Here is a 46,661-nt window from a genome sequence, read left to right on the forward strand (position 1 = left end):
GCGTTCTTCGACCTGGACAAGACGATCATCGCGACGTCGTCCGCCGCCGCGTTCTCGCGCCCGTTCTACGCCGGTGGCCTCATCAGCCGGGGCGCCGTCCTGCGCAGCGCCTACGCCCACTTCCTCTACATGGTGGGCAGCGCCGACGCCGACCAGACCGAACGCATGCGCGCCCACCTCAGCTCGATGGTGACCGGATGGCCCGTGGAGCAGGTCTCCGCCATCGTCGCCGAGACCCTCCACCAGTACATCGACCCCTACGTGTACTCCGAGGCCGTCGAGCTCATCGAGTGGCACCACGCCGCCGGTCGAGACGTCGTCATCGTCTCCGCCTCCGGGTACGAGCTCGTCGAGCCGATCGCCGCGGTGCTCGGCGCCGACCACGCCATCGCCTCCCACATGCAGGTCGAGGACGGGCACTACACCGGTCTCATCGACTTCTACGCCTACGGCGAGCACAAGGCCGAAGCCATCCTCGCCCTCGCCGCCGAGCGCGGGTACGACCTCGACCGATCCTTCGCCTACTCCGACTCCATCACCGACGCCCCCATGCTCGGCGTCGTCGGGCACGGTTTCGCCGTCAACCCCGACCGCACCCTGCGGCGCCTCGCCGGCGAGAAGGGGTGGGGGGTCCTGACCTTCGACCGCCCCGTCGCACTCAGCCGCGTGTCCCGCACCAGGTCAGCGATCGCGATCCTCGGCGGGGTCGCCCTCGTCGTCGGCGGGCTCCTCGCCTGGCGTGCATGGCGCGCCGCACGCACCCTCGCCTGACGCCCCCGGCTTCACCCGCCCGGAGGCCCAGCGACACCTTCACAAGCCGCCCGAAAGAGCGTACAAAGGAAGACACAACAGCACAGAGCGACCGGAACCCACGCGCGAACAGTCCACGTCACGGACTTGTTGACCGGGCTAGACCCGTTGCAGCAAACTACCTGCACGCTTGATACCCGGTCGCTCCAGCTGGCCTGACGGCGTCCCGCACGGGGCGCCGTCAGTACGTTGCCCGCAAGCGTCCCGCCCCGGCGGACAGCCTCCCAGCGAGCACGCCGCCCCCGCACTAGGGTGGCCGCATGAGCTCAACGCCGAGCGTCTCCTCCTCGATCACCGTCCGCCTCGAGGTCGAGGCCCGCCCCACCGCCGTCAGCGAGCTGACCACGCTCATCGAGCACACCGGCGGGATCGTCACCGCCCTCGACGTCACCGCCTCCGGCCACGAGCGGATCACCGTCGACGTCACGTGCGCCACGCGCGGCGACGAGCACGCCTCGTCGATCGTCGACGGGCTCCGCGGCCTGCCGGGCGTCACCGTCGGCCCCGTGAGCGACCGGACGTTCCTCCTCCACCTCGGCGGCAAGCTGAAGATCGAGTCGAAGGTCCCCATCCGCAACCGCGACGACCTCTCGATGATCTACACCCCCGGCGTCGCTCGCGTCTGCGAGGCGATCGCCGCCAACCCCGACGACGCACGTCGCCTCACCATCAAGCGCAACACCATCGCCGTCGTGACCGACGGGACCGCCGTGCTCGGCCTCGGCAACATCGGTCCGCTCGCGTCGCTGCCCGTCATGGAGGGCAAGGCGGCGCTCTTCAAGCGCTTCGCCGACATCGACGCGTTCCCCATCGCGCTGGACACCACCGACGTCGACGAGATCGTCGCGACCGTCCGGGCCATCGCTCCCGTCTTCGCCGGTATCAACCTCGAGGACATCTCCGCGCCCCGCTGCTTCGAGGTCGAGCGCCGCCTGCGCGACGTGCTCGACATCCCCGTGTTCCACGACGACCAGCACGGGACGGCGATCGTCGCTCTCGCCGCACTGACGAACGCGCTCAAGGTCGTCGGCAAGGACCTCGCCGACGTCCGCATCGTCCTGTCCGGCGCCGGCGCGGCCGGCACCGCGGTCCTCAAGCTCCTCCTGGCCGCCGGCGCCCGGGACGTGGTCGTCGCCGACATCGCCGGCGTGGTCAGCGTCGAGCGCAGCGGTCTGGACGCCTCGCTCCTCTGGGTCGCCGAGAACACCAACCCACGCGGGCTCACCGGGACGCTCCGGGGCGCGCTCGCCGGAGCGGACGTGTTCATCGGGGTCTCAGCGCCGGACGTCATCACGGCGGACGACGTCGCGACCATGGCCGAGCGCTCGATCGTCTTCGCCCTCGCCAACCCCCGCCCGGAGGTGGACCCCGTCGAGGCCGCGCAGCACGCGATGGTCGTCGGGACAGGTCGGAGCGACTTCGCCAACCAGATCAACAACGTGCTCGCCTTCCCCGGCGTGTTCCGCGGACTTCTCGACGCGCAGTCCCACCGGGTCACGGACACCCTGCTGCTCGCGGCAGCGCAGGCCCTCGCGTCCGTCATCCACGAGGACGAGCTCAACCCGACGTACATCATCCCGAGCGTGTTCAACCCGCAGGTCACCACGGTGGTCGCCGCCGCCGTCGAGGCCGCTGCACGGGCAGGGTCTCCCTCCTGAGCCCTCAGGCGGGATACTCGGACCATGGATGAACTCGACCTGAACGTCAACGCCGACCACATGCGGCGCGTCTTCGGGATGCTCACCGGCTACGTCCTCCTCCCGGACTCGAACCACGGGTACACGGAGGAGTTCATGGAGCTCGACCTCGCCGAGCGGGTGTGCACCCTCGCCGCGGGCCGGATCCTCTGGCACCTGCTCGCAGCCGACGCGGCGCGGCACGGCGCGTACGACGGCACCCTGGAAGGCGCTCTCACCGAGAGCCGGCGCTCCGCCGACGCCGACTTCGCGATCCTCCCCGGGGCGCTGCGGCTGGCGCAGTCCCTCGACGAGGCCCTGACCCTCACGAGCACGAGCGTCATCGACGCGGCCCTCGTCGTCGAGGTCGCGGCGGACACGACGCGCGCCCTCGGTGCCCTCGCGTACTTCCTCCGCGGCGCGAGCACCGTCCTGCACGCCACGGCGACGGAGCGGAGCACGTCCGTCGAAGAGCTCCTGGCCGCGATCGGCCACGGACTCGCGGAGGCGTAGACCACCCGTCTGCGCCCCGCCCGCCGGCCCGACGTATCGCTGCCGGACGGCGTCTTGGCCAGCAGCGAGCCTGTGACGCTACACACATCTAGGGTGTTTCACCCGGGCCGTTGTGCCCAGACTGACCCGAAGTAGGTGAACCTGGAATCACATACCGAGGGTAGGTCAATGACTCAGCACAACGGCTCGCCCCGCACGGGGCATGCAGGAAGACATCAGCCCGTCTCGCCCAGCGTCGTCGTCATCGAGGACGACGCCGACATCCGCACGCTCATCGAGACGATCCTCGCCCGCGCCGGCATGACCGTGCACGGCGCGAGCACCGCCGGCGAGGGCATCGCCCTCGCCTCGAGGATCCTCCCCGATCTCGTCACCATCGACATCGGCCTCCCGGACGCCGACGGCCTCGACGTGGCCGCGTTCCTCCGCGACCTCACCTCCACGCGCGACATCCCCATCCTCATGATCTCCGCGAGCGCACACGCCACCGAGGTCGAGCGCGCACGCTCTCGCGGTGCCGAGGCCTACCTCAGCAAGCCCTTCCGGCCGCGCCAGCTGCGGGAGAAGGTCGCTGCGCTCCTCGCCGCGGCCGACACCATCCCGTCGACTCTCGGCACGCCGCACTGCGACGAGTGCCTCACGGGCGCAGGAGCACCTTGATCGCCCGTCGCTCGTCCATCGCCGCGTAGCCCTCCGGCGCCTGGTCGAGGGGCAGGTGGAGGTCGAACACCGGTGACGGGTCGATCGTCCCGTCGAGCACGTCCTGCAGGAGCTCCGGGAGGTAGGCGCGCACGGGTGCGATGCCCCCGCGGACGCCGACGTTGCGACCGAACATCGACCCGAGCGGGAGCCCGGTCGTCATCCCCGCCGGCACGCCGACGTAGCCGACCGTCCCTCCCGGCCGTGCGATCGCGACGGCCGTGTCCCACGACGCCTGCATGCCGACGCACTCCATGACGTGCGAGAAGCCCAGCCCGTCGGTCATCTCCATGACGCGCGCGACCGCGTCGTCCCCACGCTCGCCCACGACGTCCGTCGCGCCGAAGGTGCGGCCGACCGCGACGCGGTCCGCGTGCCCGCCGAGCAGCGTGATGCGTTCCGCGCCGAGCCGCCGCGCTGCGAGCACGCCGCAGAGACCGACCGCGCCGTCACCGACGACCGCGACGTGCGAGCCCTGCGTCACCCCAGCTGCGAGCGCGGCGTGGTGACCGGTGCCCATGACGTCGGAGAGCGTGAGGAGCGCGGGCAGGCGCTCGTCGTCCTCGCCGACGGGTGCCACCACGAGGGTGCCGTCGGCCTGCGGGCAGCGCACCGCCTCGCCCTGGCCGCCGTCGACCCCGTTCTCGCCCCACCCGCCGCCGTGCAGGCACGACGTCTGGAGGCCGGCCACGCAGTGCGGGCAGGTGCCGTCGCTCCACATGAACGGCGCGATGACGACGTCGCCCGGGCGGACGGTGCGGACGTCGGCACCGATCTCCTCGACGACCCCGAGGAACTCGTGACCGATGGGCGACGGGCCGTTCTTGCGCGGTCGCGTGCTGCGGTAGGGCCAGAGGTCGCTGCCGCAGATGCACGAGAGGAGGACGCGGACGATCGCGTCCGTCGGCTCGACGAGGACGGGGTCCGGGACCTGCTCGACGCGGACGTCGTGGTCTCCGTGGATGATCGTCGCCCGCATGGGGTCTCCTCGTGTCGTCGTCGGTACCGGTGCCTGTCCAGCATGGAGGTGCTCCGTGCGTCCGGCCACAGCAAGAGTGCCACGGCTGGCACACCTCGACGGGGAGGTATAGGACTGTCCCATGATCGCTCGCTTCGAGTCCGTGGTCCTCGACGCCGCCGACACCGAGACCCTCGCCCGCTTCTACGAGCAGCTGCTCGGCTTCGCTCGCATGCGCCAGGACGGCGAGTGGATCGACCTCGACAGCGGCCAGGGCTGGACCCTGTCGTTCCAGCACGCTCCCGACCACCGGCCGCCGCGGTGGCCGGACCCCGAGCACCCGCAGCAGTCCCACCTCGACCTGCGGGTCGACGACATCGATGCCGCCGAGGCGCAGGTCCTCGCGCTGGGCGCCACCCGCCTCGACAAGGACGCCTCCGACGAGTCGGCAGGCTTCCGCGTCTACGCCGACCCGGCGGGCCACCCGTTCTGCCTGTGCTTCGACGTGAGCTGAGCGCGCGCCCGGCGGCAGCGAGCTCTCGCTGCCACGCCTCGACCTGGCTGTCGGGCTAGCCCAGCGCCGCCCGCTCGTACTGCGACGGCCAGCCCGCCTCGGCGGCCGGTAGGCCCAGCTCGTGGGCGGCGCGCAGCGGCCACATCGGGTCCCGCAGCGCGGCGCGTCCGAGCATGATCGCGTCGGCGGAGCCGTCGGCGAGGATCTGCTCGGCCTGCGCGGCGTCGGTGATGAGGCCGACGGCGCTCACCCGCACTCCGGAACCGGCCCGGACGTCATGCGCGGCGGGCACCTGGTAGCCGGGACCGACGGCGATCTCGGCGGGGGCGACCCCACCGGAGGAGACATCGACGAGGTCGGCTCCCCGCTCGCCGAGGATCTTCGCGACGTGGGCGACGTCGTCGACGCTCAGCCCGTCGGGGCGCCAGTCCGTCGCGGAGACGCGGACGAACAGCGGCTTGTCGTCGGGCCAGGCGGCGCGGACGGCGTCGACCGTCTCGACGAGCAGCCGCGCCCGGTTCTCGAGCGAGCCGCCGTAGGAGTCGGTGCGCTGGTTAGCGAGCGGCGAGAGGAACTGGTGGAGGAGGTAGCCGTGGGCGGCGTGGACCTCGACCACGTCGAAGCCGGCGTCGAGCGAGCGGCGGGCCGCGTCGGCGAAGAGGCCGGGGACCGCGGCGATCTCCGCGGCGGTCATCGCGCGGGGCTCGGCGTAGCCGGGGAACGCGTCGGCCGACGGACCGACCGTCTCCCAGCCGCCGCCGGTGACCGGGACGGTGCCGCGGCGGGCGTCCCACGGTCGGAAGGTCGAGGCCTTGCGGCCCGCGTGCGCGAGCTGGGTGCCGATGACAGCACCCTGGGCGTGGACGAAGTCGACGATCGGGCGCCACGCCTCGACGTGGGCGTCGGACCAGATGCCGGCGTCCTGCGGCGTGATCCTGCCCTCCGGGACCACGGCCACGGCCTCGGTGAGCAGGAGACCGAAGCCCCCCTGCGCGCGGGCACCGAGGTGCACGAGGTGCCAGGCGTCCGGCAGCCCGTCGGCCGACGAGTACTGGCACATCGGGGCGAGCCAGATCCGGTTCGGGATCGTCAGCCCGCGCAGGGTCAGGGGCTCGAAGAGGAGAGGCAGCGTCATGGCTGGTGGCAACGCCGGGACCGACCAGACCATTCCCACCGCGGTGCCGAGGGGCACGCCTGAGGTCATTGGTCCCACGACTTCGGCGGTACCGCCACGGATGCTTGGGGGGTGCTCACGATCCCAGAAGCCCTCGACTACCAGCACGCGGCCGCCGTGACGAAGGTCGCCGCGACCCGTCGCCCTGTCGCGTACGCCGTCCAGTCCATGCTCGCCGGGTCGTACATCGGCGTCGCGGTCGTCCTCATGGTCAGCGCTGCCGGCCCCTTCAAGGCGGAGGGCTCGGCCGCGACCAAGCTCGTCTCCGGTCTCGTCTTCGGCGTCGCGCTCACTCTCGTCGTCGTGGCGGGCGGGGAGCTCGTGACCTCGAACATGATGACGCTCACGCAGGGCGCGGTCCGCGGCAGCATCACCTGGGTGCAGGGCGGGGCGACTCTCGCGTTCTGCTTCGTCGCGAACATCGCCGGGTCCTTCGCCTTCGCGACCCTCGTGCACTTCTCGGGGATCCTCGCGCCGGGGACGCCGGGCGGCGACATGCTCGCCGGGATGCTCACCGCGAAGGCCGACGAGCCGACGAGCGAGCTCTTCTTCCGCGCGATCCTCTGCAACGTCCTCGTGTGCCTCGCCATCTGGTCGGCCGTCCGCCTCACGTCCGAGGTCGCGAAGCTCATCGTCATCTTCTGGTGCCTGCTGGCCTTCATCACCTCCGGTTTCGAGCACGTCGTGGCCAACATGACGACGTTCGGCCTCGGCCTCGTCGGGGGCCTGCCGGAAGCATCCTGGGCCGACTTCGCCCGCAACATGAGCGTCGTCGGGCTGGGGAACCTCGTCGGCGGAGGACTCATCGTCGGCCTCGGCTACGCCGTCATCGCCGGTCCGTTGCGCCCGCGCACCCCGGAGCTCGTCGCGGCCTCCGCTCCGGTCGCCGCTCCTGAGAGCGTCTCCGTCCGCTGACACACTTCCTTCAGCTGCTTCACAAAGTCTCGTCCGAATCGTTTAGGCCGTCGACCCGGCGCCGCGCGCGCTGATAGACCTGCGGTGGAGATCGGCACACCGACGTCCCGGCTCTCCCGACACCGACGACGAGGAGTCCACCCATGCACGTCACGAGACGTCTGACAGGAGTCGTCGCCGCGCTCGCCGCGGCCGCCCTGCTGCTCCCGCTCTCTGCCCCGGCCCAGGCCGCCGAGGACGACGGCATCCACGTCCAGGACGGCCGCATCTACGAGGCGGACGGCACCGAGCTCGTGCTCCGCGGCGTCAACCACGCCCACACCTGGTACGCGAGCCAGACCCAGTCCTTCGCCGACATCGCGTCGCTCGGCGCGAACTCCGTGCGCACCGTCCTGTCGAGCGGCGACCGGTGGACGCGCAACGACACCGCCGACGTCGCGAACGTCATCAGGCTCGCCAAGCAGGCAGAGCTCATCTCGGTCCTCGAGGTCCACGACACCACCGGGTACGGCGAGCAGGCCGGCGCGGCCACCCTCGACGACGCGGTCGACTACTGGATCTCCATCAAGGACGCCCTCGTGGGCCAGGAGGACTACGTCCTGGTCAACATCGGCAACGAGCCCTACGGGAACGACGCCGCCGTCAACGCCTCCTACGCCACCGACACCATCGCGGCGATCACCCGGCTGCGCGACGCGGGCCTCACGCACACGATCGTCGTCGACGCCCCCGCGTGGGGCCAGGACTGGGCGGGCCTGATGCGCGACAGCGCCGCCCAGATCTACGCCGCCGACCCCCTCGGCGACACCGTCTTCTCCGTCCACATGTACGGCGTCTACGCCCAGGGCAGCACCGTGACGGCGTACCTCGAGGCGTTCCGCTCGAAGAACCTGCCGCTCATCGTCGGCGAGTTCGGCGACTACCACTCGGACGGCGACGTCGACGAGGACACCATCCTCGCCGAGGCCGACCGCCTCGACATCGGCTACCTCGGGTGGTCGTGGAGCGGCAACGGCGGCGGCGTCGAGTACCTCGACCTCGCGACCGGTTTCGACAAGGATGCCCTGAGCCCCTGGGGGGAGCGGCTGTTCAACGGCCCGGACGGCATCCAGGCCACGTCGACGACGGCGTCGATCTTCGGCGGCACGACGCCCGACCCCGAGCCCACGACCGACCCGACCGACCCTCCCACGGATCCCCCGACCGACCCGCCGGCCGGCGCGTGCACCGCGACACACTCGACCGTGGGCTCCTGGCAGAGCGGGTTCCAGGGCCAGGTGACCGTCACCGCCGGGTCTGCCGCCATCAGCGGCTGGACGGTCTCCTGGACGTATCCCTCGGGCACGAGCGTGACGCAGTCCTGGGGTGGCAAGGCCACCGTCTCCGGCTCGACGGTCACCGCGACGAACGAGGCGTGGAACGGCTCTCTCGCCGCTGCCGGCTCCACGACGCTCGGCTTCATCGGCTCGGGCGCGGCCCCGTCGAGCGCCCCCGCAGTCACCTGCACCGCGAGCTGACACCTGACCCGGCGGCCCGGCCACGACCGGCCCGTCGAGACCGTGGCTGCGCCCTCCCCTGGGGCGCAGCCACTTCGCTGCGCACTGTCAGTCGCGGACATCTCGGGCACAGCCGACCGACCCGCCACTACACTCGCTGCTGACAACGTCACCCGCACCAGAGTCGATGCGCACCGGAGGTAGTCGTGCCAGAAGAAGCTGCGTCAGAGGACAACCAGGGTCTCGAGAACCTGCTCCACGAGTCCCGGTCCTTCCCACCGAGCGAGGAGTTCGCCGCCCAGGCGAACGCGACGGCCGACATGTACGGGCGGGCGGCAGCCGACCCCGTCGAGTTCTGGGCCGAGCAGGCTCGGGACCTCGTGACGTGGAAGACCCCGTTCACCGAGACGCTCGACTGGTCCGGTGCCCCCGTGGCCCGGTGGTTCGCTGACGGCACCCTGAACGCGGCGTACAACGCTGTGGACCGGCACGTCGCCGAAGGACGCGGCGACCGGGTCGCGATCCACTTCGAGGGCGAGCCGGGCGACACCCGCACCCTGACGTACTCCGACCTGCAGCGGGAGACGTCGCGCGCCGCGAACGTGCTCGCGTCGCTCGGCGTCGTGTCCGGGGACCGCGTCGTCATCTACATGCCCATGGTCGTCGAGGCCGTCGTGGCGATGCTCGCCTGCGCGCGCGTCGGCGCTCCCCACTCCGTGGTCTTCGGCGGTTTCTCCGCCGACGCGCTCCGCAGCCGCATCGCCGACGCCGAGGCGAAGGTGGTCATCACCGCCGACGGCGGGTACCGCCGCGGCTCCGCGACCGCGCTCAAGCCCGCGGTCGACGAGGCGCTCGCCGCGAAGGAGGGCGCCGCCGTCACGTCGGTCCAGCACGTCCTCGTCGTGCAGCGCACCGGCCAGGACGTGGACTGGACCGAGGGCCGGGACATCTGGTGGCACGAGGCCCTCGAGTCCGCCGACGTCCTGCACACGCCCGTGTGGGTCGAGGCCGAGCACCCGCTGTTCATCCTCTACACGTCCGGCACGACCGGGAAGCCCAAGGGCATCCTCCACACGACCGGCGGGTACCTCACGCAGACGGCCTTCACACACCGGAACGTCTTCGACCTCAAGCCCGAGACGGACGTCTACTGGTGCACGGCCGACGTCGGCTGGGTCACCGGCCACAGCTACGTCGTCTACGGACCGCTGCTCAACGGCGCCACCCAGGTCGTCTACGAGGGCACACCCGACTCCCCGCACAAGGGCCGCTGGTGGGAGATCATCGAGAAGTACAAGGTGACCATCCTCTACACGGCACCGACCGCGATCCGCACGTGCATGAAGTGGGGCGAGGAGATCCCGAACGGTTTCGACCTCACGAGCCTGCGCGTGCTCGGATCGGTCGGGGAACCCATCAACCCCGAGGCCTGGATGTGGTACCGGCGCGTCGTCGGCGGGGACCGCACCCCGATCGTCGACACGTGGTGGCAGACGGAGACCGGCGCGATCATGATCTCGCCGCTCCCCGGCGTCACCGCTGCCAAGCCGGGTTCGGCCCAGACGCCGCTCCCGGGTATCTCGGCGGACGTCGTCGACGACGACGCGCACCCCGTGCCGGACGGCGGCGGCGGATACCTCGTCCTCACCGAGCCGTGGCCCGCGATGCTCCGCGGCATCTGGGGCGACCTCGAGCGCTTCAAGGACACGTACTGGTCGCGCTTCAAGAACATCTACTTCGCCGGCGACGGTGCCAAGAAAGACGAGGACGGCGACATCTGGCTGCTCGGCCGGGTGGACGACGTCATGAACGTCTCGGGACACCGCTTGTCGACCACGGAGATCGAGTCCGCGCTCGTGTCGCACCCGACCGTCGCCGAGGCCGCCGTCGTCGGGGCCTCGGACGAGATGACCGGCCAGGCCGTCGTCGCCTTCGTCATCCTCCGCTCGGAGTTCGCCGAGGGCGCCGTCCAGGCGGACGTGCAGGCGCAGCTGCGCGACCACGTCGCGAAGCAGATCGGGCCGATCGCCAAGCCGCGCACGATCCTCGTGGTCGCCGAGCTCCCCAAGACACGCTCGGGGAAGATCATGCGGCGCCTCCTGCGCGACGTGGCGGAGAACCGTGCCGTCGGGGACGCGACGACGCTCGCCGACTCCTCGGTGATGGATCTCATCGCGACCGGACTGTCCAAGCCCACGGGCTCGTCTGAGGGATGATGCTGGAGTGACCGATCCCACCGCCCTGCCCGACCTGTCCGCCCTCGACGCACCGGAGGTGGGCCCGTCTGCACCGACGGGCGGCATCCCCGGCACCCCCGGGGCGCCGGACCCGGGCGCCCCGTCACCGGGCGAGGTCGACGACCTCGCCCGGCAGGCCGTCGAGGCACCGGACGAGGCCGCGGCCAGCCAGCGGTGGGGTGCGCTCTGGCGCACGATCCTCCCGCTGGAGCGGTGGTACTTCGTCCGCGACGCGTCGGAGGAGATGCGCCCCGCAGCCGTGGACGTCAACGGCCAGCTGGCGATCCCCGTCTTCACGGACGTCGGCCGCGCGACGGAGTTCGCACAGGACGGGCACGGCGGTGCCGAGCGTGTGTTCGCCTCCCCACCGGAGGAGATGCTCGGCGCTGCCGACCAGCTCGAGAGCGCCGGCATCGAGCTGCTCGTCTTCAACCCCGGCCAGGTGCCCTTCGGCGCGCCGCCCGGGATCGTCCGGACCCTCGCCCGCGACTTCGCCGCGGCACTGACGCGAGCACAGCAGCCTCCGCCGGCTCCTGAGACGGAGATCGACCTGCTCGCGGTGAGCGCGCGGGAGCACATGAGCGACGTGCCCACGCAGGCCGCGCTGTGGCAGGCGGTGTTCGCGCTCGAGCACTGGTTCTTCATCCCCCGCGGCGAGGGCGCGCAGATGAAGCCCTACGCCGAGCAGAGCGCCTCCGGGCCGGCGATCATCGCGTTCACCACGCCGCAGCGCGCCAAGGAGTACGCCGACACCCGCAACCTCGGCGACACCGACAAGCTCCTGGGCATCCCGACCGCGTCCGCGATCGGCGCGCTCGAGCAGTTCACGGACGCGGGGATCCAGATCGTCCACTTCGACCCGCAGCACGCGTCCTTCTTCGCACCGGTGGACAAGCTGCGCGCGATGCACGCGCACGCCACCGGTACCGAGGTCTAGCCGGGCCTCCGCCTCGGGTCACTGACCCCCGCCGGGCAGCGCGTCCTCCGGCACGTCGCCGCCGGGCATGCCCCCGCCGGGGATCCCTCCGGCGAAGCCGCCCAGCCCACCGGAGCCCTCGGTGATGGCCGTCGCCGCGACCGACTCGTCGTCTCCTGCCGCCCCGACGACGGTCACGGTGTCGCCGACCTCGAGCGCGGCGACGTCGGACTCGTCGGTCACGGTCACCGTGGTGTCGTCGGTCGTCGTCACGGTGGTAACCGTGCCGTCCTCGGCCGTGACGGTGAGCGTGCCCCCGTCCGTCGCGGTGATCTCACCGGCCGTCATGCCACCGGCGAAGCCTCCCGCCCGGTCTCCCCCGGCGGTCGTGCCGTCGGTGCCGTCGGGGCGCTGCATGCCTGCGGCTCCCGCCGTGCCCGCAGTGTCCGCAGTGCCCCCTGCGACCGTGTCGTCGCCCGCGATGGCGTTGCCGACGAGGAGGCCACCGGCGAACAGCGCAGCACCGGCGACGACCCCGCCGAGGACCGTCGTCAGGCTCGGTCGGCGCCGCGGGGTGAGGGTGAGCGTGCCGTCGCCGGAGAGCGTCGCGGGCTCGGTCGCCAGGACGTCGGGTGCGCTGCGTCCGTCGGTCGCGGGCACGGGCTGGGTGGTGGGGTGCGTCGTGGTGTCGTCCATGGGATGTCCTTGTCGTGGGTGTCGATCGGTGCTGAACAGTGCGGTGAGAGAAGGCCGTGAGGTGGTGACGTGGCTCGCGCTCAGTCGTGGCGCAGGGCGTCGACCGGGCGCATCGTCGCGGCGCGCGCGGCGGGGTAGCCGCCGAACACGACGCCGATGCCGAGCGAGACCGCGAGGGCGAGGACCACGGAGGAACCGACGATGACGGGCTCGACGCCCATGATCGAGACGTGGCTGCCGGCGAACGCCGCGAGGACGCCGAGCACGCCGCCGAGCACGGAGAGGAGCGTCGCCTCGAGGAGGAACTGCCCGAGGATCGCGCCCCGGGTCGCCCCGAGGGCCTTGCGGATGCCGATCTCCCGGGTCCGCTCGGTCACGGTGACGAGCATGATGTTCGTGACGCCGATGCCGCCGACGACGAGCGACAGGCCCGCGACGGCGGCGAGCATCGCGGAGAACGTCTCCGTCGTGGAGTCCTGGGCGGCGAGCAGCTGGCTCTGGTTGCTGATCGTGTACGGCGCGTCGTCCCCGACGGCCACGCCGAGGGCGGCGTCGAGCACGAGGGTCGCCTCGACCTGTGCGGTCTCGACGTCCTCGGCGCTCGTCGCGGTGAGGACGATCGACGAGAGGTCGCCGTACCCGGTGATGGACTGTTCCATCCGGCTGAGCGGCATGAGGACGAGGTCGTTCGTGCTCGTCGTGCCGGCGGAGTCCTTGGCGGCCATGACGCCGTTGACGACGTACGGGGTGCTGCCGATGACGACCGTCTGCCCGACGGGGTCGCCGTCGCCGAAGAGCGTCTCGGCGACCTCGGCCCCGAGGACGACGACGCGCCGGGCCTCGGCCTCGTCGTTGGCCGTGAAGCCGACCCCCTGGGCGACGGCGGACGCGGTGGCGTCGAAGTAGCCGGGTGTGGTCCCGACGAGCTGGGCGGTGAGCGTGGCGGTGCCGAACGTGACGGCGCCGGAGCCGGTCACCTGGGGGACGACCGCGTCGATGTGGTCGGTCCCGTCGGCGCTCGCGAGGGTGTCGGCGACCTCGGTGGTGAGCGCCTGCGACGTGATCGCTCCTGCACCTGCCCCGCCACCCGCTCCTGCGCCGCCCCCGCCTCCGCCTCCGCCTCCGCTCGACGCGCGCACGGTGAGCGTCGTGGTGCCGAGGGAGCCGATCTGCTCGGCGACCGCCTGCGCGGACCCGTTGCCGACGCCCACGAGGAGGATGACCGAGCCGACGCCGATGAGGACCCCGAGCAGCGTCAGGCAGGAGCGCAGCGCGTTCGCAGCCATCCCCCGCAGTGCCGAGCGGACGATCTCGAGAGGGTTCACCGGTGGGCCCCGCGGGTGCGCTCGTCGGAGACGATGACGCCGTCGCGCATGCGGACGGTGCGGTGGGCTTGCGCGGCGACGTCGTCCTCGTGGGTGATGAGGACGATGGTGCGCCCGGACGCGTTGAGCTCGGCGAAGATCTCGAGGACCTCGCGGGTGGCCGTCGAGTCGAGGTTGCCGGTGGGCTCGTCGGCGAGGATGAGGCGCGGGGCGTTGACGAGGGCGCGGGCGACGGCGACGCGCTGCTGCTGGCCGCCCGAGAGCTCGTCCGGGTCGTGGTCGGCCCGGTCGGTCAGGCCGACGCGCGCGAGCGCGACCTCGGACCGTGCCCGGCGCTCCGCGGGCGACACCCCGGCATAGGCCATCGGCAGCTCGACGTTGGCGCGGGCACTCATCCGCGGGATGAGGTTGAACGACTGGAAGACGAAGCCGATCCGACGGTTGCGCACCGCCGAGAGCTGGCGCTCGCTGAGGTGCGACACGTCGATGCCGTCGAGGAGGTACGTTCCCGAGGTGGGCACGTCGAGGCACCCGAGGATGTTCATCATCGTCGACTTGCCGGAGCCGGACGCCCCCATGAGCGCGACGTAGTCCCCGGGCTCGACGACGAGGCTCACGCCGTCGACCGCACGGACCTCGTGGCCGGGCTGACCGTAGGTGCGCCGCACGTCGCGGACGTCGAGGACGGCGGTCATCGTGTGCCGCCCATCTGCGGGACGGTCCCGCCCGGGAAGCCGCCGGAGGGCATGGTGCCGCCGAACCCGCCCGTCTCCAGGGTCGTCTCGGTGGTGCCCACGGCCGTGTCGACCGAGATGACGACCGTGTCGCCCTCGGTGAGGCCGGTGAGGATCTCGGTCGTCGCGTCGCCCTGGACCCCGACGGTGACCGCCTGCACGGACTGGGTGCCGTCCGCTGCGAGGAGCGTGACGGTGCCCGTCACGGTCGGGGCGGCTGCCGGGTCGGCCGTGGTCGCCACGTCGGCGCTCGGCGTCGGGTCGACAGTGACGGCCTGGCTCGGTACAGCGAGGACGTCGACCGCCTCGGCGGTCGTCACCGTGAGGCTCGCGGTCTGCCCGAGGCGGACGCCCGCGGGTGCCGCGTCGAGCGTGATCGTCGCACCGAACGTCACGACCGAGCTCGTCGCGGTGCCGACCGGGTCGATCGCGGTCACTGTCGCCGTGGCGGCGGCACCCTCGACCGCGGGGAACGTCACGTCGGCCCTCTGCCCGACGACGAGCTGCGCCGCGTCCGCCTCGTCGAAGGACGCGGTGACCTGCAGGCTCGTGGTCGAGGAGATCGTCACGAACGCCGAGGACCCGCTCGTCGCCGTGGTCCCCGTGGTGCCCGTGGTGCCCGTCGCCGCACCCGTCTCTGCCGAGGTCGACCCGGTGGACGCGGCCCCGGTGGTCCCGGCGCTCACCGTGTCACCGACGGCGCCGCTCACGGCCGTCACCGTTCCCGCCACCGGTGCGACGAGGGTCGTCAGGGTCGTCGCCGCCTGCGCGTCGGCCAAGGCGGTCTCGGCGGTCGTGAGGTCGCCCTGAGCCTTCGTGAGCGACGCCTTCGCCGTCGAGACCTGCGCACGGGCGCTCGTCACCTGGGAGGCGCTGCCCGACGCGCTCCCACCGCCGGCCGTCCCTGTCGCCGTGCTCGCCCCTGAGGCCTCGGCTGCTTCGGCCGCCTCGGTCTCCGCGAGCGCGGTCTGCGCCTCGGTGAGGTTCTCGTTCGCCGAGGTGACCTGGAGCGAGGCGGTGGTGACCGCGGCGCTCGCTGCGTCGACCTCGGCCTCGGCAGCGGTGACGGCGGACGCGGCGGTCGACGGGTCGAGCGTGCCGAGCACGGTTCCCGCCTCGACGACGGTGCCGACGGCGACGTCCACGGTCGCGAGGGTCCCCGACGTCCCGAAGGACACGTCCGTGACGGCGGCGGACTGGATGGTGCCCTGCGCGGCGATGGTCGTCGTGACGGTGGCCACGCCCGCGGTCGCGGAGCGCACGCTCTGCCCGTCGGCCGGCGTCGCGGCCTCGGCGGGGCGCAGGAACCACCAGGTGCCGCCGGCGGTGAGGACGAGCGCTGCCACGAGGGCGCCGTTGATGAGCATGCGTCTGCGTCGGGTCATGCGGCTACCGTGGCGGGCGTGCCTGGCACGGAGGTAGGACCACCCTGTGCGCACCCTGTGGGCATGGGACGGGCCTGGGGTCGCGGCGCCGCAGCGCCGCCTACGATGAGACGCATGGCTCCTGACGCACCGAACGCACGCGACGACGACTCCACCGACGCTCCGGAGGACGACGCCCCCGAGGGCGTCGCCACGCGCACCAAGGTGCTCTGGGGCATCGGGGCCGCGATCGGCGCCTACTTCATCGTGTCGGGACTCCTGGGCGTCCTCGGCGGCTGAGGCTCCGGCGGAGATCACCCGCCTGTCGCAGCCCAGCCTCTGCCTGCGCCGAGGAACCGTGATGGAATCAGCGCGTGGATGATGCAGAGATCGACGTCGTCGTAGGACCGCTGGACCAGGCCGACGCCGATGCGGTCCACCGGCTGGCCCGCGCCGCGGAGCACGTCGACGGGACGGCGCCGCTCTCCGAGCAGCCGCTGCTGTGGCTCACCGACAGCCACGCGACCGTCGAGCACCTGCTCGTGCGCGCGGCCGACGACCTCGCGGGCTACGCCCAGATCGACCTCGGCTCGCCGGAGGTCGCCTCCACGGAGCTCGTCGTCCACCCGTTCGCGCGGTGCCACGGCGTCGGCACGGCGCTCGCCGCGCACGCCCGGGCTGTCGCGGGCGAGCACGGCCTCGCCCTCCGGCTCTGGGCTCACGGCGACCTTCCGGCGGCCCGGCGCCTCGCCGCAGCGAACGGCTACGTCGTGGTCCGCGAGCTCCTGCGGATGACGCTCGACCTGCGGTCGCGCACCCCGGAACCCGTCACCGTCCCGGCAGGCGTGACGCTGCGCACGTTCCACCCGGGGACGGACGACGAGGCATGGCTCGCGGTCAACGCCCGCGCGTTCGCCGACCACCCCGAGCAGGGCCGCATGACGCTCGCCGACCTCCAGGCCCGCCAGCGGGAGAGCTGGTTCGACGCGGAGTCGTTCGTCCTCGCGGTGCGCGGCGACGAGGTCGTCGGCTTCTGCTGGCTCAAGGTCCTCCCGGACAGCGAGCAGCCCGCGGGCGAGCACGTCGGCGAGGTCTATGCCGTGGGCGTCGACCCCGCGGCGCAGGGCACCGGTCTCGGGACCACGCTCACACGTGCGGGGCTCGAGCGCCTCACGGCGCTCGGTCTCGACACCGCCGAGCTCTACACCGGTCGGGAGAACACGATCGCGGTGCGCACGTACGAGCGCGCCGGCTTCGTCGTGGCGTCCACGGACGTCCAGCTCGGCCCCGACGCGTGACCCTCCTCCGTGGCCGGCGCACCCAAAGTTCACCGAGTGATGTCACGATGACCCTATGAGCGAATCGACCACGACCGCCCACCGCGGCACCGACCCTGCCTCGACGACGACCGACGCCGCGCGGCGCCGCCTCGATCCGGAGCTCGCCGCGCACATCGCCGAGCACATCGGCGAGGAGGACCTGCCGGTCACGACGTCGTTCGAGGACCTTCCGGACCTGCCGTCGGACCGCTTCGGCGACCGCGAGCTCAGCTGGCTCGCGTTCAACGAGCGTGTGCTCGAGCTCAGCGAGGACGCCACGCAGCCGCTGCTCGAGCGCGTGCGCTACCTCGCGATCTTCGCGTCGAACCTCGACGAGTTCTTCATGGTCCGCGTCGCGGGCCTCAAGCGACGCATCGCGACGGGTCTCGCGGTGACGTCGGCGTCGGGCCGGACCCCGCGACAGATGCTCGAGGGGATCAGCAAGCACGCGCACACCCTCATGGAGCGTCACGCGCGGGCGTTCCAGGACGTGGTCCACCCGGCGCTGACGGCCGAGGGCATCACGCTCGTGCGGTGGGAGGAGCTCTCCACCCAGGAGCAGGAACGCCTGCACAAGTTCTTCCGCAAGCAGATCTTCCCCGTGCTCACCCCGCTCGCGGTGGACCCGGCGCACCCGTTCCCGTACATCTCGGGGCTCTCGCTCAACCTGTCCGTCCTCGTGCTCAACCCGGCGACGAACAAGGAGCACTTCGCACGCGTCAAGGTGCCCGGCCTCCTGCCGCGCTTCATCGCGGTCGACGCGAAGGGTCGCCCGAGCGCGCCGAGCAGCCAGGCGATGGACAAGGGGCCCACCTCGTTCGTGCCGCTCGAGGACATCATCAGCCACCACCTCGACCATCTCTTCCCCGGCATGGAGGTGCTCGAGCACCACACCTTCCGTGTGACGAGGAACGAGGACGTCGAGGTCGAGGAGGACGACGCGGAGAACCTCCTCAAGGCGATGGAGAAGGAGCTCCTGCGTCGGCGCTTCGGCCCGCCCGTGCGGCTCGAGCTCGCCGAGGGGATCAGCACGCGGATCCGCCAGCTCCTCGTCCGGGAGCTGGGCGTCGTCGAGGACGAGGTCTACACGCTCCCGGCGCCGCTCGACCTCACGGGCCTCAACCTCATCGCCGACCTCGACCGCTCGGACCTGCACTACCCGCGGTTCGTGCCGACGACCCACCGGTTCCTCGCCGAGGTGGAGAGCGCCAGCCCCACGGACATCTTCGCGGCGATCCGCGAGCGGGACGTCCTCCTCCACCACCCGTACGACTCCTTCTCGACGTCGGTCCAGACGTTCCTCGAGCAGGCGGCTGCCGACCCTGCCGTCCTGGCGATCAAGCAGACGCTCTACCGAACGTCCGGGGACTCCCCCATCGTCGACGCGCTCATCGACGCGGCCGACGCCGGCAAGCAGGTCCTCGCGCTCGTGGAGATCAAGGCGCGCTTCGACGAGCAGAACAACATCTCGTGGGCGCGCAAGCTCGAGCAGGCCGGCGTGCACGTCGTCTACGGGATCGTCGGCCTCAAGACGCACTGCAAGCTCTCGCTCGTGGTGCGCCAAGAGCCGGACGGGCTGCGGCGCTACTGCCACGTCGGGACCGGGAACTACAACCCGAAGACCGCGCGCCTGTACACGGACCTCGGCCTGCTCACCGCCGACTCCGACGTGGGCCAGGACCTCACGCGACTGTTCAACCAGCTGAGCGGCTACGCGCCCCAGTCGCGCTTCCACCGGCTCCTCGTGGCGCCGCGCTCGGTGCGCTCCGGCCTCGTCGAGCGCATCGACCGTGAGGCGGCGGCGGCCCGCGAGGGCAAGCCGTCGTGGATCAAGATCAAGGTCAACTCGATGGTCGACGAGGCTGTCATCGACGCGCTCTACCGGGCGTCGCAGTCCGGCGTGCCGGTCGACCTCGTCATCCGTGGGATCTGCGCGGTCCGTCCGGGCATCCCCGGGCTCAGCGAGACCATCCGCGTCCGGTCGATCCTCGGCCGGTTCCTCGAGCACTCCCGCATCTTCGCGTTCGCGAACGCGTCCGGCCCGGCGATCGGTGAGGGACCCGAGACGGGGCCGGAGGTGTTCATCGGTTCGGCGGACCTCATGCACCGCAACCTCGACCGGCGGGTGGAGACGCTCATCCGGCTGACGGACGAGGCTCAGATCAACGGGCTCGTCGCGCTCATCGACCACTCGATGGACAGCACCACGTCGTCGTGGCACCTCGGCGCGGACGGCACGTGGACCCGGCACCACCTCACGGCCGACGGCGAGCCGCTGAGCGACCACCAGGAAGTCCTCATCTCCCGGCAGCGTCGACGACTGAGCCTCGGACGGTGACGTCGACCCCTCCCGCCGACACGGGTTTTCGCGTGCACGGCACGACCGGGGTGAGCGCCCACCTGGCGAGCGAGCTGCCGGTCATCGAGTCGGCGGGCGCTCTCGTGTGGCGCATGCACAAGGGAGCGCTCGAGGTCCAGCTCATCCACCGCCCGCACTACGACGACTGGTCGTGGCCCAAGGGCAAGCTCGATCCCGGTGAGACGCTGCCGACCGCGGCCGTCCGGGAGGTCGCCGAGGAGACGGGCCGAGCCGTCGTGCTCGGCGTCCCGCTGCCCGGCCTGCAGTACCTCACCCCGGAGGGCCGCGTGAAGCGTGTCCGCTACTGGGCTGCCCGGCGCCTGCCGTCCGACTCGGCTGCGCTCCTCGCTCGTGCCCCCGTGTCGCCGGTGTCCCCCACCGAGATCGACGACATGCGCTGGATGCCCGTGGACAAGGCGGCTGACAAGCTGACCCGCCGGGCCGACCGCATCCCGCTCGACGCCCTCGTCGAGGAGCACTCGAAGGGGCGGCTGCACACGGAAGCGCTCGTCATCGCACGCCATGGCAAGGCGCTCGCCCGCAGCGCGTGGCACGGCGACGAGCAGGGCCGCCCGCTGACCCCGACGGGCCACGCCCAGTCGGTCGCGCTCGTCCCCGTGATCGCGGCCTTCGGTGTCGATGCCATCGTCACCAGCCGGTGGCGCCGCTGTGCCGACACCATCAGCCCGTACGCCCACGCGGCGGAGATCGACTCGTTCACGAGCGACCATCTGACGGAGGCGGAGCACGAACGCTCCCCCGGCCGTGTGGCTGCGGTGGTGCGGGCGCTCCTGGAGTCCGGGACGCCGTCGGTGCTGTGCACCCACCGGCCGGTGCTGCCGACCGTCCTCGACGTCCTCGGCCAGCACTCGCGCCGGCCGGTCGCGAGCGCGCTGCCGACGAAGGACCCGTTCCTCAGCCCGGGCGAGGCCCTCGTGACGCACGTGACGCAGAGCTCGCGCGGCCCGCGGGTCGTCGGCGTGGAGCGGGTGCTGCCGCCTCTGCACTGAGGAGGCCGGGAGCTCCGGCGCGGATGCACCCGCACGGAAACCTCACGGGCGAGGCGTGCAGACCGATCGGGAGAGCAGACCTCACCGGGGCGGCGTCACCTCGCGTGCCGCCGTGCCGGTCGCTCCTCCACGACAGGACCTCCCATGAGCACGCCAGCGCACGCCCCGAAGGACACCCACGCACCGCAGACCGGACGGCGCCGTGTCTCGGACCTCCCGGTGAGCGTGCGTGTCGGCGCGGCGCTGGCGATCCTCGTCCTCGTCACCGCGACGGTCACGACGCTGGGCGCCACCCGGATCAAGGGGCTCGACGACGGGGCCGCGCAGCTGAACCGGACGTCGATCGAACCGCAGACGTACCTCGTCAACATGCAGCGATGGTTCCAGGCGAGCCGCGCACGCGTCCTCGAGTACGGGATGGTCCTGCCGGAGAACCGCGCCTCGATCCTCGAGGACATGTCCGGCTTCGACGCGGACGCTCTCGACAACATCGCCGGCTACGCGCCGTACGTCCTCGACGACGCGGCCTACGCAGACCTGCAGGATGCGTACGCGCGCTACCAGGCGGCGTTCGTCGAGATCGAGCCCGTCGTCGAGGAGGGTTCGACGGCGTACCACGACGCGTACGTCGAGACGGTCCGCCCGCTGACGTCGGAGGTCTCCGACGCGCTCCAGGCCCTCATCGACTCGGTGAGCGCGAGCGCCGCGGCGTCCATCACGTCGACCCACGAGGACGCACGCAGCTCGACGGTGACGATGATCGTCACCGGTGCGCTCGGGATCCTCCTGGCCGGTGCCGCGGTCGTCCTCGTCCTGCGCCGTCTCGTGCACGACCTCGGCCGCGTGCAAGGGACGATCGAGGCCCTCGGTGACGGGGACCTCACACGGGCGTCCGGTCTCGAGTCCCGCGACGAGCTCGGTCGGATGGCCGAGGCGCTGCGGACGGCGCAGGGCAAGCTGCGCACCCTCGTCGCCGGCGTCGTCACGACGGCGAACACCGTCGCCGCCGCCGCCGAGGAGCTGTCGGCAGCGAACACCCAGGTCGCCGGCGGGTCGGACGCGACGAGCACGCAGGCGGGCGTCGTCGCGTCGGCGGCCGAGCAGGTCAGCCGCAACGTCCAGACCGTCGCCGCCGGCGCGGAGGAGATGGGTGCCTCGATCCGGGAGATCGCGGAGAACGCGAACCAGGCGGCACGGGTCGCGAGCCAGGCCACCGGCGTCGCCGAGGCGACGAACGCGACGATCGCCCAGCTGGGGACGTCGTCGGCGGAGATCGGCACCGTGGTCAAGGCGATCACGTCGATCGCGGAGCAGACGAACCTGCTCGCGCTCAACGCGACGATCGAGGCGGCGCGCGCGGGCGAGGCGGGCAAGGGCTTCGCGGTCGTGGCCGGCGAGGTCAAGGAGCTGGCCCGGGAGACAGCCGGCGCCACGGACGACATCGCTCGCCGGGTGGAGGCCATCCAGGCGGACACGGCCGGTGCCGTCGTCGCGATCGAGGAGATCGCGGCGATCATCGCGAGCATCAACGACTACCAGATGACGATCGCGAGCGCCGTCGAGGAGCAGACCGCGACGACGAACGAGATGTCACGGTCGGTGAGCGAGGCCGCGACGGGATCGGCCGAGATCGCCTCGAACATCGTCGGGGTGGCGGACTCCGCGGCGAGCACGTCGACGGTCCTGTCCCAGGTCGGGGTCTCCATCGCGGAGCTCGCGCAGCTGTCCACGGACCTGCGCGACCGGGTGCAGGTCTTCACCTACTGAGTTCGCGCCTGAGGCTGCGCACCGCACCCGTGCGGGCCTACGCTCGTGCTCATGGCCCGATACTTCGACGTCCACCCGCAGAACCCGCAGGCACGTGTCATCGCCCAGGTGACCCAGATGCTGCGTGACGACGCGCTCGTGGCGTACCCGACCGACTCGTCCTACGCGTTCGGCTGCTCGCTCGACAGCCATACGGGTGCCGACCGGATCCGTGCGATCCGGCGCCTCGACGACAAGCACCACTTCACGCTGGTGTGCGCCGACTTCGCGCAGCTCGGGCAGTTCGTCCAGCTGGACAACTCGGCGTTCCGAGCCATCAAGGCCGCGACGCCCGGCGCGTACACCTTCATCCTGCCTGCGACGAAGGAGGTGCCGCGGCGCTTCGCGCACGCGAAGAAGAAGACGGTGGGCGTGCGGATCCCGGACCACCCGGTCGCGCTCGCCCTCGTGCGTGAGCTCGGCGGCCCCCTGCTCTCGAGCACCCTCGTGCACCCCGGCGCCGAGTCGCCGCTGACGGACGGCTGGCAGATCAAGGAAGAGCTCGACCACGTCCTCGACGCGATCGTGGACGGCGGCGACTGCGGCACGGAGCCGACGACGGTCGTCGACTGGTCGAGCGGCGCCCCGGAGGTCGTGCGGCGCGGGCTCGGCGACCCGGACCGCTTCGAGTAGCGCGGCGACCCGTCGGCACCGGTCGGCCAGCGGTCGGTCAGCGGCTGCTCAGCCGAGGATCGGGTGGAGGATGAAGAACATCAGCGCGGCGACGGCGGCGGCCGCCGGGATGGTGAGCACCCAGGCGATGCCGATGCTCTTCGCGACGCCCCAGCGCACGGCGGAGAGCCGCTTGGTCGCGCCGACGCCCATGATCGCGGACGTGATCGTGTGCGTCGTGGACACCGGTGCGTGGAGGACGAACGCGTTGACGTAGAGGACGACCGCCGCGACGGACTCCGCCACGAACCCGCGGGCGGGGTCGAGCTCGATGATCTTGCGACCGAGGGTGCGCATGATGCGCCAGCCGCCGGAGTACGTCCCGAGGGAGATCGCCGCGGCGGCGGACAGCTTGACCCAGAGGGGGATGCCCTCGTCGCGGTCGGCCCAGCCGACGGTGAGCAGCGCCATGAAGATGACACCCATCGTCTTCTGGGCGTCCTGGAGGCCGTGCCCGAGGGCCATCGCGGCGGCGGAGGCCGTCTGTGCGATCCGGAACCGTCGGGTGGTCTTGCTCGGTGAGGCGCTGCGGAAGATCCACAGGACGCCGACCATGACCGCGAAGGCGAGGCCGAAGCCGACGAGCGGCGAGACGATCATCGGCAGCACGACCTTGTCGACGATCGCCGAGCCGTAGACACCGAGACCGGCAGCCAGCCCGGCGCCGACGAGCCCGCCGATGAGCGCGTGGGTCGACGACGAGGGCAGGCCGAACCACCAGGTGATGAGGTTCCAGGTGATGGCTCCGACGAGCGCGCAGACCACGACGACGAGCGCCTGGTGCGACGGGGCGCCGTCGAGGTTGACGATCGAGGTGGCGATCGTCTCGGCCACCTCGGTCCCGAGCAGCGCCCCGGTGAAGTTCATGACCGCGGCCATGATGAGGGCGGCCCGGGGCGTCAGCGCGCGCGTCGAGACCGAGGTCGCGATCGCGTTGGCTGCGTCGTGGAAACCGTTCGTGTAGTCAAAGCTCAGTGCGAGCGCGACGACGAGAATGACGAGCGCGAGTTCCACTGCGGGTCAGGATTCTTTGAGCGCGATGGTCTCGACCATGTTCGCGACGGTCTCGAACGCGTCGGCTGCGGCCTCGAGCGTCTCGACGACCTCCTTGAGCTTCATGAGGAGGATCGGGTCGGAGATCTCGTCGAAGAGCTGCGCGAGGAGCTTGCGGTGGATCTTGTCGGCCTGGTTCTCGAGGCTGTTGACCTCGACCCAGTACTCGGTGAGGTCGCCCATCGAGCGCAGGTGCGGCATGGCGGCTGCGGTGAGCTCGGCGCAGCGCTGGAGCACCTGGATCTGGTCGGACACGCGGGCGGGCAGCTCGTCGAGCCGGTAGAGCACGATGAGGTCGCCGGCCTCCTCCATGTGGTCCATGCAGTCGTCCAGCGCGGAGGCCAGCCCGGAGATGTCGTCTCGGTCGAACGGGGTGACGAACGTCGAGTTCAGCCGGCGCATGATCGTGTGCGTCGCGTCGTCCGCCGCGTGCTCTGCCTCGACGAGCTTCTTGGCGATCGCCTTGCGGCCCGGCCGGTCGGCTCCGAGGAGCTCGCTCAGCAGGTTCGCGCCGGTCACCAGGTGATCGGCGGACGCTGCGAGAAGGTCGAAGAACGAGGTATCGCGCGGGGTGAGGCGCAGGCGCACAGCAGGCTCCGGTGGGGGGAAGCGGGGTTCCCTGCCAGTGAGCACGCGTGCGTGCTGCGGGGCAGCGAGAGGTTGATCAGGTGATCGTTCCAAGAGTAGGGCCACCGGTTGGTGAACACACAACTCCGGGGGTGGCCTGCAGGCAAACTCTGGCCGAACGCACAGGGTCGGGCGAAGGTCAGGGACACAGGTCCCAGAGGGTGGGGCGGAATGGCACCGGGAGCACGCGCAAGGGGGGCTCGACCGAGGGATGTGATGACGCCGGACCACAGAGCGCCTGTCGGCGCGAAGGCCGCTCGTAGCGGCTTGATGTGGAGCCCGGGGCTACCGTGGCCCGACGTCGGTCAACAGTTTACGGCCGACGCCGCGATCTGTGTAGCGGAGACGGGTCGCGGCCGGTGGCAGACCGGTGCGAGACGTCAGTCGAGGCGGCCCGCACGCCAGAGCCCTGCGGCGTGCTCGAGCTCCTCCGCGGTGCGGACGAGCGACGCCGCGCCGCGGGTCATGCGCGTCGCGTGGACGGCGTCGACGGTCTCGACGTGGTCGGCGTCGAAGGCCGCGCCGGTGGCGAGGACGCGGCAGAACGCGCCGGCCCGCTCGAGGGCGACGGCGAGGTCACCTGCGAAGACACCGGAGAGCACCGCGTCGGCCACGTCCCGCACGTCCTCGGGTCCGGGAGGTGTGACGACGCCCGCGACGACGTTGGGCACCGGAGCCGCGTGGAGGCCCAGCCGGTAGCGGTCGGCGACGGTCGCGGGGTCGCGTCGGACCCACTCGCGCAGCACGTACATGCGCCACAGGGCGCCGGGAAGAGTCTCGGCCGGGCTGTCGGCCCAGAGACCCGCGACGACGTCGAGGCCCTCGTCCTCGACGAGGCGCACGAGACGTTCGACGACCTCCGGGTCTTCCGACGCACGCGCCCGGTCGACGATCGCGGCGGCCGTGGTGTGGGCGATCTCACCCCGGAGCCCAGGGTCGATGTCACCGGGGATCTCGTCCGCCTCACGCGGGCTGAGCATCGCGGGGCGCCGGGGCCGGGGCGGGCCCGCCGGGCCACCGCCGCCCGGGCCGTGGGTCGCTCCGCTGCCCGCGCCGATCGAGTTGCTCATGGCTACAGTGTGAAGGACCGGGGGCGCCTTCCGCCACGCGCACATCGGCGGCCTCGCAACTTGCCGTCGCGCGACCCCTCCAGGCCGCGTGCGGCCCGTACAGGAGGCACTGATGGTCGGTTCTGCTCACGGCACGGGCAAGGAAGCCCCCCTCACCCCGGAGGCGCGAACAGCGCACCGCAAGGCGATAGCCCTCTCCGTCGCAGCTGCGATCGGCGGTTTCCTCTTCGGTTTCGACAGCTCCGTGATCAACGGGGCGGTCGACGCGATCGAGACCGACTTCGAGCTGAGCGCGACCCTCACCGGCTTCTCCGTCGCCGTCGCCCTGCTCGGTTGCGCGTTCGGTGCCTGGTACGCCGGAAGGCTCGCCGACCGGTGGGGACGTCCGCGGGTCATGCTCGTCGGGGCGCTGATGTTCCTCGTGTCCGCCATCGGGTCGGGCTTCGCGTTCGCCGTGTGGGACCTCATCCTCTGGCGCATCGTCGGCGGCATCGGCATCGGCATCGCGTCGGTGATCACGCCCGCGTACATCGCCGAGATCTCTCCGAGCGCGATCCGTGGTCGGCTCGCGTCGCTCCAGCAGCTCGCGATCACGCTCGGCATCTTCGCCGCCCTGCTCTCCGACCAGCTGTTCGCCTCGACGGCCGGGGCCGTGTCCGACGGCACGCCGATCGCGCTCGGTGACAGCCTCTTCGGCCTCGAGGCGTGGCGCTGGATGTTCCTCGTCGCAGTGATCCCGTCTGCGCTCTACGCGTGGGTGGCGCTCACCGTGCCGGAGTCGCCGCGCTTCCTCGTGGCCCAGGGAAAGCTCGAGGAGGCCACGACGGTCCTGCGGTCCGTCCTCGGGCCGGTCGACGTGGACGAGAAGATCGAGCAGATCCGCGCCACCGTCGAGCAGGACGCGAAGCTCGAGAAGCAGTCCTCGCTGCGTGGACCGCGCTTCGGCCTGCTCCCCATCGTCTGGGTGGGCATCCTGCTGTCGATGTTCCAGCAGTTCGTGGGCATCAACGTGATCTTCTACTACTCGACGACGTTGTGGCGCTCCGTCGGGTTCGACGACGCGGACTCGTTCACGGTCTCGACGATCACCGCCATCACCAACGTGCTCGTGACGTTCATCGCGATCGCGCTCGTCGACAAGATCGGGCGCAAGCCGCTCCTGCTCGCCGGGTCGGTGGGCATGACGATCGCGCTCGGCACCATGGCGGTCGCGTTCACGCAGGCCATCGGCACCGGTGACGACGTCTCGTTGCCCGGGTCGTGGGGCACGATCGCCCTCGTCGCGGCGAACGTCTTCGTCATCTCCTTCGGTGCGTCCTGGGGCCCGGTCGTGTGGGTGCTCCTCGGCGAGATGTTCCCCAACCGCATCCGGGCGTCCGCCCTCGCGCTCGCCGCGACCGCCCAGTGGCTGGCGAACTTCTCGATCACCGTCTCCTTCCCACCCATGGCTGCCGGCCTGGGACTCGAGGTCGTCTACGCCATGTACGGCGCTTTCGCCCTGCTGTCCTTCTTCTTCGTCCTCACGAAGGTCAAGGAGACGCGTTCTCGTGACCTCGAGGACATGGAGGACCGCACCTGATCTGCGCCGCACCGGGCCGCCCTGGGGGTGGGGCGGCCCGGTGTGAGCGCTCTCTCTTTCGCTAACACTTGCATTCGGCAAGCAAGTTCGTAGGATGGAGGAGAAGCGCCGGAGGAGACCCATGGAGCACACCACGACGGACGCGACGAGCGACCGCAACCGACCCGAGCCGTCCGCACCCGCCGTCACCGACCTCATCGGGGCGCTCGAGGCGTTCGGGCGCGCACAGCGCGAGATGGGCGGTCTCCTCGCACGGACCGTCGACATGCCCCGGGCGAGCATCAGCATCCTCCGGTACCTCCACGTCACCGGCCCCGTGCAGATCGGCTGCATCGCGCAGCACCTGCGCGTCGACCTCTCCGTCGCGAGCCGCCAGATCAGCGCGCTCGTCGACGCAGGCCTCGTCCGTCGCACCGTCGACGACGGCGACCGCCGAGCCCGCACCATCGGCCTCACCGACCAGGGCCACGACGCGGTCGCCACGATCCGCACGCACATCACCCACCTCCTCAGCGAGATCTTCGGAGGGTGGGACGCGGAGCAGATCCAGGCCACCGTGCAGCACCTCTCGGCTCTCTCCGAGACGGTCGCCGGCTACGCCTCGGCACCCGAGCACCCGCCGGGACCGGCACAGCAGCGAGCGACCGACCAGAACCCGCAGCAACCGAAGGACACCGACGCATGACCCGCTCAACCAGCACCACCGGCGACCTGGTCAAGGAACCGTCGTCCCCCGACGGCCACCAGCAGGTCGTCGGCGAACCCCAGGAGATGTCGCACCGCCAGGTGCTCGAAGCCCTCTCGGGCATCCTCCTCGGCATGTTCGTCTCGATCCTCGCGACCTCGGTCGTCTCCTCCTCCCTCCCCCGGATCATCTCCGACCTCGAGGGCACCCAGTCCGCGTTCACGTGGGTCGTCACCGCGACGCTCCTCACGACGACGATCAGCACACCCATCTGGGGCAAGCTCGCCGACATCGTCAACCGCAAGACGCTCATCCAGATCGCGCTCGTCATCACCGTGGTCTCCGCCGCCGTCGCGGGCTTCGCGCCCAGCACGGGCGTCCTCATCACCGGCCGCGCCTTCCAGGGCATCGGCGCCGGTGGCCTCACCGCTCTCGCGACGATCCTCGTCGCCGACATCATCTCCCCGCGCCAGCGCGGCAAGTACATGGGCCTCATGGGCGCCATCATGGCGCTCGCGATGGTCGGTGGACCGCTGCTCGGCGGGGTCCTCACGGACAGCGTCGGGTGGCGCTGGAACTTCTTCGTCGCCATCCCCTTCGCCGTGGCCGCGATCATCGTCCTCCAGCGCACGCTGCGCCTGCCGACGTTCCCGCGAGTCCGCGTCGCGCTCGACTACTGGGGCGCCCTGCTCCTGTCCGTCGGCATCGCCACGCTACTGCTGTGGGTGACGTTCGCGGGAAACACCTTCGCGTGGGCCTCCTGGCAGACCGCGGTCATGGTCGGCGGCTCGCTCGTCGTCCTCGGCGTCGCCGTGTGGGTCGAGAGCCGGGTCGAGGCACCGATCATCCCGCTCACACTCTTCCGCAACCGCACCCTCGTCCTCACGGTCGTCGCGAGCGTCGGCGTCGGCGTGGCGCTGTTCGGCACCGCGGTCTTCCTCAGCCAATACATGCAGGTCGCTCGCGGCAAGTCCGCGACGATGTCCGGGGTGCTGACGATCCCGATGATCGCCGGGCAGTTCCTCGCCTCGACGGTCTCCGGTGCGCTCATCTCCCGGTCGGGCCGCTACAAGCGCTACATGATCACGGGGGCCATCGCGCTCACGTCCGGCCTGGCGCTCATGAGCACCATCGACTACCACACGAACATGGCGCTCATCGGGGTGTTCCTCTTCATCCTCGGCGCCGGCATGGGCATGCTCATGCAGAACCTCGTGCTCGCGGCCCAGAACTCCCTCTCGACGAGCGAGGTGAGCACCGGGACGTCGACGGTCGCGTTCTTCCGGTCGCTCGGCGGCACCGTCGGTGTCGCCGTGCTCGGCGCGATCCTCGGCTCCCGGATCGGATCGGACCTCTCGCGCGGCCTCGCCACGCTCGGCATCGAGGGCGGTGCGCTCAACAGCGGCACCATCCCCGACGTGAACACCCTGCCCGGTCCGGTGAAGGACGTCGTCGAGAGCGCGTACGGGTCGGGTGTCGCGGACATCTTCCTCGTCGCCGCACCGATCTCGGTCGTCGCGCTCGTCGCGATCCTCTTCCTCAAGGAGGTGCCGCTCGGGCAGAAGTCCGGCGTGCAGCAGCAGCTCGACGAGCTGCGTGCGCGCGCGGCCGCCCCGGCACAGGACGAGCCCGTGCGCGTCTGACCAGCGGTGGCGTCCGCTTCCGGCGGGTTCGTCCTCGACCGGTCGTCCAGCACCAGAACTCACCGGGACCGCTCCCTGTGTTTGCCCAGGATCTGCTGTCATGATCGGTCGATGGACGACCCCTACGTCGCGCTGGAACGCGAGCTGAGCCGGCTCTTCCGGCGCGCCCACGGGGCGTCGACCGAGATCTCTGCGGTCGCGCACCCGGACCTCGACGCGGAGCTGTACACGCTGCTCGCGTTCGTCGACCGCCACCCGGGCAGCCTGGCGAAGAACCTTGCCGCCGAGTTCCGGCTCGATCCCGGGACCGTGTCCCGCCAGCTGAGCCGCTCGGAGACCGCAGGGCTCATCCGGCGGTCGCCTGACCCGCACGACAGCCGCGGGATGGCGATCGAGCTCACGACTCTCGGTCGTGAGATGCTCGTCGCCGCCCAGAGCGCTCGGACCACGCTCGTCCGGGCGAGCCTGCACGAGTGGCCCCGCGACGACGTCAGCACCCTCGCGACACTCCTGCAGCGGCTCATCGACCTCGACCTCGACGGTGGCCGGATCACCGACGTCGCCGACTCGATGATGAGCGCCAGGATCCCTCCGGAGCACTCGGCCGGGCCGACGGGCGACCAGGAGACCCCGGGCAGCTAGCGCCCGGCCTCGAGGGTGCGCTGGGCGCTGCGCCACTCGTCGGCGAGGAGTGCGTAGCCGATGCCGTCGAGCCACTGACCGTCGCGGTGCAACGAGTCGCGGACGGTGTAGACCTCCCGTCGCATCGACACGCGCTCCATGAGGCGCCACGACGGCTCGTTGTCGGCGAAGCACGCGGCCGTGACTCGGCGCAGCCCGAGGTCCTCGAAGCAGATCCGGAGGAGCTCGCGGACGGCTTCGGTCGCGTAGCCGTGACCGGCGTGGCCCGGGTGGAGGATCCAGCCGAGCTCGGCGTGCACCCCGCGCGCCGGCTCGAGGATCTCGGCCTGGGCCCAGGCGTCCTCGACGGCGAGCATGAGGTCACCGATGATCTCGGTGCCGCGCTCGACGACGAGCGTCTTCGCGAGCCGTTCCGGGTCCTCGAAGGCGAGGAGGTAGTCCTCGAAGGTCGCCGGGGCGCGGGTGATCCACCGGCCGACGTCGGGGAGCCGGTGGTACCGCCACGTCGGCTCGGCATCGTCAGGAGTCGCCGGCCGGAGTGTGAGGCGTGCTGTGCGCGCGGGCCAGTCGACGGCGTCGAGAGGTGAGGTCATGCACCCATCTTGGCAGGGTCTGGCCCGCGCTCGACCCTGCCGGGTGCATCCGTCAGGCTGTCGGCTCGGCGAAGGTCAGGGACACCGAGTTCATGCAGTACCGGTCACCGGTCGGTGTCTGTGGTGCGTCGTCGAACACGTGGCCGAGGTGGGACCCGCAGCGGGCGCAGCGGACCTCGGTGCGCAGCATGCCGAGGGTGCGGTCCTCGATGAGCTCGACGGCTGTCGAGTCCTGCGGTGCGAAGAAGCTCGGCCAGCCGCAGTGCGCGTCGAACTTGGTGTCGGAGCGGAAGAGCTCGTTGCCGCACGCACGACAGCTGTAGACACCTTCTCGCTTCTCGTTGAGCAGCTCACCCGTGCCGGGGCGCTCGGTGCCTGCCTGGCGCAGGACCTGGTACTCCTCGCGGGACAGCTCCGCGCGCCAGTCGGCGTCCGTCTTGTCGACCTCGTAAGCCATGTTCTCCCTCTCGTGGTGCATCCGTACGTCCTTCCCATGGTGCGTCACAGACAACGACGGAGCCCGTCGGAATCATCCGACGGGCTCCGTGTGGTGCTGTGACGCTGTGCTGCTCAGGTGCTGCGCGTGACGCTCGGGTCAGCGCTGGCCGCGGCGTCCGCCGCCGGCTGCGGGGCGGCTGCGGCCTCCGCGGCCGCCACCCTCGCTGCCGGAGGTGTAGCCGGAGCCGGACGCGCTGGACGAGTACTGGACGAGGCTGCCGCCGGAGCCGCTCCCGCGGGAGCTGCTCGCGCTGCTGGCGCTGCGGCCGGAGCCGCGCGCCCCGGATGCCGACGAGGTGCTGCGTGCGCCGCCGGCTGCACGGCCGCTACCGCCGGAGCGGCCACGGCCGCCACCGCCGTTGCGCTGCTGCTGGGGCTGCTCGACGACGGGTGACGGCTTGACGTAGGCCGCGACCTCGCCGACGAGGCGGCTGATCGCGTCGTCGCCAGCGGACACCTTGCGGGGCTGCGCGGTGATCTTGGCGAGGCGAGTGAGGTCGCGGACGTCGCCGCGCTGCTCGGGGAGCATGATCGTCACGACGTCGCCGGAAGAGCCGGCGCGGGCCGTGCGGCCGGAGCGGTGGAGGTACGCCTTGTGCTCGGCGGGCGGGTCGACGTGGACGACGAGGCTGACCTCGTCGACGTGGATGCCGCGGGCCGCGATGTCGGTGGCGACGAGGACGCGGACGTCACCGGAGGAGAACGCGGCGAGGTTGCGCTCGCGTGCGCCCTGGCCGAGGTTCCCGTGGAGGTCGACGGCGGGGACACCGTCGGCGGTGAGCTGCTTGGCGAGCTTCTTGGCCTGGTGCTTCGTGCGGGTGAAGAGGACGCGGCGGCCGAGGCCGGACGCGAGCTCCTTGACGACGTCGCGCTTGGCGGTGGCGTCGGCGACCTCGAAGACGTGGTGGATCATCGTGGAGACGGGCGACTCGGCGCTGTCGACGGAGTGGCTCGTGGGCGAGTCCATGTACCGCTTGACGAGCTGGTCCACGCCGTTGTCGAGCGTCGCGGAGAAGAGGAGGCGCTGACCCTTGGCGGGCGTGCGGTCCATGATGCGCTTGACGCCGGGGAGGAAGCCGAGGTCGGCCATGTGGTCGGCCTCGTCGAGGACGGTGACCTCGACGCCGTCGAGCGAGATGTGCTTCTGGCCGATGAGGTCCTCGAGCCGGCCGGGGCAGGCGATGACGATGTCGACGCCGCCGCGCAGCGCGCTGACCTGGCGGGACTGGGCGACGCCACCGAAGATGACGGTCGTCGTGAGGTTGAGCGCCTTGGCGATGGGCTCCATGACCGCGTTGATCTGGTTCGCGAGCTCACGGGTGGGGCAGAGCACGAGGCCGCGGGGGCGGCTGGGGGTCCGTCGTCCGCCGCTGGCTGCCAGGCGCACGGCCATGGGGATGGAGAACGCGAGGGTCTTGCCGGAGCCGGTGCGCCCGCGGCCGAGGACGTCGCGTCCCGCGAGCGTGTCGGGGAGCGTGGCGACCTGGATGGGGAACGGGGACTCGATGCCCTGTGCTGCGAGGTGCGTGACGATCGGGGTGGGGATCGCGAAGTCGTTGAACGACATGGTCGCGGCCGGGGTCGTCGCTGCGGGAGTTGCGGGCGCGCCGGAGCGCTGTGAATTCGTCAAGGGATGCCTTATCTCTATGCGCCGTCGGGCGAATCCCTCGACGCTCGGTGCGCGAACATCGCGCTTCCTGACGGCCAGTCTCTCACGAGGTCGTGACCGGGCGTCAGTACCTGGGGCTGTGATGCTCGACTCCTGCACGGCGTCTGCACCCGTGAGGAGCGCCGATGTGGTCGAATGGCCCACGTGCAGCCCATCACCGAGTTCTTCACCGAGATCTGGTCCCGCACGTCCGAGCCGCTCCCGCCGCCTGAGCAGTGGGTCGTGTGGGCGACGGCGGCCGCTGCGCTCGTCATCGTCGTCTTCGGTCCGACGTGGCGCCTGGCGCGGCACGTCGTGACGATCGCGCACGAGGGGGCGCACGGCTTCATCGCCTTGTGCACGGGTCGCCGGCTTTCCGGCATCCGGCTGCACTCGGACACGTCGGGCCTCACCGTGTCGTACGGGAAGCCGCGCGGTCTCGGGATGATCCTCACGGCCCTGGCCGGGTATGTCGGTCCGGGGCTCGTGGGCCTCGGCGCAGCCTTCCTGCTGCGGCAGGGCTACGCGATCGGTCTGCTGTGGCTGCTCGTCGTGCTGCTCGCGCTCATGCTCGTGCAGATCCGCAACTGGTTCGGTCTGCTGTCGATCCTCGTGAGCGGCGTGGCCCTCGTCCTCGTGTCCTGGTACGCGCCGACGGAGTGGCAGACGGCCACGGCCTATCTCGTCACGTGGTTCCTGCTGCTGGGGGCACCGCGTCCGGTCATCGAGCTGCAGCGGTCACGCCGCGCCGGCCAGGCACGCACGTCCGACGCCGACATCCTCGCGAAGCTCACGCCGTTCCCCGGGCTGTTCTGGGTGGGAGTGTTCCTCGTCATCACGGTGGGCGCGCTGGTGCTGGGCTCCTGGTGGATCGGCGCGTGGTCCGTGGCGGACCTGCCGAAGTTCGGGGACCTCGCTCAGCTCTGATCCCGACCGGGCGGGCCGGCTGGCTGGCTGGCTGGAACGGGCCGGGCCGGGCACGACGATGCCCCGGTCGCTACGCGTGAGCGTGGCGGCCGAGGCAGGTCGACGATGCGGGTGTGTCAGGCCTGCGGGGTGAGGCTGAACGCCGTCGCTTCGCCGCTGGCTTCAGCGTCGAGGCTGAGGTCCGTGAGCGCGGGAGCCGTGGACTCCTCCACGAAGACGTGCGTGGTGCCGAGGTCGATGACCTCGTCGGTCGGGATCGGCTCGGCGACGAGCGCCAGGTCGAAGTCGCCCGGTGCGTCACCGGCGGCCGCGATGCGCAGGCCTCCGTCGGTGGGCAGGTTCGCCTGGTCGGCGAGGTCCTGAACGGCAAGTCGGGCGTTGTCAGTCACAGAAAGCACGAGGAATCCTCTCGAAGCCGGGCACTCCCGGGCGCCTGCAGCGGGGATCGCCCGCCGCCGGATGCCCTGTGTGGGAGTCATTCGGTCCCCTCTACCGAAACAACGATCAGGCCCGAACGCAACCGCGGATGCCCGATTTGACCGAAGTGTGAGATGCGATGGCGCCTGGATCACGGCGCCTGCCGCGACTTTCCGGGGCCCTCGGTGGGTTGTGAAGATCGTGCGCGCGGCGCGGCGCGAGCCCTCCTGTCCCCGTCCCGGAGCGAAACCGCGTACCCTGTTCGCTTGTCGAGGCAACACTCCCGGACCACCGGACGCCGCCTCGCGGGCCCCTAGCTCAGTTGGCAGAGCATCGGACTTTTAATCCGCGGGTCGTGGGTTCGAGCCCCACGGGGCCCACCATTCAGTCCGGCATCGCCGTGCCGCCGCCATGATGACGACATGGACGACGACGCACTCACTCCCGCGGACCTCTCACGCGAGCTCGATCGCGCCCAGCGTCAGATTCGCGCGTTCCTTCGAGCCAGGTCGCCATCTCCAGCCGAAGCATCCGCACCTCCGCCGCGAGCTCCTCGACCTGGCTGCGCGTCGCTGCTTGCTCTGCCTCTGTCGTCTCGGAGACGCGCTCGACGAGCCACGACGCGAGCGTCGCTGTGACGATTCCCAGGAGTGCGATGCCTGCGACCATGAGCACGGCGGCGACGAGCCGTCCGGTCAGGGTAACCGGGTACGTGTCGCCGTAGCCGACCGTCGTGAGCGTCGTGATCGCCCACCACACACCCTCGCCGAAGCCGACGACCGTCGCGTCAGCAGCTCCCCGCTCGGCGTCCGTGATCGCCAGTGCCCCGCAGAAGATCAAGAGCGCCGTCCCGCCGACCGCATAGGTCACGACCCGTCCGCGCAGTCCGTTCGAGCCCGTCCGTGTGAGCACGGACAGGAGCATGACGAGACGCAGCAGACGCAACGGCCGCAACATCGGCAGGACGAGGACGGCGAGGTCGAAGAGGTTGTGCGCGACGAAGTAGCCACGATCCTCGCTGAGCCACAGGCGAACGGCGTAGTCGACACCGAACATCAGCCACATGACGGCCACGATCACTGTGAGCACCCCGGCCCATGGCTGACCGAGCATCGGCCAGATGATCGGGACGGCGTACGCGCCGAGAAAGATGAGCGCCGCGACCGTCAGGGCCATGTCGCTGTGCGTTTCCCATGCCTGACGTCCAGTCATGCAGTCATGGTGCCAGGCTCGGCCTGTCCCGCGGTGGAAGCAGCAGAATCACGGCGTGAGCAGGTCGCGCAGCGCACGCTCTGCAAGCGCGTCGCCGGCGGCGGCGCCGAGCCGGCACTGCTCCTCTGCGCCCCGTTCGTCGCCACGTTCCTCCAGCAGGACGCCGAGGTTGTTGTGACAGAAGGTGTCGCCGGCGGTGATGCCGCTGCGGTACGCCGCCTCGGCCGCGTGCTCGTCGCCCAGCGCGTGGGACAAGAGATTGCCGAGCGGCAGCCAGCACTCCACCTCCCGACGGCCGGTCCCTCGCTCCAGGACCTCGCGCGCCTCGGCGACCCGGCCCGTCGAGCGCAGCAGGTCTCCGAGGTCGGCCCGTGCTGAGGGGAAGTGCTCGGCGCCCGCGCGGAGCTCCGGCTCGAGCGACGGATCCAGAGTGCGGCACCATTCCCAGCAGGCCACCACGGCACGCGCAATCTCGTTCCCAGCCGTTGCCGCCGTCCGAGCCACGGCCATCGCCTCGTCGCGCTCCCCTTGCTCCCGGAGGCAGAACGCGAGGGCGACGCTCCCGTTGCTGTCCCCCGCGGCGGCTGCCCCGCGGTACGCATGCATCGCGCCTGCGAGATCGCCCAGATCCTTGAGAACGTTCCCGAGGTTGAGCCAGGCATCGGTCTCGCCGCCGGCGAGCGCCCGCTCGTAGGCGGTCACTGCTTCGACGCCGCGGCCGAGCTGTCCGAGCGTGTTGCCCAGGTTGAAGGCAGCCGTCGGCGAACCGAGATCGTCAGCGGTCGCGAAGCACCGCTCCGCATCGTGCAGCCGCCCGGCTTCAGCCAGGTCGCATCCCACGTCGAGGAGCTCGTCAACGTCTGCAGACGAGCTGATTCTCGCGAGGCGCGCGTCGAGCTCGTCGTCCATGCGGCTCATTGTGCAGGACGCGGATGACGTTCACCGCTGCCGTCCGGTCGCGCAGTCACGGGTGCCAGGACAGATCCCTCGTCCGCCGCCGGCGCCACCTGATCGTGCTCCATCGCTGCGCCCACCCAGAAGGCCAGCCGCTCGTCGGTGGCGATCGACTCGGCCGTCACAGAGAGCCATCCGGGACCCATGGTCCGGTCGGCCCCCATCACGGCCCGCGACGCTCCGGGAACTTCCCTCAGCTCCCCGTCACGATCAGTGGCGATGCGGACCAGCAGGCTGCCGTCCTTCTGCGCGCTGGCGACGAGCTTGTCGTTCACCATGAACGCCTGCCCGCCGAACATCCTCACCTCACGCACCGACTGCTCGTCTCCCAGCACTGCTCGGAGCCGGGCGGCCAGCGGCGACTGATCGGTCATCGTTTCCCCCTCGGCGTCGGCCGGAAGACTGATTGCCCCGGACCACCAAGCCCTGCATCCCTATCCTCCGACGAGGCGTGCGGCTCTGTCAGCCACCCAGGCCGACCGGAGGATGAGGAGCGTCTCCGCGACGAACCCCGTCGCCGCAACCGCAAAGCCCCACATCCCGCCGGCCAGCACCTGGAGCGCCACGGCCAGCACCACGGAGACCACGGCAACCGGCACCGCCGGCGCGAGGACCGGCAGCGCAGCCGCGTGCCCGACCCGCCAGGCCTCGTCGGACGACTTCGTCGCCCGGGTCCGGATACCCGCCGTGTGGTTGAGCGCGAGCCTCCCGTCCGCCGCTTGTCGCGTCAGCGGCAGCGTGACCGCCGGCAGCAGCACGGTCCCGCCCAGCATCCCGACCATCCCCACGATCATGTCGTCCACCTCGGCCTCAGCCCTCGTCCGTGCTGTCAGCCGTCCGCCGCGGTGGCTCGTCGTCGTCCTCGATGCGCTGCATCTTCGCGGTGCGCTCACGCTCCTCCAGGACTTCCTGGCCCGGGCCGGAGAAGGCCCGCGAGCGCTCCATGGCCGCGACGCTCCCGGTGAACAGCCCACCCTCAGAGGCCGGCAGCACGACGGTCGCGTCGGCCTCGCGCTGCGCGGCAGCCCGCTCGTCGTCCCCGGTGGTGTCGCTCGGGTAGAGGCCGCGGGCAGGCTCGGAGAGGTGCATCCGGACGCCCGGACGGGCGACGCGCACCGGCACACGCTTCGGCAGGTGCGGCTCGTCCGTCACCTTCGCCTCCTCCGCCCCGTCCTCCGTGAGCTGACCGGTCGCCTGGCCCTTGCGTCGTTTCGTGCCCGAGTTTTTCGCACCAACGAGCGACTCGACGAACGCAGCACCCTCGTCGGACCCCGAGAGGCGGGTCCGTGGCAGCCCCTGCGGGGCCTGGCGCTGCAACCAGTCGACGAGGCCCTCGCGGATGTAGCACCGGAGGTCGAAGAGCGTCCCGGCGTCGACCGCGCTCGCCAGCGCGCGCACGCGCACGAAACCGCCCACGGCGTCGGTCACCTGGAGGATGCCCACGCGCTTGTCCCACAGGGTCGTCGCCTCGAGGAGGCGCTGGAGCTCGGCGCGCATCGGCGGCATCGGGACCTCCCAGTCGAGGTCGATCTCGACCGTGCCGAGGAGGTCCGCAGCGCGCCGCGTCCAGTTCTGGAACACGGTCGTCGTGAAGTACATGCACGGGATGATGAGCCGGCGGTCGTCCCACAGGTGCACCACCACGTACGTCATGGTGATCTCCTCGATACGCCCCCACTCGCCCTCGAGGACCACCACGTCGTCGACCCGGATCGCATCCGTGAACGCGATCTGCAGGCCCGCGAACACGTTGCCGAGCGACGACTGGGCCGCGAGGCCCGCCACGAGCGAGATGACACCGGCCGACGCGAGGATCGACGTGCCCGCCGCGCGCGCCGACGGGAACGTGAGGAGCACCCCGGCGATGGCGCACACGACGATGATCGCGACCGTGAGGCGCCGGATCACGGTGATCTGCGTCCGGATGCGACGCGCATGACGGTTGTCAGGGATGTCCGTGCGGAAGCGCTTGACGGCACTGTCCTCGATGACGAAGGCGAGCGCCCCGACGAACCACGCGCACACGACGATGAGCGCGATGACGAGCAGGTGCTGCACCACACCCCACCAGCCGAGCTCCGAGTCGGTCGTCACGCTCAGCGCGATCCAGATCGAGACGACCACGAGCACGGCCCGCATGGGGCGCTTCATGCGTCGGGAGAGGTCAGCGACGAACGCGTTGCCGCGACCGGTACGACGGACGACCGCCGAGATCACGGCACCGAGGACGAAGGCGACGACAGCGGCCGCGGCGATGGCGAGGAGGGTCAGCCCCACGTTGGTCGACGGGAGGTTGTCTGCATCAGGCATGCCACCCAGGTTAGGCAGTGAACCTGGACGCCCGCTCGACGGTGTTCGCTCTGGACGAACAAGCCCCCCGAACAGGCTGGCACTCTCCGTGGTCGAGTGCTAAAACTGAAGATGTAGCACTCGGGACCGGCACCGCCGAGACCGAGGCCGCAGGGGCCCCGGACGGTCCGGAGCCCTCGTCTAGGAGGTGATGCGCGATGGCTACCAGGTGGGACCCCTTCCAGGAGATGGACCGGCTCTTCGGCACGATGACCTCGAGCGCACGCGGCGCCGCAGGCATGCCGATGGACCTCTTCCGCTCCGGAGACCACTACGTCCTCAACGTCGACCTGCCCGGAGTCGACCCCGGAACGATCGACGTCTCCGTCGAGGACCGCACACTGACGATCCGCGCAGAGCGCACCGCGCGCTCCGACTCCGACGCCCAGTGGCTCGTCCGCGAACGCCCGACCGGCACCTACGCCCGCCAGCTCACCGTCGGCCGGGGCCTCGCGCTCGACACCATCGACGCGACGTACCAGGACGGCGTCCTCGCCCTGACGATCCCCGTGGCCGAGAGCGCCAAACCGCGCCGCATCGAGATCACCCACGCCGGAGGATCCACGCCCGTCGGCTCGCGCGACGAGCACGAGACCATCGAAGCGAGCTGAACCACCGGCACGAGCCGCAGCACGAGAACCAGCTCACCCCGTGCCCGCCCGGAGCGATCCGGGCGGGCACCGTCATCTGACGGGAACCGTCGTCTCCCGAGCCCGTCAGGACGCCTGCCCGAACGGGTTGCAGACGACGACCTCCTTGGCCCACACCGCCGCCCGGCTGCGGCCGCCGTCCTTCGCCGCATAGAGCGCTGTGTCGGCCCGCTGCAGGAGCACCTGAGCAGACTCCGCCGCCGTGCTCATCGTCGCGATCCCCGCGCTCGCCGCGAGCACCAGACCCTCGACGACCGGCCGGCCGCACAGCGCGAGCGCCAGCCGCGACGTGTACGCGACCGCCGCCCGCGCGTCCGCGCCCGGCAGGGCGACCGCGAACTCCTCGCCGCCGAAGCGCGAGACGAGGTCGCCCGAGCGCGTGAGCTGCTGCAAGAGCTCCGCGACCGTCTGCAGCGCGAGGTCGCCGACGAGGTGGCCGTGCTCGTCGTTGACCTTCTTGAAGTGGTCGAGGTCGAACATCACGACGGACAGCGCGGTGCCGTCCGCCGCAGCCTCCGCGACGAGGATCTCGAGCCGCGGGTTGAACGCCCGCCGGTTGAGGAGCCCGGTGAGCGGGTCCGTCTCCGCCGCCGCCGCCAGCTCGCTCCGCAACCGCTTCTGCTGCCGCGTCATCGTCGACACGAGTCCCGCGAGCATCCCCACAGTGGCGACCGTCCCGATGAAGGTGTCGAGCTTCAGTGCGTACGTCTCGTTGAACCAGAGCCCGGTCCCGAGCCCGAGCACCATCCAGGCGTACGTCCCGAAGAGCTCGCGCGGCTGGCAGAAGTACGCGGTGACGATGACCGGCCACACGTAGAAGAAGGGCGCCATGCCCAGCGGGTCCGAGAGCGCGGTGAGGAGGCTGAGCAGGGCGATGCTCCAGAGCGCTCCCGCCTCGATGATCCTCCGTCGCGGGTTCTTGACGAGCACGAGACCCAGCGCCGGGAGGAGGAAGCCCAGGGCGATCGCGGCCTGCGCCACCTGGGACTCTGCCGTCGCCTGCGTGGTCCACACCCCGATGAGGCAGGTCAGACCGCCGATCGCGAACATGGCGATGCAGACGAGCCGCATGAGCTGGAGCTCGGCTTGGTCCTGGACGACATCGACGTCGTCCGCGAGGGTGGTCACAGGCTCTCTATCGGCCCGTGCCTGGGGCTTCTGAACGTTCGTCGACCATGCCGCAGATCTTCAGCCGCTCAGGTGCTCGGTCGCTGTCGCGAGCAGCCAAGCAGCGATCTCTTCGCCGCCGGCCGCGCCCGCCGACGGCGTGATCGTCAGACCCGGTGTGGACCAGCCGACGTCGTGCAGCTCGCCGTGCGCAGGGCGGATCGCCCGAGTGGCGGACTCGAGCATCTCCGCGTCGAGGAGGGAGTCGCCCGCCGCGAGGATCGTCTCCGCGCCGACGCGGCGCGCCACCTCCGCGACGGCCGAGCCCTTGCGCAGCTCGTCCGGCACGAGGTAGAACTTGCGGCCCTGCAACGACGCACGCCAGCCGTGCGCCTGCGCCCACCCCGTGACCTCCTCGACGAACCCGTCGGGAACGTCGCTGCGGTGCACCACGGCGTAGCAGAACAAGCCCTCGGCGCCGCGCAGCTTGCGCGTCCACTCCGGCTTGAACACCGACTGCATGTACCCCTCGACCTCGGAGTACGGGTGCGAGCTGTCCGCGAGCACGCGGGCCACCTGCGCCGTCCAGGCCTTGTCCGCGTGACCGTCGACGAGGATGAACCCGCCGTTCGCCGTGACGGCGAACCGCGCCGGCGGTCCCGGCAGCGTGATGCGCTTGTACTGCGCACGCGTGCGCGTGGTCGCCGGCACGAGCACCCCCAGCTCGGCGAGCGACGCGATGCTCCGGTGCGCCGCCTGCGTCACGTGGGACAGCGGCTTGCTCTCGTAGATCTCGACGCAGGCGAGGTCGCGCAGCAGCTCGGTCGGGTCGGCGTCCGGCTCGAGGCCCAGGCGCGCCGCCTTGCCCGAGTAGATGAGGGTCCGGTCGAGGTCGCTCGCCGCGATGACCGGGAGCGGCCTGTCCCCGGGCGTACCGCTCACTTCGCGGCCGTCCCGTCGGCGCCGGTGGCCCCGCGCGTGAACTGCGGGTGGATGAGGCCGACACAGCTGTACGGGAGGTCGTCGACCTCGACGATCTCGACCCCGCGCTGCTCCGCGAGCAGGCGCACGTGACCCAGCTCGGAGGCCGCGTCGGTCCGGACGAGGATCTTCCACGGCACACGACGCAGCAGCACGCGGGACGTCTCACCGACACCGGGCTTGACGAGGTTGACGTCACCGAGCCCGTACTCCGTGCTGATCGCCTCGACCGCCTGCCAGCCGGCCCACGTCACCTCGGGCTCGGGCAGAGCCCGCCGCGCGGCGAGAGCGACCGCGACCGAGTCCGCGACGTGCGAGAACTGCATGCTCACGACGTCGAGGAACTCCGCCGACACGTCCGTCGAGGCCAGGTCTGCGTAGAATTTCGCGCCGTGGAACATGCCCGGCTTGATGAGGCCGTCGTTGAGGACGGTCCGTGAGACGAGACCGGAGACCGTCGAGTTGAGGCACGCCGACGGGATGAGGTAGTCGTCCCGTGTACCGAAGAGGCGCACGCAGTGCCCGGGGTCGGCCAGCACGGCGAGGTCGGGGTTGAAGCGGGACGTGCGCCCGGCGAGGCCGAGGGCCTCGTTGGCCTGCTCGACGGCGGCGGTGAGCTCGCGGGCGATCGCGCCCTTGCCGGTCCACCCGTCGACGAACACGATGTCGGCCGGGTCGTGGTGCTCGGCGAGGTACGCGAGCGCGACCTGGTCGATCCCCCTGCCGCGGACGATGCTCGCCGCGTAGTGCGGGAGGTTGAGCCCGTGGGAGTAGCTGGCCCAGCGCTTCATGAGGATGCCGACAGGCGTCCCGGCGCGGGCGAGGGACACGAGGACCGCACGCTCGCCGCGCTCGGCGACGACGAGGTCCGTCACGACGCCCACGGCGTGCGCGAGACGCTCGGCGGACTCACGCAGCGCGCTGTGGAAGAGCTGCTGGTACTCGGCGGTCGGCTGGTACTCGACCGGCAGGGACTCCGCGTAGTGCGCGCCACCCGACTGGATGGCTTCCTCGCGCTCCTCGGTAGGTGCCTCGAGCTCGACGTCGGACAGGTCGCTGAGCAGCCACGCGACCTCGTGCGCGGCGTACGACCCGAACGCGGGACCGTGGAGCGGGACTGCCGGGGCGGGCGCGGCGGTGTGTGCTGCGTCGTCCTGCGGCGGTTCGGTGATCGTGCCGGTGTCGACGGTCACAGTGTGGGCTCCTAGGGGATGTGCGAGGGGATGACGACCAGGTGGACCTGGTCGCACCCACCGGCGACACGGTCGAGAAGGCCGCCGGGCATGGACAGCTCCGCCGTGTCGGCGGGCGAGTCGATGACCATGACGATATCGGTGAAGCGCCGTGATCCCTCAATCCCGGGGGCGACGTTGTGCGCGTGACGCGGTCCGGGACCGTCGCTCGGGTCGTCGTGCGACGGGAACGTCAGGGTCGTCCGGATGGCGTATCCCGGGTCGTCGACCGCGAGGACGGGCGACCGTGTGGTGGTCGAGTAGCGGACGCTCGCGACCCCGCCGCCGGCCGGTCGCAGCCGCTCCGTCAGGGCGAGCGCCACCTGGAGCGGTGCGTACATGAGCTCCTCGAAACCGAGGACGAGCACCCGGTCACCGTGCAGCGCCGGCACGACCTCGGCGGCCGCCCGGTCCGCCGCGGCAGCCAGGGGCTCCTCGTCCGTCGGGCTGAAGCCGTGGCGTGCGCCGTCGCGCACACCGTCCCCCCACCCGGCCGCGCGGCGCACGGGAGCGTGCGCCGCGTCGTGTGACGCGTCGACGGCGGGAGTCGCGGTGGCGGCGGGAGTCGCGGTGGCGGCGGGATCGGCTGGAGCAGCCGGGACCTCGGCGAGCAGACGCTCCGCCCGGTCGAGGATGTCTCCCGGCAGCGCGATGGCACCGGACGCGAGGGTGACGACGTCGATGCGCGTCCCGAGATCGGTGGCCAGCTCCGCGAACAGCGCGCGGTCGGCGTCCGAGCGCAGGTCGATGAGCGACGCGACGACGTACCGCCCGCGCGGGTGCGCCTGGTGCAGCGCACGGATCGTGTTGAGCGCCGTCCGTCCGGTCGAGATCTCGTCGTCGACGAGCACGACCGTGTCCGCGTCGTCGAGGAAGTGCGGGTCCTGCGGGAGCAGGAGGTGCTCCGTGGCGTGGGAGTGCTCCTCCGCGAACCCGGCGGCAGGCGTGACGCCCTCGACGGCTCGCCGGGTGGAGTGCAGGGACGGGACGTCGAGCGCGGCGGCCACGCAGTGCCCCAGGGCGGTCGCCGTCTCGGCGTACCCGACGACGACCGTCGACGGCCCGGTCACGTCGGCAGCCGCCCGGAGGGACTCGACCGCGTCGAGGAACGCCGCCGGGGCCACCCCGTCCTCGGCCGCCAGCGCCGCGCGCAACGAGTCGGCCACCCCGGCCGCACGCGCGCTCGTCGCGACGGACCCGGCGCCCGCGAGCACGTCCGAGACGAGGAAGCCGAGCAGCAGGCCCGCGCCGTAGACGATGCGCGGGTCGGTGGGCACGTGCTTGCCGAGCACCGTCGAGACGAGGAGGTGCGCCCGGCGCGGGTTGCGACGGATCGCGAGGCCCACGAGCTCGTCGAGCTCGATCCCGATCGTCGAACCGGTCGTCTGCACGCTCACGCCGAGCCTCTCGGCGACCCACGTACCCGCCCACACGGGCGCTGTCCCGATCGTCGACGGGCTCACGCGATCCCGCTCGCGCTGATGACGTCGACGTAGGTCATGTCCTCGCGCGTCACGCCGAAGACCCCCGCCCGGCGGACAAGCTGCTCCGCCCAGGCGCGGTGCGGCTTGCTCTCGTTCATCTTGTTCCGGTAGCCCGACGCCTTCGCGCCACCACGGTCCGCCTCGAGGATGTCGCACGCGTCGACGTACTCCTCGTGCGAGACGACCGACAGCGCGTGGACGGCAGTCACGTGCGACGGGTGGATGACGGTCTTGCCCGTCAGACCGTTCGCCTGGTCGAGAACGACCTCCCGGATGAGGCCGTCGAGGTCCGCGTCGATCATGCGCAGGCGCAGCGTCCGCTCGTCGTGCTCCACGAACGGGGTCTCGCGCAGCTGGGGCTTGAAGATGCGCTCGTGCTGGGCGAAGTACTCCCAGACGGGGCCGGTGATGACGAAGCCCGACTCGTCCGCGCGGCCGAGGACGTTGACGATGTCCGAGATGACGTCGGCGATGACGTGGACGTGGTAGATCGTCAGCTCGCGGGTCCGCCGGAGCCCATAGGCCGAGCACAGGTCCGTCGCGCCGATCCGGACCGCGAGGATCGACTCCCGGTACTTCTGCAGGACGGACTGGACCCCCTGCAGCGCGCTCGTGCGCGTCTCCCGGAACGCGAGCTCCGGGGACTCCAGCACGGGCATCGCGTACAGACGGCGGCCCGCGAGGACGCTCGCCGTCTCGATCGCGTCGAGGAACTCGATCGCCGTGTCCTCGAGGAACTTCGGGATGACGAAGCCCGAGAGGACGTGGAGGTGCTCGCCGAGCCCCTCCGTGATGAGGCGGATCTGGTCGGCGTTACGAACACGGACGAACACGAGCGGACCGGAAGACCCCGACTCGGCGTACGCGCGCAGCTGCTCGACGGCGTTGCGCTCGGCGAACGGGACCTCGTGGTCCGCGATCGAGTCCTCGAGGCACACGACGAAGGAGATGACGCCCTTCGCCGCACGCTTCGCGATGTCCTGCGCGAGGTTCGGCCGGGTCGCCGGGCTGTAGAGCGTCGCACCGAGCGCCATCGCGAGCACGCGCGGGTCGCTGTCGACGTCGAACTGCTCGGGCGCGCGGAAGAACAGCCGGTCGATCTCGGCATCGCTCAGATAGTCGAAGTGGCGCATCTTTTCGGGGCTCCCTGCAGAAGAGGACTCTCGTGAGGACGAGACTCTGGCGCTCGCTGGCGTCGGGGCGCAGTTCAAGATAACGGACGCAGTGCCCGTTTGGTGCGGTGCTGACGTGGGGAGTTGTCCCCTCCCTGCTCGCGCGGGGTGGACGTGCGCGGAGGCTCTGGAACTATAGGGCCATGACGCAGATGACCAAGGGCTCCAACATCCCCCTGAACGCCATGCGGATCCGCGCCGACCTCGTCTGGGACACGAGCGCGGGCACCCCTGACGTCGACGCCTCGGCCTTGCTGCTGACGCCGGACGGCAAGGTCCGCTCCGACGACGACTTCGTGTTCTTCAACCAGCCGGAGCACGCATCGGGAGCCGTGCGCAAGCTCACCAAGCGCCCCGCGGCCGGAAGCGTGCAGGACTCCCTCGAGGTCGATCTCTCGCGGGTGGAACAGAGCATCGAGCGCATCATCCTCGGTGCCTCCGCCGACGGCGGCACCTTCGGTGCCGTGCGCGGCCTCCACGTGGTCCTCACCGACCTCGCCTCGAACCAGGTGCTCGCCCGCTACGACGTCACCGACGCCACGACCGAGACCGCCTTCCTCTCCGGCGAGCTGTACCGCCGGGCAGGGCAGTGGAAGTTCCGCGCGGTGGGCCAGGGCTACGCGTCCGGCCTCGCCGGCCTCGCGACCGACTTCGGCATCACGGTGGACGACGCACCGGCAGCCCCGCCCGTCGCGGCGCAGCCGCCGGTCGCACCCACGGCACCGGCGACGACGTCATACGTCCGCACCCCTCCCGCGACGCCGCCGGCACCGGCAGCGCCGTCCGCCCCCTCGTACGTGCGACCAGCGCCCGCGACACCACCTGCGCCCGCAGCGCTGTCCTACACCCGACCGGCCGCGACCGCACCGCCGGCGAGCCCTGCCCCGTCGGCACCGTCGTACGTCCGCGCAACTCCCCCGCCGCCCGCAGCCCCCACCTACGGCA

General features: G+C 71.2%; 45 protein-coding genes and 1 tRNA gene (1 of these 46 running past the window's edge). 23 read left to right on the forward strand and 23 right to left on the reverse strand.

Features of this window, described 5'->3' with window-relative positions; genetic code table 11:
- From ABKW26_RS05150 to ABKW26_RS05165, 4 genes are all read left to right on the forward strand, one after another.
- On the forward strand, positions 1 to 771 hold the 3' portion of the coding sequence (locus ABKW26_RS05150) for an HAD-IB family hydrolase (protein WP_348591468.1). 33 nt of this gene lie to the left of the window's left edge; 771 of the gene's 804 nt are visible here — the last part of the coding sequence; the start codon falls outside the window, past its left edge; its stop codon occupies positions 769 to 771.
- Between the two features lie 299 nt (positions 772 to 1,070).
- Positions 1,071 to 2,468, forward strand: coding sequence for an NAD-dependent malic enzyme (locus ABKW26_RS05155; RefSeq protein WP_348591469.1), 1,398 nt, complete (start codon positions 1,071 to 1,073; stop codon positions 2,466 to 2,468).
- Positions 2,469 to 2,492: 24 nt separating this feature from the next.
- Entirely contained in the window at positions 2,493 to 2,999 is a 507-nt protein-coding gene (locus ABKW26_RS05160; RefSeq protein WP_348591471.1) for a hypothetical protein, read from the forward strand.
- A gap of 168 nt (positions 3,000 to 3,167) precedes the next feature.
- Positions 3,168 to 3,659 (forward strand): response regulator, encoded by a 492-nt coding sequence (locus ABKW26_RS05165; RefSeq protein ID WP_348591472.1) that lies wholly within the window; start codon positions 3,168 to 3,170, stop codon positions 3,657 to 3,659.
- Here the strand turns inward: ABKW26_RS05165 and ABKW26_RS05170 are convergent.
- A complete protein-coding gene (locus ABKW26_RS05170) occupies positions 3,637 to 4,677 on the reverse strand; it encodes a zinc-dependent alcohol dehydrogenase family protein (RefSeq protein WP_348591474.1) in 1,041 nt (346 codons plus the stop codon). The genes ABKW26_RS05165 and ABKW26_RS05170 overlap by 23 nt on opposite strands.
- 121 nt (positions 4,678 to 4,798) lie before the next feature.
- Here ABKW26_RS05170 and ABKW26_RS05175 point away from each other — a divergent pair, with 121 nt between their 5' ends.
- Entirely contained in the window at positions 4,799 to 5,170 is a 372-nt protein-coding gene (locus tag ABKW26_RS05175) for a VOC family protein (protein WP_348591476.1), read from the forward strand.
- Positions 5,171 to 5,225: 55 nt separating this feature from the next.
- On the opposite strand, the gene ABKW26_RS05180 is transcribed toward ABKW26_RS05175, so the two are convergent.
- Positions 5,226 to 6,299 (reverse strand): NADH:flavin oxidoreductase/NADH oxidase, encoded by a 1,074-nt coding sequence (locus ABKW26_RS05180; RefSeq protein WP_348591547.1) that lies wholly within the window; start codon positions 6,297 to 6,299, stop codon positions 5,226 to 5,228.
- Between the two features lie 117 nt (positions 6,300 to 6,416).
- On the opposite strand from ABKW26_RS05180, the gene ABKW26_RS05185 reads away from it, so the two are divergent.
- The 4 genes from ABKW26_RS05185 (at position 6,417) to ABKW26_RS05200 (ending at position 11,929) form a co-directional block, all read left to right on the forward strand.
- On the forward strand, positions 6,417 to 7,259 hold the full coding sequence (locus ABKW26_RS05185; RefSeq protein ID WP_348591478.1) for a formate/nitrite transporter family protein: 843 nt from the start codon (positions 6,417 to 6,419) through the stop codon (positions 7,257 to 7,259).
- A gap of 143 nt (positions 7,260 to 7,402) precedes the next feature.
- On the forward strand, positions 7,403 to 8,776 hold the full coding sequence (locus ABKW26_RS05190; protein ID WP_348591480.1) for a cellulase family glycosylhydrolase: 1,374 nt from the start codon (positions 7,403 to 7,405) through the stop codon (positions 8,774 to 8,776).
- Between the two features lie 185 nt (positions 8,777 to 8,961).
- Entirely contained in the window at positions 8,962 to 10,971 is a 2,010-nt protein-coding gene (acs, locus tag ABKW26_RS05195; protein WP_348591482.1) for an acetate--CoA ligase, read from the forward strand.
- A 7-nt stretch (positions 10,972 to 10,978) separates the two neighbouring features.
- Positions 10,979 to 11,929 (forward strand): hypothetical protein, encoded by a 951-nt coding sequence (locus tag ABKW26_RS05200; RefSeq protein WP_348591484.1) that lies wholly within the window; start codon positions 10,979 to 10,981, stop codon positions 11,927 to 11,929.
- Between the two features lie 18 nt (positions 11,930 to 11,947).
- Here ABKW26_RS05200 and ABKW26_RS05205 read toward each other — a convergent pair whose 3' ends face one another.
- The 4 genes from ABKW26_RS05205 to ABKW26_RS05220 form a co-directional block, all read right to left on the reverse strand.
- Entirely contained in the window at positions 11,948 to 12,604 is a 657-nt protein-coding gene (locus tag ABKW26_RS05205) for a hypothetical protein (RefSeq protein ID WP_348591486.1), read from the reverse strand.
- A gap of 80 nt (positions 12,605 to 12,684) precedes the next feature.
- Entirely contained in the window at positions 12,685 to 13,929 is a 1,245-nt protein-coding gene (locus tag ABKW26_RS05210) for an ABC transporter permease (protein WP_348591488.1), read from the reverse strand.
- Entirely contained in the window at positions 13,926 to 14,624 is a 699-nt protein-coding gene (locus ABKW26_RS05215; RefSeq protein ID WP_348591490.1) for an ABC transporter ATP-binding protein, read from the reverse strand. The genes ABKW26_RS05210 and ABKW26_RS05215 overlap by 4 nt, the downstream gene beginning before the upstream one ends.
- The gene (locus ABKW26_RS05220) at positions 14,621 to 16,048 is read right to left on the reverse strand and encodes an HlyD family efflux transporter periplasmic adaptor subunit (protein WP_348591492.1); all 1,428 of its coding nucleotides are present in this window, start codon (positions 16,046 to 16,048) and stop codon (positions 14,621 to 14,623) included. Before ABKW26_RS05220 ends, ABKW26_RS05215 begins: the two co-directional genes overlap by 4 nt.
- A gap of 114 nt (positions 16,049 to 16,162) precedes the next feature.
- Between ABKW26_RS05220 and ABKW26_RS05225 the strand changes: the two genes are divergently transcribed.
- The 6 genes from ABKW26_RS05225 to ABKW26_RS05250 all read left to right on the forward strand — a co-directional run bounded on the left by ABKW26_RS05225 (position 16,163) and on the right by ABKW26_RS05250 (position 23,154).
- The gene (locus ABKW26_RS05225) at positions 16,163 to 16,327 is read left to right on the forward strand and encodes a hypothetical protein (protein WP_348591494.1); all 165 of its coding nucleotides are present in this window, start codon (positions 16,163 to 16,165) and stop codon (positions 16,325 to 16,327) included.
- A gap of 74 nt (positions 16,328 to 16,401) precedes the next feature.
- Entirely contained in the window at positions 16,402 to 17,325 is a 924-nt protein-coding gene (gene mshD, locus ABKW26_RS05230; RefSeq protein WP_348591496.1) for a mycothiol synthase, read from the forward strand.
- 55 nt (positions 17,326 to 17,380) lie between these two features.
- On the forward strand, positions 17,381 to 19,684 hold the full coding sequence (locus ABKW26_RS05235) for an RNA degradosome polyphosphate kinase (RefSeq protein ID WP_348591497.1): 2,304 nt from the start codon (positions 17,381 to 17,383) through the stop codon (positions 19,682 to 19,684).
- Positions 19,681 to 20,715, forward strand: coding sequence for an NUDIX hydrolase (locus tag ABKW26_RS05240; RefSeq protein ID WP_348591499.1), 1,035 nt, complete (start codon positions 19,681 to 19,683; stop codon positions 20,713 to 20,715). Before ABKW26_RS05235 ends, ABKW26_RS05240 begins: the two co-directional genes overlap by 4 nt.
- Positions 20,716 to 20,859: 144 nt before the next feature.
- Positions 20,860 to 22,482: a methyl-accepting chemotaxis protein gene (locus ABKW26_RS05245; protein ID WP_348591501.1), complete on the forward strand. Its 1,623-nt coding sequence runs from the start codon at positions 20,860 to 20,862 to the stop codon at positions 22,480 to 22,482.
- A gap of 51 nt (positions 22,483 to 22,533) precedes the next feature.
- Positions 22,534 to 23,154 (forward strand): L-threonylcarbamoyladenylate synthase, encoded by a 621-nt coding sequence (locus ABKW26_RS05250; RefSeq protein WP_348591503.1) that lies wholly within the window; start codon positions 22,534 to 22,536, stop codon positions 23,152 to 23,154.
- 48 nt (positions 23,155 to 23,202) lie between these two features.
- On the opposite strand, the gene ABKW26_RS05255 is transcribed toward ABKW26_RS05250, so the two are convergent.
- From ABKW26_RS05255 to ABKW26_RS05265, 3 genes are all read right to left on the reverse strand, one after another.
- Positions 23,203 to 24,207: an inorganic phosphate transporter gene (locus ABKW26_RS05255; RefSeq protein ID WP_348591505.1), complete on the reverse strand. Its 1,005-nt coding sequence runs from the start codon at positions 24,205 to 24,207 to the stop codon at positions 23,203 to 23,205.
- A 6-nt stretch (positions 24,208 to 24,213) separates the two neighbouring features.
- Positions 24,214 to 24,834 carry a DUF47 family protein gene (locus ABKW26_RS05260; protein ID WP_348591507.1) on the reverse strand — a complete coding sequence of 207 codons (621 nt, stop codon included), beginning with the start codon at positions 24,832 to 24,834 and terminating at the stop codon, positions 24,214 to 24,216.
- 419 nt (positions 24,835 to 25,253) lie between these two features.
- Complete coding sequence (locus tag ABKW26_RS05265) at positions 25,254 to 25,853, reverse strand: hypothetical protein (RefSeq protein ID WP_348591548.1); 600 nt, start codon at positions 25,851 to 25,853, stop codon at positions 25,254 to 25,256.
- A 202-nt stretch (positions 25,854 to 26,055) separates the two neighbouring features.
- On the opposite strand from ABKW26_RS05265, the gene ABKW26_RS05270 reads away from it, so the two are divergent.
- From ABKW26_RS05270 to ABKW26_RS05285, 4 genes are all read left to right on the forward strand, one after another.
- On the forward strand, positions 26,056 to 27,522 hold the full coding sequence (locus tag ABKW26_RS05270) for a sugar porter family MFS transporter (RefSeq protein WP_348591509.1): 1,467 nt from the start codon (positions 26,056 to 26,058) through the stop codon (positions 27,520 to 27,522).
- A 121-nt stretch (positions 27,523 to 27,643) separates the two neighbouring features.
- A complete protein-coding gene (locus ABKW26_RS05275; protein WP_348591511.1) occupies positions 27,644 to 28,207 on the forward strand; it encodes a MarR family winged helix-turn-helix transcriptional regulator in 564 nt (187 codons plus the stop codon).
- On the forward strand, positions 28,204 to 29,850 hold the full coding sequence (locus ABKW26_RS05280; protein WP_348591513.1) for an MFS transporter: 1,647 nt from the start codon (positions 28,204 to 28,206) through the stop codon (positions 29,848 to 29,850). Before ABKW26_RS05275 ends, ABKW26_RS05280 begins: the two co-directional genes overlap by 4 nt.
- Before the next feature lie 111 nt (positions 29,851 to 29,961).
- Positions 29,962 to 30,492 carry a MarR family winged helix-turn-helix transcriptional regulator gene (locus ABKW26_RS05285; protein ID WP_348591515.1) on the forward strand — a complete coding sequence of 177 codons (531 nt, stop codon included), beginning with the start codon at positions 29,962 to 29,964 and terminating at the stop codon, positions 30,490 to 30,492.
- Here ABKW26_RS05285 and ABKW26_RS05290 read toward each other — a convergent pair.
- The 3 genes from ABKW26_RS05290 to ABKW26_RS05300 all read right to left on the reverse strand — a co-directional run bounded on the left by ABKW26_RS05290 (position 30,489) and on the right by ABKW26_RS05300 (position 33,150).
- Positions 30,489 to 31,085, reverse strand: a complete 597-nt coding sequence (locus ABKW26_RS05290) for a GNAT family N-acetyltransferase (protein WP_348591517.1) — start codon at positions 31,083 to 31,085, stop codon at positions 30,489 to 30,491. The two genes, ABKW26_RS05285 and ABKW26_RS05290, sit on opposite strands and share 4 nt — an antisense overlap.
- Before the next feature lie 52 nt (positions 31,086 to 31,137).
- Positions 31,138 to 31,542, reverse strand: a complete 405-nt coding sequence (gene msrB, locus ABKW26_RS05295) for a peptide-methionine (R)-S-oxide reductase MsrB (protein WP_348591550.1) — start codon at positions 31,540 to 31,542, stop codon at positions 31,138 to 31,140.
- A gap of 138 nt (positions 31,543 to 31,680) precedes the next feature.
- The gene (locus ABKW26_RS05300; RefSeq protein ID WP_348591552.1) at positions 31,681 to 33,150 is read right to left on the reverse strand and encodes a DEAD/DEAH box helicase; all 1,470 of its coding nucleotides are present in this window, start codon (positions 33,148 to 33,150) and stop codon (positions 31,681 to 31,683) included.
- A 246-nt stretch (positions 33,151 to 33,396) separates the two neighbouring features.
- Here ABKW26_RS05300 and ABKW26_RS05305 point away from each other — a divergent pair, with 246 nt between their 5' ends.
- On the forward strand, positions 33,397 to 34,158 hold the full coding sequence (locus ABKW26_RS05305) for a M50 family metallopeptidase (RefSeq protein WP_348591519.1): 762 nt from the start codon (positions 33,397 to 33,399) through the stop codon (positions 34,156 to 34,158).
- Between the two features lie 116 nt (positions 34,159 to 34,274).
- Here the strand turns inward: ABKW26_RS05305 and ABKW26_RS05310 are convergent, their stop codons facing one another.
- Positions 34,275 to 34,556 carry a Fe-S cluster assembly protein HesB gene (locus tag ABKW26_RS05310; RefSeq protein ID WP_348591521.1) on the reverse strand — a complete coding sequence of 94 codons (282 nt, stop codon included), beginning with the start codon at positions 34,554 to 34,556 and terminating at the stop codon, positions 34,275 to 34,277.
- 326 nt (positions 34,557 to 34,882) lie between these two features.
- Here ABKW26_RS05310 and ABKW26_RS05315 point away from each other — a divergent pair.
- Positions 34,883 to 34,958, forward strand: a tRNA-Lys gene (locus tag ABKW26_RS05315).
- A 55-nt stretch (positions 34,959 to 35,013) separates the two neighbouring features.
- Here the strand turns inward: ABKW26_RS05315 and ABKW26_RS05320 are convergent.
- Genes ABKW26_RS05320 through ABKW26_RS05340 form a run of 5 tightly spaced genes read right to left on the reverse strand, consistent with a single transcriptional unit; the run spans position 35,014 to position 39,051 of the window.
- Positions 35,014 to 35,787 (reverse strand): ion channel, encoded by a 774-nt coding sequence (locus ABKW26_RS05320; protein ID WP_348591522.1) that lies wholly within the window; start codon positions 35,785 to 35,787, stop codon positions 35,014 to 35,016.
- Positions 35,788 to 35,835: 48 nt separating this feature from the next.
- Complete coding sequence (locus ABKW26_RS05325) at positions 35,836 to 36,696, reverse strand: tetratricopeptide repeat protein (RefSeq protein WP_348591524.1); 861 nt, start codon at positions 36,694 to 36,696, stop codon at positions 35,836 to 35,838.
- A gap of 5 nt (positions 36,697 to 36,701) precedes the next feature.
- Complete coding sequence (locus tag ABKW26_RS05330) at positions 36,702 to 37,115, reverse strand: TfoX/Sxy family protein (RefSeq protein ID WP_348591525.1); 414 nt, start codon at positions 37,113 to 37,115, stop codon at positions 36,702 to 36,704.
- Between the two features lie 60 nt (positions 37,116 to 37,175).
- Positions 37,176 to 37,535, reverse strand: coding sequence for an SdpI family protein (locus tag ABKW26_RS05335; RefSeq protein WP_348591526.1), 360 nt, complete (start codon positions 37,533 to 37,535; stop codon positions 37,176 to 37,178).
- A 16-nt stretch (positions 37,536 to 37,551) separates the two neighbouring features.
- Positions 37,552 to 39,051: a mechanosensitive ion channel family protein gene (locus ABKW26_RS05340; RefSeq protein ID WP_348591527.1), complete on the reverse strand. Its 1,500-nt coding sequence runs from the start codon at positions 39,049 to 39,051 to the stop codon at positions 37,552 to 37,554.
- Between the two features lie 197 nt (positions 39,052 to 39,248).
- Between ABKW26_RS05340 and ABKW26_RS05345 the strand changes: the two genes are divergently transcribed.
- The gene (locus ABKW26_RS05345) at positions 39,249 to 39,701 is read left to right on the forward strand and encodes an Hsp20/alpha crystallin family protein (protein WP_348591529.1); all 453 of its coding nucleotides are present in this window, start codon (positions 39,249 to 39,251) and stop codon (positions 39,699 to 39,701) included.
- A gap of 105 nt (positions 39,702 to 39,806) precedes the next feature.
- Here ABKW26_RS05345 and ABKW26_RS05350 read toward each other — a convergent pair whose 3' ends face one another.
- The 5 genes from ABKW26_RS05350 to ABKW26_RS05370 are packed head-to-tail and all read right to left on the reverse strand — an operon-like array spanning position 39,807 to position 45,677.
- Positions 39,807 to 40,868 carry a GGDEF domain-containing protein gene (locus tag ABKW26_RS05350; RefSeq protein WP_348591531.1) on the reverse strand — a complete coding sequence of 354 codons (1,062 nt, stop codon included), beginning with the start codon at positions 40,866 to 40,868 and terminating at the stop codon, positions 39,807 to 39,809.
- A gap of 60 nt (positions 40,869 to 40,928) precedes the next feature.
- Positions 40,929 to 41,789: an HAD family hydrolase gene (locus ABKW26_RS05355; RefSeq protein WP_348591533.1), complete on the reverse strand. Its 861-nt coding sequence runs from the start codon at positions 41,787 to 41,789 to the stop codon at positions 40,929 to 40,931.
- Entirely contained in the window at positions 41,786 to 43,021 is a 1,236-nt protein-coding gene (locus ABKW26_RS05360) for a cysteine protease StiP family protein (protein WP_348591535.1), read from the reverse strand. Before ABKW26_RS05360 ends, ABKW26_RS05355 begins: the two co-directional genes overlap by 4 nt.
- A gap of 11 nt (positions 43,022 to 43,032) precedes the next feature.
- On the reverse strand, positions 43,033 to 44,523 hold the full coding sequence (locus ABKW26_RS05365) for a phosphoribosyltransferase family protein (protein ID WP_348591537.1): 1,491 nt from the start codon (positions 44,521 to 44,523) through the stop codon (positions 43,033 to 43,035).
- Positions 44,520 to 45,677 (reverse strand): HpcH/HpaI aldolase/citrate lyase family protein, encoded by a 1,158-nt coding sequence (locus ABKW26_RS05370; RefSeq protein ID WP_348591539.1) that lies wholly within the window; start codon positions 45,675 to 45,677, stop codon positions 44,520 to 44,522. Before ABKW26_RS05370 ends, ABKW26_RS05365 begins: the two co-directional genes overlap by 4 nt.
- A 182-nt stretch (positions 45,678 to 45,859) precedes the next feature.
- On the opposite strand from ABKW26_RS05370, the gene ABKW26_RS05375 reads away from it, so the two are divergent.
- The coding region (locus tag ABKW26_RS05375) for a TerD family protein (RefSeq protein ID WP_348591541.1) at positions 45,860 to 46,661 on the forward strand (802 nt) is incomplete at its 3' end.

Origin of the sequence: Sanguibacter sp. 25GB23B1 (genome assembly GCF_040012415.1) — a bacterium.
In the GTDB taxonomy this organism is placed as follows: Bacteria; Actinomycetota; Actinomycetes; order Actinomycetales; family Cellulomonadaceae; genus Sanguibacter.

Bases quoted from the DNA above. Each gene is read 5' to 3' on its own strand.
- ABKW26_RS05155 (WP_348591469.1), top strand. From the start codon at position 1,071: ATGAGCTCAACGCCGAGCGTCTCCTCCTCGATCACCGTCCGCCTCGAG.
- ABKW26_RS05160 (WP_348591471.1), top strand. From the start codon at position 2,493: ATGGATGAACTCGACCTGAACGTCAACGCCGACCACATGCGGCGCGTC.
- ABKW26_RS05165 (WP_348591472.1), top strand. From the start codon at position 3,168: ATGACTCAGCACAACGGCTCGCCCCGCACGGGGCATGCAGGAAGACAT.
- ABKW26_RS05170 (WP_348591474.1), bottom strand. From the start codon at position 4,677: ATGCGGGCGACGATCATCCACGGAGACCACGACGTCCGCGTCGAGCAG.
- ABKW26_RS05175 (WP_348591476.1), top strand. From the start codon at position 4,799: ATGATCGCTCGCTTCGAGTCCGTGGTCCTCGACGCCGCCGACACCGAG.
- ABKW26_RS05190 (WP_348591480.1), top strand. From the start codon at position 7,403: ATGCACGTCACGAGACGTCTGACAGGAGTCGTCGCCGCGCTCGCCGCG.
- ABKW26_RS05205 (WP_348591486.1), bottom strand. From the start codon at position 12,604: ATGGACGACACCACGACGCACCCCACCACCCAGCCCGTGCCCGCGACC.
- ABKW26_RS05215 (WP_348591490.1), bottom strand. From the start codon at position 14,624: ATGACCGCCGTCCTCGACGTCCGCGACGTGCGGCGCACCTACGGTCAG.
- ABKW26_RS05220 (WP_348591492.1), bottom strand. From the start codon at position 16,048: ATGACCCGACGCAGACGCATGCTCATCAACGGCGCCCTCGTGGCAGCG.
- ABKW26_RS05225 (WP_348591494.1), top strand. From the start codon at position 16,163: ATGGCTCCTGACGCACCGAACGCACGCGACGACGACTCCACCGACGCT.
- ABKW26_RS05235 (WP_348591497.1), top strand. From the start codon at position 17,381: ATGAGCGAATCGACCACGACCGCCCACCGCGGCACCGACCCTGCCTCG.
- ABKW26_RS05245 (WP_348591501.1), top strand. From the start codon at position 20,860: ATGAGCACGCCAGCGCACGCCCCGAAGGACACCCACGCACCGCAGACC.
- ABKW26_RS05250 (WP_348591503.1), top strand. From the start codon at position 22,534: ATGGCCCGATACTTCGACGTCCACCCGCAGAACCCGCAGGCACGTGTC.
- ABKW26_RS05265 (WP_348591548.1), bottom strand. From the start codon at position 25,853: ATGCTCAGCCCGCGTGAGGCGGACGAGATCCCCGGTGACATCGACCCT.
- ABKW26_RS05270 (WP_348591509.1), top strand. From the start codon at position 26,056: ATGGTCGGTTCTGCTCACGGCACGGGCAAGGAAGCCCCCCTCACCCCG.
- ABKW26_RS05275 (WP_348591511.1), top strand. From the start codon at position 27,644: ATGGAGCACACCACGACGGACGCGACGAGCGACCGCAACCGACCCGAG.
- ABKW26_RS05280 (WP_348591513.1), top strand. From the start codon at position 28,204: ATGACCCGCTCAACCAGCACCACCGGCGACCTGGTCAAGGAACCGTCG.
- ABKW26_RS05285 (WP_348591515.1), top strand. From the start codon at position 29,962: ATGGACGACCCCTACGTCGCGCTGGAACGCGAGCTGAGCCGGCTCTTC.
- ABKW26_RS05290 (WP_348591517.1), bottom strand. From the start codon at position 31,085: ATGACCTCACCTCTCGACGCCGTCGACTGGCCCGCGCGCACAGCACGC.
- msrB (WP_348591550.1), bottom strand. From the start codon at position 31,542: ATGGCTTACGAGGTCGACAAGACGGACGCCGACTGGCGCGCGGAGCTG.
- ABKW26_RS05300 (WP_348591552.1), bottom strand. From the start codon at position 33,150: ATGTCGTTCAACGACTTCGCGATCCCCACCCCGATCGTCACGCACCTC.
- ABKW26_RS05320 (WP_348591522.1), bottom strand. From the start codon at position 35,787: ATGACTGGACGTCAGGCATGGGAAACGCACAGCGACATGGCCCTGACG.
- ABKW26_RS05325 (WP_348591524.1), bottom strand. From the start codon at position 36,696: ATGGACGACGAGCTCGACGCGCGCCTCGCGAGAATCAGCTCGTCTGCA.
- ABKW26_RS05330 (WP_348591525.1), bottom strand. From the start codon at position 37,115: ATGACCGATCAGTCGCCGCTGGCCGCCCGGCTCCGAGCAGTGCTGGGA.
- ABKW26_RS05335 (WP_348591526.1), bottom strand. From the start codon at position 37,535: ATGATCGTGGGGATGGTCGGGATGCTGGGCGGGACCGTGCTGCTGCCG.
- ABKW26_RS05340 (WP_348591527.1), bottom strand. From the start codon at position 39,051: ATGCCTGATGCAGACAACCTCCCGTCGACCAACGTGGGGCTGACCCTC.
- ABKW26_RS05345 (WP_348591529.1), top strand. From the start codon at position 39,249: ATGGCTACCAGGTGGGACCCCTTCCAGGAGATGGACCGGCTCTTCGGC.
- ABKW26_RS05370 (WP_348591539.1), bottom strand. From the start codon at position 45,677: ATGCGCCACTTCGACTATCTGAGCGATGCCGAGATCGACCGGCTGTTC.